At 68.9% G+C, this 57,671-nt stretch carries 52 protein-coding genes and 1 tRNA gene (1 of these 53 running past the window's edge); 12 read left to right on the plus strand and 41 right to left on the minus strand.

Translation table 11 applies throughout. From position 1 onward, the window contains the following. The first annotated feature begins 172 nt into the window (after positions 1-172). The 3 genes from ACO0LU_RS18070 to ACO0LU_RS18080 all read left to right on the plus strand — a co-directional run bounded on the left by ACO0LU_RS18070 (position 173) and on the right by ACO0LU_RS18080 (position 1,860). Complete coding sequence (locus ACO0LU_RS18070; protein ID WP_424790166.1) at positions 173-355, plus strand: hypothetical protein; 183 nt, start codon at positions 173-175, stop codon at positions 353-355. 6 nt (positions 356-361) lie between these two features. Continuing rightward, on the plus strand, positions 362-1,435 hold the full coding sequence (locus tag ACO0LU_RS18075) for an IS110 family transposase (RefSeq protein ID WP_424792822.1): 1,074 nt from the start codon (positions 362-364) through the stop codon (positions 1,433-1,435). 116 nt (positions 1,436-1,551) lie between these two features. Beyond that, positions 1,552-1,860, plus strand: a complete 309-nt coding sequence (locus ACO0LU_RS18080) for a hypothetical protein (protein ID WP_424792744.1) — start codon at positions 1,552-1,554, stop codon at positions 1,858-1,860. Between the two features lie 40 nt (positions 1,861-1,900). On the opposite strand, the gene ACO0LU_RS18085 is transcribed toward ACO0LU_RS18080, so the two are convergent. Genes ACO0LU_RS18085 through ACO0LU_RS18125 form a run of 9 tightly spaced genes read right to left on the minus strand, consistent with a single transcriptional unit; the run spans position 1,901 to position 10,871 of the window. After that, complete coding sequence (locus ACO0LU_RS18085; RefSeq protein WP_424792745.1) at positions 1,901-2,956, minus strand: NAD(P)-dependent alcohol dehydrogenase; 1,056 nt, start codon at positions 2,954-2,956, stop codon at positions 1,901-1,903. Between the two features lie 9 nt (positions 2,957-2,965). Beyond that, positions 2,966-4,006: a Gfo/Idh/MocA family protein gene (locus ACO0LU_RS18090; protein ID WP_424792746.1), complete on the minus strand. Its 1,041-nt coding sequence runs from the start codon at positions 4,004-4,006 to the stop codon at positions 2,966-2,968. After that, on the minus strand, positions 4,003-4,902 hold the full coding sequence (locus ACO0LU_RS18095; RefSeq protein ID WP_424792747.1) for an NAD(P)-dependent oxidoreductase: 900 nt from the start codon (positions 4,900-4,902) through the stop codon (positions 4,003-4,005). Before ACO0LU_RS18095 ends, ACO0LU_RS18090 begins: the two co-directional genes overlap by 4 nt. Next, positions 4,899-5,690, minus strand: a complete 792-nt coding sequence (locus ACO0LU_RS18100) for an SDR family NAD(P)-dependent oxidoreductase (protein ID WP_424792748.1) — start codon at positions 5,688-5,690, stop codon at positions 4,899-4,901. The genes ACO0LU_RS18095 and ACO0LU_RS18100 overlap by 4 nt, the downstream gene beginning before the upstream one ends. Beyond that, on the minus strand, positions 5,690-6,568 hold the full coding sequence (locus ACO0LU_RS18105) for a carbohydrate ABC transporter permease (protein ID WP_424792749.1): 879 nt from the start codon (positions 6,566-6,568) through the stop codon (positions 5,690-5,692). Before ACO0LU_RS18105 ends, ACO0LU_RS18100 begins: the two co-directional genes overlap by 1 nt. Further along, positions 6,565-7,542, minus strand: coding sequence for a carbohydrate ABC transporter permease (locus ACO0LU_RS18110; protein ID WP_424792750.1), 978 nt, complete (start codon positions 7,540-7,542; stop codon positions 6,565-6,567). The genes ACO0LU_RS18105 and ACO0LU_RS18110 overlap by 4 nt, the downstream gene beginning before the upstream one ends. A 55-nt stretch (positions 7,543-7,597) precedes the next feature. Further along, complete coding sequence (locus ACO0LU_RS18115) at positions 7,598-8,938, minus strand: ABC transporter substrate-binding protein (RefSeq protein ID WP_424792751.1); 1,341 nt, start codon at positions 8,936-8,938, stop codon at positions 7,598-7,600. Positions 8,939-8,946: 8 nt separating this feature from the next. Continuing rightward, the gene (locus tag ACO0LU_RS18120) at positions 8,947-9,762 is read right to left on the minus strand and encodes a sugar phosphate isomerase/epimerase family protein (protein ID WP_424792752.1); all 816 of its coding nucleotides are present in this window, start codon (positions 9,760-9,762) and stop codon (positions 8,947-8,949) included. Then, positions 9,759-10,871, minus strand: coding sequence for a Gfo/Idh/MocA family protein (locus ACO0LU_RS18125; RefSeq protein ID WP_424792753.1), 1,113 nt, complete (start codon positions 10,869-10,871; stop codon positions 9,759-9,761). The genes ACO0LU_RS18120 and ACO0LU_RS18125 overlap by 4 nt, the downstream gene beginning before the upstream one ends. Before the next feature lie 83 nt (positions 10,872-10,954). On the opposite strand from ACO0LU_RS18125, the gene ACO0LU_RS18130 reads away from it, so the two are divergent. Continuing rightward, positions 10,955-12,166 carry a XylR family transcriptional regulator gene (locus ACO0LU_RS18130; protein ID WP_424792754.1) on the plus strand — a complete coding sequence of 404 codons (1,212 nt, stop codon included), beginning with the start codon at positions 10,955-10,957 and terminating at the stop codon, positions 12,164-12,166. Positions 12,167-12,241: 75 nt separating this feature from the next. On the opposite strand, the gene ACO0LU_RS18135 is transcribed toward ACO0LU_RS18130, so the two are convergent. The 14 genes from ACO0LU_RS18135 to ACO0LU_RS18200 form a co-directional block, all read right to left on the minus strand. Beyond that, positions 12,242-13,654, minus strand: a complete 1,413-nt coding sequence (locus ACO0LU_RS18135; protein ID WP_424792755.1) for an NAD(P)(+) transhydrogenase (Re/Si-specific) subunit beta — start codon at positions 13,652-13,654, stop codon at positions 12,242-12,244. Between the two features lie 3 nt (positions 13,655-13,657). After that, positions 13,658-13,957, minus strand: a complete 300-nt coding sequence (locus tag ACO0LU_RS18140; RefSeq protein ID WP_424792756.1) for an NAD(P) transhydrogenase subunit alpha — start codon at positions 13,955-13,957, stop codon at positions 13,658-13,660. Beyond that, entirely contained in the window at positions 13,957-15,078 is a 1,122-nt protein-coding gene (locus ACO0LU_RS18145; RefSeq protein ID WP_424792757.1) for an NAD(P)(+) transhydrogenase (Re/Si-specific) subunit alpha, read from the minus strand. The genes ACO0LU_RS18140 and ACO0LU_RS18145 overlap by 1 nt, the downstream gene beginning before the upstream one ends. Positions 15,079-15,148: 70 nt before the next feature. Continuing rightward, the gene (locus tag ACO0LU_RS18150; protein ID WP_424792758.1) at positions 15,149-15,871 is read right to left on the minus strand and encodes a FadR/GntR family transcriptional regulator; all 723 of its coding nucleotides are present in this window, start codon (positions 15,869-15,871) and stop codon (positions 15,149-15,151) included. 164 nt (positions 15,872-16,035) lie between these two features. After that, a complete protein-coding gene (dgoD, locus tag ACO0LU_RS18155; protein WP_424792760.1) occupies positions 16,036-17,184 on the minus strand; it encodes a galactonate dehydratase in 1,149 nt (382 codons plus the stop codon). Positions 17,185-17,382: 198 nt separating this feature from the next. Beyond that, a complete protein-coding gene (locus ACO0LU_RS18160) occupies positions 17,383-18,255 on the minus strand; it encodes a 2,3-bisphosphoglycerate-dependent phosphoglycerate mutase (protein WP_424792761.1) in 873 nt (290 codons plus the stop codon). A 10-nt stretch (positions 18,256-18,265) separates the two neighbouring features. Then, positions 18,266-19,948, minus strand: coding sequence for an FAD-binding oxidoreductase (locus tag ACO0LU_RS18165; RefSeq protein WP_424792762.1), 1,683 nt, complete (start codon positions 19,946-19,948; stop codon positions 18,266-18,268). Then, positions 19,945-20,958 (minus strand): 1-acyl-sn-glycerol-3-phosphate acyltransferase, encoded by a 1,014-nt coding sequence (locus ACO0LU_RS18170; RefSeq protein ID WP_424792763.1) that lies wholly within the window; start codon positions 20,956-20,958, stop codon positions 19,945-19,947. Before ACO0LU_RS18170 ends, ACO0LU_RS18165 begins: the two co-directional genes overlap by 4 nt. Then, a complete protein-coding gene (locus tag ACO0LU_RS18175) occupies positions 20,955-21,755 on the minus strand; it encodes an SDR family NAD(P)-dependent oxidoreductase (protein WP_424792764.1) in 801 nt (266 codons plus the stop codon). Before ACO0LU_RS18175 ends, ACO0LU_RS18170 begins: the two co-directional genes overlap by 4 nt. Continuing rightward, the gene (locus ACO0LU_RS18180; RefSeq protein WP_424792765.1) at positions 21,755-24,046 is read right to left on the minus strand and encodes an HAD-IB family hydrolase; all 2,292 of its coding nucleotides are present in this window, start codon (positions 24,044-24,046) and stop codon (positions 21,755-21,757) included. The genes ACO0LU_RS18175 and ACO0LU_RS18180 overlap by 1 nt, the downstream gene beginning before the upstream one ends. Positions 24,047-24,051: 5 nt before the next feature. Beyond that, positions 24,052-24,915: a hypothetical protein gene (locus tag ACO0LU_RS18185; protein ID WP_424792766.1), complete on the minus strand. Its 864-nt coding sequence runs from the start codon at positions 24,913-24,915 to the stop codon at positions 24,052-24,054. Then, positions 24,912-25,706: a ferritin-like domain-containing protein gene (locus tag ACO0LU_RS18190; RefSeq protein ID WP_424792767.1), complete on the minus strand. Its 795-nt coding sequence runs from the start codon at positions 25,704-25,706 to the stop codon at positions 24,912-24,914. The genes ACO0LU_RS18185 and ACO0LU_RS18190 overlap by 4 nt, the downstream gene beginning before the upstream one ends. A gap of 13 nt (positions 25,707-25,719) precedes the next feature. Continuing rightward, complete coding sequence (locus ACO0LU_RS18195; protein ID WP_424792768.1) at positions 25,720-25,995, minus strand: HPr family phosphocarrier protein; 276 nt, start codon at positions 25,993-25,995, stop codon at positions 25,720-25,722. A 135-nt stretch (positions 25,996-26,130) separates the two neighbouring features. Next, positions 26,131-27,783, minus strand: a complete 1,653-nt coding sequence (locus ACO0LU_RS18200; RefSeq protein ID WP_424792769.1) for a threonine/serine ThrE exporter family protein — start codon at positions 27,781-27,783, stop codon at positions 26,131-26,133. A gap of 258 nt (positions 27,784-28,041) precedes the next feature. Between ACO0LU_RS18200 and ACO0LU_RS18205 the strand changes: the two genes are divergently transcribed. Next, positions 28,042-28,512, plus strand: a complete 471-nt coding sequence (locus ACO0LU_RS18205) for a hypothetical protein (RefSeq protein ID WP_424792770.1) — start codon at positions 28,042-28,044, stop codon at positions 28,510-28,512. A 52-nt stretch (positions 28,513-28,564) separates the two neighbouring features. On the opposite strand, the gene ACO0LU_RS18210 is transcribed toward ACO0LU_RS18205, so the two are convergent. Further along, positions 28,565-29,770: a cobalamin-independent methionine synthase II family protein gene (locus ACO0LU_RS18210; RefSeq protein WP_424792771.1), complete on the minus strand. Its 1,206-nt coding sequence runs from the start codon at positions 29,768-29,770 to the stop codon at positions 28,565-28,567. 192 nt (positions 29,771-29,962) lie between these two features. Between ACO0LU_RS18210 and ACO0LU_RS18215 the strand changes: the two genes are divergently transcribed. Beyond that, on the plus strand, positions 29,963-30,760 hold the full coding sequence (locus ACO0LU_RS18215) for an IclR family transcriptional regulator (protein ID WP_424792772.1): 798 nt from the start codon (positions 29,963-29,965) through the stop codon (positions 30,758-30,760). A gap of 338 nt (positions 30,761-31,098) precedes the next feature. Here ACO0LU_RS18215 and ACO0LU_RS18220 read toward each other — a convergent pair whose 3' ends face one another. From ACO0LU_RS18220 to ACO0LU_RS18255, 8 genes are all read right to left on the minus strand, one after another. Beyond that, positions 31,099-33,249: a malate synthase G gene (locus tag ACO0LU_RS18220; RefSeq protein ID WP_424792773.1), complete on the minus strand. Its 2,151-nt coding sequence runs from the start codon at positions 33,247-33,249 to the stop codon at positions 31,099-31,101. Continuing rightward, positions 33,246-34,673 (minus strand): FAD-binding oxidoreductase, encoded by a 1,428-nt coding sequence (locus tag ACO0LU_RS18225; RefSeq protein WP_424792774.1) that lies wholly within the window; start codon positions 34,671-34,673, stop codon positions 33,246-33,248. Before ACO0LU_RS18225 ends, ACO0LU_RS18220 begins: the two co-directional genes overlap by 4 nt. A 224-nt stretch (positions 34,674-34,897) precedes the next feature. Continuing rightward, positions 34,898-37,183: a dipeptide ABC transporter ATP-binding protein gene (locus ACO0LU_RS18230; protein WP_424792775.1), complete on the minus strand. Its 2,286-nt coding sequence runs from the start codon at positions 37,181-37,183 to the stop codon at positions 34,898-34,900. Between the two features lie 25 nt (positions 37,184-37,208). Continuing rightward, the gene (locus ACO0LU_RS18235; protein ID WP_424792776.1) at positions 37,209-38,375 is read right to left on the minus strand and encodes an ABC transporter permease; all 1,167 of its coding nucleotides are present in this window, start codon (positions 38,373-38,375) and stop codon (positions 37,209-37,211) included. Between the two features lie 18 nt (positions 38,376-38,393). Then, complete coding sequence (locus ACO0LU_RS18240) at positions 38,394-39,386, minus strand: ABC transporter permease (RefSeq protein ID WP_424792777.1); 993 nt, start codon at positions 39,384-39,386, stop codon at positions 38,394-38,396. Between the two features lie 53 nt (positions 39,387-39,439). Next, positions 39,440-41,467 carry an ABC transporter substrate-binding protein gene (locus ACO0LU_RS18245; RefSeq protein WP_424792778.1) on the minus strand — a complete coding sequence of 676 codons (2,028 nt, stop codon included), beginning with the start codon at positions 41,465-41,467 and terminating at the stop codon, positions 39,440-39,442. Positions 41,468-41,698: 231 nt separating this feature from the next. Next, on the minus strand, positions 41,699-42,766 hold the full coding sequence (locus ACO0LU_RS18250; RefSeq protein WP_424792779.1) for a LacI family DNA-binding transcriptional regulator: 1,068 nt from the start codon (positions 42,764-42,766) through the stop codon (positions 41,699-41,701). A gap of 187 nt (positions 42,767-42,953) precedes the next feature. After that, positions 42,954-43,958, minus strand: a complete 1,005-nt coding sequence (locus ACO0LU_RS18255) for a hydroxyacid dehydrogenase (protein WP_424792780.1) — start codon at positions 43,956-43,958, stop codon at positions 42,954-42,956. Between the two features lie 159 nt (positions 43,959-44,117). Here ACO0LU_RS18255 and ACO0LU_RS18260 point away from each other — a divergent pair, with 159 nt between their 5' ends. Further along, positions 44,118-46,046: a heparinase II/III domain-containing protein gene (locus tag ACO0LU_RS18260; RefSeq protein ID WP_424792781.1), complete on the plus strand. Its 1,929-nt coding sequence runs from the start codon at positions 44,118-44,120 to the stop codon at positions 46,044-46,046. A gap of 21 nt (positions 46,047-46,067) precedes the next feature. On the opposite strand, the gene ACO0LU_RS18265 is transcribed toward ACO0LU_RS18260, so the two are convergent. From ACO0LU_RS18265 to ACO0LU_RS18275, 3 genes are all read right to left on the minus strand, one after another. Continuing rightward, a complete protein-coding gene (locus ACO0LU_RS18265; protein ID WP_424792782.1) occupies positions 46,068-46,784 on the minus strand; it encodes an endonuclease III domain-containing protein in 717 nt (238 codons plus the stop codon). 9 nt (positions 46,785-46,793) lie between these two features. Then, positions 46,794-47,453 carry a response regulator transcription factor gene (locus ACO0LU_RS18270; protein WP_424792783.1) on the minus strand — a complete coding sequence of 220 codons (660 nt, stop codon included), beginning with the start codon at positions 47,451-47,453 and terminating at the stop codon, positions 46,794-46,796. Positions 47,454-47,586: 133 nt separating this feature from the next. Beyond that, on the minus strand, positions 47,587-48,948 hold the full coding sequence (locus tag ACO0LU_RS18275; RefSeq protein WP_424792784.1) for a sensor histidine kinase: 1,362 nt from the start codon (positions 48,946-48,948) through the stop codon (positions 47,587-47,589). Between the two features lie 178 nt (positions 48,949-49,126). Between ACO0LU_RS18275 and ACO0LU_RS18280 the strand changes: the two genes are divergently transcribed. Beyond that, positions 49,127-49,816, plus strand: a complete 690-nt coding sequence (locus ACO0LU_RS18280; RefSeq protein WP_424792785.1) for a DUF4352 domain-containing protein — start codon at positions 49,127-49,129, stop codon at positions 49,814-49,816. Between the two features lie 120 nt (positions 49,817-49,936). Here ACO0LU_RS18280 and ACO0LU_RS18285 read toward each other — a convergent pair whose 3' ends face one another. From ACO0LU_RS18285 to ACO0LU_RS18295, 3 genes are all read right to left on the minus strand, one after another. Further along, positions 49,937-51,268 carry an MFS transporter gene (locus ACO0LU_RS18285; protein WP_424792786.1) on the minus strand — a complete coding sequence of 444 codons (1,332 nt, stop codon included), beginning with the start codon at positions 51,266-51,268 and terminating at the stop codon, positions 49,937-49,939. An 18-nt stretch (positions 51,269-51,286) separates the two neighbouring features. Further along, entirely contained in the window at positions 51,287-51,763 is a 477-nt protein-coding gene (locus ACO0LU_RS18290; protein ID WP_424792787.1) for a nucleoside deaminase, read from the minus strand. A 97-nt stretch (positions 51,764-51,860) separates the two neighbouring features. Beyond that, positions 51,861-53,114, minus strand: a complete 1,254-nt coding sequence (locus ACO0LU_RS18295) for a trans-sulfuration enzyme family protein (RefSeq protein WP_424792788.1) — start codon at positions 53,112-53,114, stop codon at positions 51,861-51,863. Between the two features lie 122 nt (positions 53,115-53,236). Between ACO0LU_RS18295 and ACO0LU_RS18300 the strand changes: the two genes are divergently transcribed. The 3 genes from ACO0LU_RS18300 to ACO0LU_RS18310 are packed head-to-tail and all read left to right on the plus strand — an operon-like array spanning position 53,237 to position 55,263. Then, complete coding sequence (locus ACO0LU_RS18300) at positions 53,237-53,941, plus strand: MSMEG_4193 family putative phosphomutase (protein ID WP_424792789.1); 705 nt, start codon at positions 53,237-53,239, stop codon at positions 53,939-53,941. A gap of 9 nt (positions 53,942-53,950) precedes the next feature. Beyond that, entirely contained in the window at positions 53,951-54,499 is a 549-nt protein-coding gene (locus tag ACO0LU_RS18305) for a DUF3090 domain-containing protein (protein ID WP_424792790.1), read from the plus strand. Continuing rightward, positions 54,499-55,263, plus strand: coding sequence for an SCO1664 family protein (locus ACO0LU_RS18310; RefSeq protein ID WP_424792823.1), 765 nt, complete (start codon positions 54,499-54,501; stop codon positions 55,261-55,263). The genes ACO0LU_RS18305 and ACO0LU_RS18310 overlap by 1 nt, the downstream gene beginning before the upstream one ends. A gap of 122 nt (positions 55,264-55,385) precedes the next feature. Here ACO0LU_RS18310 and ACO0LU_RS18315 read toward each other — a convergent pair whose 3' ends face one another. The 3 genes from ACO0LU_RS18315 to ACO0LU_RS18325 all read right to left on the minus strand — a co-directional run bounded on the left by ACO0LU_RS18315 (position 55,386) and on the right by ACO0LU_RS18325 (position 57,012). Further along, positions 55,386-55,907: a CarD family transcriptional regulator gene (locus tag ACO0LU_RS18315; RefSeq protein WP_424792791.1), complete on the minus strand. Its 522-nt coding sequence runs from the start codon at positions 55,905-55,907 to the stop codon at positions 55,386-55,388. 484 nt (positions 55,908-56,391) lie between these two features. Next, on the minus strand, positions 56,392-56,610 hold the full coding sequence (locus ACO0LU_RS18320) for a hypothetical protein (RefSeq protein WP_424792792.1): 219 nt from the start codon (positions 56,608-56,610) through the stop codon (positions 56,392-56,394). Between the two features lie 318 nt (positions 56,611-56,928). Next, positions 56,929-57,012: transfer RNA gene (locus tag ACO0LU_RS18325), tRNA-Leu, on the minus strand. A 281-nt stretch (positions 57,013-57,293) separates the two neighbouring features. Here ACO0LU_RS18325 and ACO0LU_RS18330 point away from each other — a divergent pair. Next, positions 57,294-57,671, plus strand: the 5' portion of a protein-coding gene (locus ACO0LU_RS18330) for an FhaA domain-containing protein (RefSeq protein ID WP_424792793.1). 324 nt of this gene lie beyond the right edge of the window; the window shows 378 of its 702 coding nt (coding positions 1-378); its start codon is at positions 57,294-57,296; its stop codon lies off the right edge, out of view.

Below are 57,671 nucleotides of genomic sequence, written 5' to 3' on the forward strand. Positions count from 1 at the left end.
ACTGACGTTGATGATGGAAGGGCTTCGGCGAGGTCTGACCCAGGCACTGACTGACGCCCCCTCTGGGGTGGTCCTTGACATGATCCGTCGGCCTGCGCCGGGGCATGTAAAGCGCATGCCGGCCAGGTGGACATGACCTAATAGGAGCTCGACCAAAAGTCCCATCAACGTCTTGTCTGCCCACCTGGCCGGTGTGCCTGTCCCGCTAGAGGAAGGCACCACCATCATGACCAGTGAACTGATCGATGTCATCGCCGGCGTGGACACCCACGCCGAGACCCATCACGTGGCGGTGATCGCCACGACCGGTGCACGACTGGGCGATGCACAGTTCCCGACCACGAGCCAGGGGTAGCGCGACCTGCTCTCCTTCATCACCAGCCTGGGCCGCATCACCACCATCGGGGTGGAAGGGACCAACTCCTACGGCGCCGAACTGGCCCGGTTCCTGCGCCAGGGCGGAGTAGTCGTGGTGGAGGCGATCCGCCCGACCCGTCAGGTCCGTCGTCTGCGTGGCAAGAGCGACCCGATCGACGCCTACGCCGCCGCCCACACGGTGCTCGCCGGGCATGACCTGCCCACCCCGAAGAACGCCGATGGCGATGCCGAGGCCATCCGCGTGCTGACCATCGCGCGCCGCTCGGCCCTCAAGGCCCGCACCGCGGCGGCCGTGCAGATCAAGAGCCTGCTCGTCACCGCCCCCGAGGCCCTACGTGCTCGCTTCCGGGGCCTGAACGACGCCGACCTACACGCCCAGCTCGCCGCCGTGCGCCCCGGGCCGGCCACCGAGGGCATCCAACCGGCAACCCTGACGGCAATGCGCCACCTCGCCCGCCGCCACCGCGCCCTGACCACCGAGATCACCGAACTGGAGACCGACCTCGACACCCTGGTCACCCGCGTTGCCCCCGCTCTGCGCGCCGCCCACGGCATCGGGCCGGTGACCGCCGCCCCGCTGCTCATCGCCGCCGGCGACAACCCCGACCGACTCACCAGCGAGGCCTCCTTCGCCGCCCTGTGCGGCGCCGCCCCGATTCCTGCGTCCTCGGGTAAGACCACCCGCTACCGCCTCAACCCCGGCGGTGACCGCCAGGCCAACGCCGCCCTGCACCAGATCATCCTGGTCCGCATGACGTGCGACCCCCGCACCCGGTCCTACATCGCCAAACGCACCGCTCAGGGAAAGAGCGACAAGGAGGTAATGCGCTACCTCAAGCGCGCCGTCGCCCGCGAGGTCTACCACCACATCGTCCACCCCCAACCCGTGCCGCAGGTCGATGACCTACGCCCGCTGCGCCACGCCAAGGGAATGACCCTGCAGACCATCGCGGACCACTTCAACGTCTGGCCCGCTCACATCTCCACCATCGAACGCGGCAAACGCCGCGACGACGACCTCGCCAACCGCTACCGCGAATGGCTCCTCACCGCTTGACAGCCCATAGGAGCATCATCGGCCGTGGATGTCGGCGGCTCGGGTCCGCGGACTGGACCTTCGATGGGTTCCTCTACCCATTCCGCAACCGTCCAGGTGGCAGCACAGTGGTGTCCATGAAGACACCACGGATCATCGCCGCCCTGCTCGTCGCACTCGGCGCCGGAACTCTCGCCGGCGCCTGCACCACCACCCAGTACAACTGCCAGAACAGTGCCTGCACCATCACCCTGAGCGGTTCGGGTGCCAGCACCGAACCGGCCGGGTACACCGTGGAACTGCAGGGCTCGGACGGTCAGAGCGCCGACTTCTCCATCAACGGGCAGGCGGCGACGTGCACCGAGGGCGAGACCGTGGAGGTCGGTGGCTACAGCGCCACCTGCACCGAAGTGGGCGACAACCATCTGGTCGTCGACATCGCCTGATCGACCCCGGGGTGAGCGCGTAGGGACCGGAAGCGGCCGGTCAGGACGGGTCCGGGGCGACGTCGACGAGGACCTTCATCACCTCGGCCTCACCGTTACGGTGGATCGCCTCCCCCAGCGACTCCAGGGGGAACCGGGCCGAGACCAACCGGTCCAGATCGAGATCGGCTGCCAGAGCGATAGCGGCCGGCCACGTGTCGGTGTAGCGGAACAGCCCCTCGATCTTCAGCTCCCGGCTCTGCACCAGGAACACGTTCAGCGCCACCTCCTCGGCCGCCATCCCCACCAGGACCGCACGCCCACCGCCGCGCAGGGCACGCAACCCCGCCGCGAGCACGCCCGGCGCACCAGAGGCGTCGATGAAGGCGTCGAAGGCTCCATCGGGAGCCGTCTGGGTGAGCGGGTCGAAGACCTCGGTGGCGCCCATGTCCTGCGCGATCTCGCGGCGAGGCTGCACCGGGTCGGCCACCACGACGTCCGTGGCCCCGAAGCCCCGGGCCGCGGCTGCACACAGCACCCCGATCGGTCCCGCGCCTGCCACGAGAACGCGCGATCCCGGGACCACAGCGGCCTTCCGCGCTGCGGCAATCCCCACCGACAGCGGCTCCAGCAACGCCACCGCGTCGTCGGAGTATTGCTCCGGCACCGGATGTGCGAGGTCCGCCGGCACGGTGACGTACTCGGCGAAACACCCGTGCACCGGTGGTGCGGAGAGGAACTGCATCTGCGGGCACAGGTTGTACTGGCCGGTTCGGCAGTGCCAGCAGTACCGGCACGGCCGCTGCGGCTCGATCGCCACCCGGCGCCCGATCAGTGAGTCGGGCCCGCCCACCTGCTCACCGGCGGCAACGATCGTGCCCGCGGCCTCGTGGCCGAGCACCAGCGGCTCGAGCACCTCCAGATCACCGACCCGGCCGTGCTCGTAGAAGTGCACGTCGGAGCCGCACAAACCCACCGTATGGACGCGGATGAGGACCTCGTGCGGACCCGGGCCCGGAACCGGCCACTCCTCCAGATGCAGTTCCCGCACCCGGTGCAACACCGCGGCACGCATGGTTCGCGGGACCGTCGTCGTCCTTCCCGTTGCTGTGTTCACGCAGGCACCCTACTGCGCGCCATCAACAGTCACGAGGCGAACGAGGTCTCCGCCTGCGCGGGCGGAGGCATGGGCCGCTTCCAGGACGGCGACGGTGTGAGCCGCTTCCCTCGGATCCACCGGCACCGGACCGTGCCCACGTATTGCCGCGGCCAGTTGGTGGTAGAACTCATCACAGGACTGCAACGGCGCCAAGTCACCGTAATGCTGAGTTGTCCCGTCCGCCCGCTCCAGGCGCAGCGAGGTGAAGTCGTCACAAATAATCGCGCCCTGCTCTCCGAAGACGGCCCACTTGGGCAGATCGAGCACGTTCTCCCGGAAGATCTCGATCCGGGACAGCACCCCACCCCCGAAGCCGAGCCGCAGATCCAGATAGTGCTCGACCTCGTCGTCGGCGTAGGTGTGCATCACTGCCGAGACCGTCTCCGGTGGCCCACCGTGGAGGACGACTTGGTGATCGATCAGATGCGGCGCGATCAAATAGGAGACCCCGCCACCACCTCCTCGATGGGCCCAGGTGGCCAGGTCCGACCCCGCGTGCGGCCGGTCCGTACCCGCGACGACGTACTTGCCGCCATGCATCCGACGTTCCTCGACGCGCCACACGGGCCCGACTTCGCCCTCGCCGACCAGCCGCCTGATCAACCGGAACGAAGGTTCCCATCGGCGGTTCTGGAAAACGGTCAGAATTCGGCCATGGGCCTGGGCCGCATCGAGCATCGCACCGGCCTGTGCTGTCGTGACAGCCATCGGCTTCTCCACGACGACATGCTTTCCAGCGGCCAGGGCGGCCACCGCGACCGACTCACGCAGATGGTGCGGCGTCGCAACCACGACCACCTCGACCCGGTCGTCCGCGATCAGCCCGTGCCAGTCCTGGTGGGCGACGGCATCGAAGCGGGCCGCCGCCGCTTCCCGGCGCTCGGCACGGGCGCTGGTCACCGCCACCAGGTCGAAGTCGGCCGATCCGGCCAAAGTGCCCTCGGCGTGGTAGTGCCAACCGCTGTTGCCCAAGCCGATCAGGCCGACGCCGATGCGCTCACCACTCATTCGTCGTGGTTCGTCGCGCTCGTCTCGGCGGCGGATGGCCGGTACCACTCGACCAACGCCGTCTGGGTCCACCGGGAGTCGCCGGCGGCCAACACATCCTCGAACACCCGCCGCAACGCCGCGGTGAACGGCATCCGCGCTCCGATGCTCTCCGCGGCGGTGAGGGCATATCCCATGTCCTTGGAGTGCAGGGCCATTGTGCCGCTGGTGCCGTAGCGGCGCTGCACCATGGCCGGCAGTGTGCGCTCCAGCATCCGCGAGTTCGCGCCGGTCCGGCGAAGCGCCTCCGGCAGGACCTCCAGGTCCACCCCGGCGCGTTCGGCGAAGCCGATCACCTCACCGATGACCCCCATGCCGACGCCGCTGAGCACGTTCTGCACGAGTTTGACGTATTGCCCATGACCGTTCGGGCCGACGTGCTCGGTGTGCACCGTGACTGCATCGACCCACGGCCGCACGGCCGCAACCGCCTCGCCCGGCCCGCCGGCGAACCCGACCAGACCCTCGGGACCGTAACTGACCGGGATGTCGAGCACATGCACACCGCGGGCAGTTCCTTCGGCGGCGAGGGCCTGGGAGCGTGCCGGGTGATTGGTACTCATGTCGACCAGGTACGACCCGCGGCGCAACACCTCGATCGCACCCTCGTCGAAGAGCACCTGATCCACGATCTGGGAGTTCGGCAGCGACAGCACGAACACGTCGGCCACGGCAGCAACATCGCGTGCCGACTCGTGCACCGTTGCCCCGGCGCTGCGGGCCCGCTCCCGGGCGCTCGGATCCAGGTCGTAGCAGTGCACGGCCAGGCCCGCCTTGATCGCTGCGGCCACCAGATCTGCTCCGACATTCCCGAGGCCGATAAGGCCATAGGTGTCGGTTCTGTCCTCGATCGTCATCGGCTTGCTGCTCCTCCTCCGTCGACGGCGACGGTTGTCCCCGTCATGAAACTCGCGTCATCGCTGGCAAGGAAGGCGATCGCTGCCGCGATCTCCTCGGGTTCGGCCAGCCGACCCAACAGATTTCCGCCCGCTGCACGGCGCATTTGCTCACGCGCGGCTTGCGGGTCGGCATGGTCGTTGATGTGCATTTCGGTGATCGTGCCCCCGGGAGCCACACCCAGCACGCGCACACCCTGCGGTGCCAGGGCCGCGGCCATGGATCGGGTGACCGAAACCAGCGCCGCCTTCGTGGCGTCGTAGATCCATCGTCCCGCGCGGGAGCGGTAGGCCGCCTCGGAGGAGACGGTCACCACCACACCTCGGGCCGCCACGAGAGCCGGGACCAGTTGGTGGACCAGGTCGGCCATCCCGCGTACGTTCACGGCGAAGAGGTGGTCCCAGCCGGCGAGCCCCTTGCTCAGGAACGGGTTTTCCTGGACACCGTCAACATGTACCGCCCCGGCGCAACCGATCAGACCGCCCAGTTGTGGGTACTGGTGCGCGAGCTGGGTGACCGCTTCGGCGATCGACGCCGGGTCGGCGAGGTCGCAGCCGATGACGACGGCACTCCCCCCTGCACTGCGGACCGACTCCTCGGTGGTGGCGGCACCGGGCAGGTCCCGGTCGAGCAGGATCACCTCGGCACCCTCGGCCGCGAGGCGGTTCGCGGTGGCCCGTCCGATCCCGGAGGCCGCGCCGGTCACCGCGATGGCACGACCGGCGAATCGCTGCGGATGTGCGTTCATCATTTGATTCCGGTGGTCGAGATGCCGTCGAGGAGAAGTTTCTGGAATGCCAGGAAGAACCCCAGCACCGGAAGCAGCGACAGCAGGGACATCGCGAAGAGCCCTCCGTAGTTCGAGGTGCCGGACGCATCCACGAACAATGCCAGACCGATGGGCACCGTGTAGTTGCCCTGGCTGGTGAGGTAGATCAGCGGGCCGAGGAAGTCGTTCCACGCCCAGATGAAGGAGAACGCTCCCGTCGTGGCCAACGCCGGCACCGACAGCGGCAGCATGATCTTCAGGAAGATCCGGGGGTGCCCGCATCCGTCGATCCGCGCCGCTTCCATCAGTTCCTTGGGGATGAGCCGGAAGAACTGGACGAGCAGGAAGACGAAGAACGCCTCGGTCGCCAAGAACTTCGGCACGATCAACGGCAGGAACGTGTCCACCCAGCCCAGGGAGTTGAAGAGCAGATACTGCGGGATCAACAACACGTGGAAGGGCAGCATGATTGTGCTGATCATCAGCGCGAACCAGATCTTGCGCCCCCGGAACGGAAGCCGCGCGAACGCATAGGCCGCCAACGAACAGGACAGGATGTTCCCGGTCACCGTCAGCCCGGCAATGATGAGGGAGTTGAGGAAGAACGTTCCGAAACTGGTCTGTGCGACGGCGTTCCAGCCCTGGGCGAAGTTCTCCAGGGTGGGACTGGCGACCCACAGACTGTCCTCGACCAGCACCTGCTCCGAGGGTCGGAAGGCCGAGGACGCCATCCACAACAGCGGGTAGACCATCACGAACGCGGCAGCCACCAGACCGACATGGATCAGTGTGCGCTGCGTATAGAACGGGACCGTGCCCAATCGTCGTCGCGCCATCACCGAGGTCGCCGCACTCATGACTCACCATCCCCGTAGAAGACCCAATACCTCCCGCTGGCGAAGACCGCTGCGGTCGCCAGAGCGATCACGACGAGCAGCACCCAAGCCATCGCCGAGGCGTAACCGAAGCGGGACTCGGTGAAGGCCCGCTGGTACAGCAGCAGCGTGTAGAACAAGGTGGAGCCGGCCGGGCCGCCACTGCCCCCGCTGATGACATACACCTGGGTGAAGGCCTGGAACCCGCCGATGACGGCCAGGACCCCGTTGAACAGGACGATCGGGGAGATCGAGGGCAACGTAATGTGCCGGAAACTTCGGAACCGGCTCGCGCCGTCCAACGCCGCGGCCTCATAGAGGTCCGCCGGCACCTGCCGCAGTCCGGCGAGGAAAATGATCATCGGGGCGCCGAAGGTCCACACGTTCAGCACCATGATCGTGATGAGCGCGGTGTCGGGGTGGCCGATCCAACTACGTCCGTCGATACCGACCACCGACAGCACGGCGTTGATGAGGCCCGCCTCACCCCAGACGAATCGCCACAGCACCGCGATCGCCACGGAACCTCCCAGCAGGGAAGGGACGTAGAAGATGGTGCGGTACAGCCCCAGTGCCCCGATCCCCTTGTTCAGCAGCGTGGCCACGGTCAGGGCGAACGCCAGCATCACCGGTACCGAGATGCCCACGTACAGGAAGGTCACCTTGACCGAGCCCCAGTACGCGGGGTCCACGGTGAACATCAGCCGGTAGTTGTCCAGACCCACCCAGCGCATCGTCTGGAAGGACCCGGAGTAGTTGGTGAAGGACAACGCCAGAGAGGCGAGCATCGGCAGGACCGTGATCCCGAAGAATCCGACCAACCAGGGGGTGAGGAAGGCATAGCCGGCTGCGGTCGTCCGAGCCGACTCACTCCATGCGCGCCTTGGTCGGTGCGCTCGCGAGTTCGATGCGGCTGACGGCGGCGGTGCCGAGTTGCGCGGTTCGATGTCGATCATGTCAGACGCCTTTCCGGGGTGGGCGCTTGGTGCGCGCCCACCCCGATGTTGCCGCTCAGAGTCCGGACAGCGCGGTCTCGACCTGGGCCATGAAGGCGGCCGCGGCGTCCTCTGACGTCGACTGACCGAACACCACCTCTTCCCACGCCGTGGACAGTTGGGTGATCAGCGGTTGGGTACCGTCCGGCCACACGTCGATCACCGCACCGGACTCGCGCAGGTCGTCATAAAGCGTGATCCGGTCCTTGATCGACTCATCAACATCCGGGCTCGCCAGCATCTCCTCCAGGATCGCGCTCACCGGCGGCAGGCCGGTCTGCGTCTCGAGGATGAACGCGCCTTCGGAGGAGTTGATGAAGAAGTCGATCAGCGCGGCCGAGTCCACCACGTTGGTGCAGTTGTCCGAGATCGCCCACGAGTTCGCACCGACAACCTGGGCGGGCCCTCCGGTCGGTGCGGGGGCCAGCGAAACCTGCCCGAGATCGAGTTGATCCAGCGTCCGTTGGAAGTCGGGCATGTTGTTGTCACCGGTGAAACTGACCAGGTTCCGGCCCGTCGCCATCATGCTCTGCGCGGTGGGCACGCCCTGGTACTCAGCGGTGACCTCCCCGGAGGGCGCAGCGCCCTCCTCGACGGCGCGCATCCACAGGTCGAACCAGTCCACCAGCGTCTGTTCGCTGAACCCTGCCTCACCGTCGTCGAAGAGGCTCTCCCCCCGTCCGATGGCGAAGACCTGGAACTGGGTGACCGAGCCTCCGCTGGCGCTGATGGCGAACCGATCATCGGAGATGCTCGGCTGCGTATCGATGGCCCAGTCCACGTAGTCCTCCCAGGTCCCACCCGGATCCGGTGGCGTGGCCCCTTCCTCCTCGATCAGGGGAACATTCAGAAGCGCACCCTCGTACCAGATGCCCTTCGGTATCGAGTAGAGGTTCCCGTCCGGCGCCCGCTGGCTCTCCAGGATCTCCTCCGGGATCCCGGAGACGTCGATGGTGCCGTCCTCGATCAGATCATCCAGTGGGAGGAGGGAGCCGCGGTCCTCGTACCGCGCCTGGTACCGGGACTGCATGGCGGGGATACACGGCAGGTTGTTCGCCGCTGACTGCACCGAAAGTCGGTCCCAGTGGCCATCGAAGGTGGTCGGTTGGGTCTCGATCGTCACGTCGGGGTTCTCTTCCGAGAACAGGTCGACCACTTCCTGAACCGCGGCGTTACGTTCATCGGATCCGTACCAGCTGATCGTTACCGGGCCCTCGTTGGGCAGGTCGCCGCCGGTGGCACCACTGTCCGAGCCACATGCTGCGATGAGCGCGACGCAGGCGAGTCCCGCCGCCACCGGTACGACTCGTCTACGGCCATGGATCGGTGCCATGGCCTCGTTGCCATTGTGCTTCATGATCATCCTTATCTCTCGAGATCAGAATCTGATAGGGGCAGATAGCGCGCAGCGATCTCAGCACCTGCGCGAAGGTCGGCGAGCATGGTGTCCTCCTCGATCAGGGGGAGCTCGATGACCACGTATCCGTCGAATCCGGTTGCCAGGATTCGTGACAGAACTGCATCAAAGTCGACAGCGCCGGCACCGAAGCGGACGAAGGTGGCCGCTCCGGGTGCTGCGCAGTCCTTGAGGTCCACCTGGACGATCCGTCCGGCGAACTCCTCCACGATGGCGACCAGATCATGGCCTGAGGCAAGGAAGTGCCCGGTGTCCAGGCACATCCCCACCGCCGGTGTCTGCACCGCATCGAACAGGTCCCGGTAGTCCTGCGGGTGCTCGATGACGTTGTTGAAGTGGTTCTCCACGGAGATGGTCAGGTTCCGCTGTTCCGCTATCGGACCGATCAACGCCAGGAGGTCGATCAACCGCTCCAGTCCGCCGCGTTGCCCGCGTCGCGATCCGGTCGCCTTGATCACGCGCACGCCCAGACGCTCGGCGGCTTCCAGCAGCCACATCCATCGAGCCGCCTCCCGGGCCAGGTCCGGTGCATCCGGACCGGGGGCGAACGGAGAGATCTGCAAACTGGCCGGCGTGAGGTCATGCGCATGGCATCGCGACACGACGCTGTCCAGACCGGCGGGTGTGAGGTTGCGGGCGTACCAGGCATTGAACTCGATCTGCCGGACACCGACCTGCTTGGCGTGGGTGAAAGTCCGGTGAAAGTCCTCATCACCGAAACCGTCGAAGCAGATCGTGGCGATGCTGACGGTCGCGGTGCTCATCGTGCACCTGCCGAGAAGTCAGGAATGTGCACACGCTCGCCATCGGCCATCGCCGACTGATGGGCGCAGATGCCCACCGAGGTCCAGTTCGCCGCTGTGACGGCGTCGATGGCGGAGGGGCGTTCCTCCACGATGCTGCGCACGAACTCGTGCGCCAGGTGCGGATGCGATCCGCCGTGCCCCCCACCCTGGATGAAGGAGAGGTGCTCGTTGTCGTCGTCGTAGACGCCCTGCGTGGTGAACCCGGCGATCTGCGCCGGTAGCCGGCCGGAGAAGTCGGGGATCTGGATCGGTTCGGGGTCCTCCCCGACGTGCAGGATGTGACCACCGCCCTCGATCTGCTCCCATTCGAAGGATGCGCGGTCCCCGAAGACCGTGAAACTCTCGACGTACTGGTGGGCCGTCTCGAACAGGGACCGTGCCACCTCGGCGCCGACCACCGAGTCCTTCAGGGTCAACAGCGCACTCTCGACGGCGAACGGGGACCCGTACTTGGCGGCCAGTTCCGGTGAGATACGGCCGGAGCCGAGGCAGACGACGCTCTCCGCAAGAGTGCCGGCCAAGGCGAGCACCGGTCCGACAGCGTGGGTGGCGTAGTGCATCGGCGGCAGACCCTCCCAGTAGCCCGGCCAGCCGGCCATTTCCTGGTAGTGCGCGCCGCGGAGGAACTGGATCCTGCCGATGGTGCCGTTGTGGACGAGTTCCTGCACGTGCAGGAACTCCCGGGAGTACACCACCGTTTCCATCATCATGTAGTTGCGCTCGGCTTCTCCCGCCGCGGTCACGATGGCTTGGCACTCCTCCAGGGTCGTTGCCATCGGTACGGTGCACGCCACGTGCTTGCCCGCCCGGAGCGCGGCGATGGTTTGCCCGGCGTGGTCGGGAATCGGGGTGTTGATGTGAACCGCGTCGATGTCTGGGTCCTGGATCATCTCGTCATAGTCGGTGTAGCGGCCCGGGACCCCGTACCGGTCAGCCGTCTCCTTCAGGGCACTCTCGCTACGTTGACACACCGCGACCAACTCGGCATCGGGGTGCGCCTGGTAGATGGGTATGAACTCGGCGCCGAAGCCGAGACCAGCAATGGCTACCCGTACCTTTTCTGTCATCGTTGACCTCCTTGCTCTCAGATTAGGAAGCCGACTGGCGCGAACTCCATGCGTGATCCAGCATTGAACATTAGATTTCTTACATGGACGCCATGACGGCATCCCGGCACGTGGCACTGCTCGTCGAGACCTCGAACGCCTACGCTCGCGGTCTCCTCGCCGGGATCCGCAAGTACGTGACCGACCGGCCCGGGTGGTCCATCTACCTTGCCGAGCACTCGCGTCACGAGACCGATTTCTCCTGGTTGGAGGGGTGGCAGGGTGACGGGGTCCTTGCCCGCATCGAGAACACGGAGACAGCGGACTTCATCGGGCGGCTCGGGCTGCCGACGGTCGATCTGAGTGCTGCCCAATTGGTGCCCGAACTGCCCGGTGTGGAAACCGATGACCGTGCCATTGCCCGCTCCGCGGTCCAGCACTTCGCTGATCGTGGCCTGACCAACTTCGCCTTCTGCGGGGATGCCCGGTTCCGATGGTCGACCAAACGCGGACACTGGTTCGGCGCACACGTACTCGCCCGCGGGAGCCAGGCTCACTCCTTCGAGATCCAGCCTTCCGGCATGCGCGCCACAGATCGGGACCGGCTCGCCACCTGGCTGCTCCGCCTTCCCAAACCCGTGGGCATTCTGGCCTGTTACGACATTGCCGGCCAGGAGGTACTCGAAGCCTGCAAGATCGCGGGCCTGCCGGTACCGGACAGCGTGGCCGTGCTGGGGGTGGACAACGACGAACTCATGGTCAACCTCACCGCACCGCCGCTGTCCAGTATCGAACCCGACACCACCCGGACCGGTTACCTGGCGGCCTCGCTCCTCGATCAACTCATGGACGGGCACCGACTCGAGCCAGGACTACGACTGATCGCCCCCGTGCGCACCGTAGCCCGGCAATCCTCGGACATCCTCGCCGTCGACGACCCGCTCGTGGCCAAGGCACTGCGCTTCATCAGGGACCGCGGGCACGCGACCATCTCGGTGGAGCAGGTGCTGCGCCATGTCGGTCTGTCCCGTCGCGCCTTGGACCACCGGGTCCACAACACCGTGGGACGGACGGTCCACGCAGAGATCCTGCGGGTCCGCATGGGCCATGTGGCCGAGTTGCTGACCTCGACCGACTGGACGTTGCCGCAGATAGCCGAGCGCCTGGATTTCAAGCACGCCGAGTACATGGGAGTGGCGTTCAAGAAGGCGACGGGGAAGTCGCCCGGTCAATACCGACGCGACAGCAACGGCGCGGTCGCACGGCAGGACTTCGGGGTCCCGGCACCGGAGGCCGCGCCAACTGAGCAGACCTGATCCGAACTATCGGTCGGGGCGGTTCTGGCGTCGTCACCACCGGGGCCTCGACGTCGTCTTCTCGGCCCATCGCAGTCACACCGTCGTCAGCGCCCCCACGATCGCGGCCAGGGACTCTTTGGCGTCGCCGAACAGGACCTGGGTGCGCTCGGCGAACAGCAGTTCGTTCTGGATACCGGCGAACCCCGGGCGCATCGAGCGTTTCAGGAAGATCACCTGCCTGGCCCGGTCGGCGTCGATGATCGGCATCCCGTAGATCGGGGCACCGGGATCGGTGCGGGCTGCGGGATTGACCACGTCGTTGGCGCCCACCACGACCACGACATCGGTGTTGGGCATCGAGGGGTTCACGTCGCCGGCCTCGACCAGCAGGTCATAGGACACATTCGCCTCCGCGAGCAGCACGTTCATATGCCCGGGCATCCGTCCCGCCACCGGGTGGATGCCGTAGACGACGTCCACCCCACGCTCGCGCAACCCGGTCACCAACTCGGCGACGGTGTGCTGGGCCTGGGCGACAGCCAGCCCGTACCCGGGCACCACCACCACCCGGCGCGCATAGGCCAGGGTGATGGCCACGTCCTCCGCATCAGCCCTACGAACCGGACGATCGGAGGTCTCGGTGGATCCCGCCGTCGAACCCCGCAGAGCCCCGAAGAGGATGCCTATGACCGACCGGCCCATGGCCCTGGCCATGGCGTGGGTGAGAATCGAACCGGCGGCGCCGACCAAGGTTCCGGAGATCAGCAGCAGGGTGTTACCCATCGCCCAGCCGGAGGCCGCCACGGCCAGACCGGTCAGGGCGTTCAGCAGGGAGATCACGATCGGCACGTCCGCTCCGCCCACCGGCAGCACCAGCAGCACCCCGACGACCACGGAGATCAACGCGGTCGCGATCCCGGCGCCGACGCCGGCCGTCACCCCGACCATCACCGCACCGGTCAGGCCCGCCAGCACCGCCACCACCATCAGCACCGGGGCGCCGGGCAGCACCACCGGCCGTGAGGTCATCAGGCCTTGGAGTTTGGCGAAGGTGACCATCGAGCCGGACAACGACACCGATCCGGCCACGATCCCGAAGGCGGTGGCCGGGCCGGCCACGCCGCCGCTGCCCGCCAGGTCCCCGAGGGCTGTACCGGCGGCGGAGAGTTCGGTCAGTTCGATAATGCCCACCAGGGCCGCGGCGCCACCACCGACACCGTTGAACATCGCCACCAACTGGGGCATCTGGGTCATCTGCACGCGCGCAGCCGCGGGGATCGCGATCGCCGATCCGATCAGCATCGCGGCAAGCACCACATGCAAATTCATCGCCTCGAACTCGGTGGACAGCATCACCACGACCACGGCGATCACGGCGCCGGCCACGCCCATCAGGTTCCCGTTCCGGGCGGTGCGCGGGGCAGCCATCGACTTCAGCGCCAGGATGAACAGCACGGCGGCGATCAGGTACCCCAGTGCCGTGACCGTGGGAGGCAGCAGATCCACGGCTCAGCCCTGCGCCCGGTCCGGCCGGCGTCCGGCGGAGAACATCCGCAGCATCCGCGCGGTGACCCAGAATCCGCCCACCAGGTTCACCGTGGCCAGGACCACTGCGAGGGCCCCGACGGCGGTGACCGCCCAGTGCTGGGAGTGGGCCGTCACGATGATCGCGCCCACCAGGATGATGCCGTGGATGGCATTCGCCCCGGACATCAACGGGGTGTGCAGGATGGTCGAGACCTTGGAGACCACCTCGAACCCCACGAATGCCGCCAGCACCAGCAGCGTGAGCGTCAGTACCGCGTCCATCACCGGCTCCTGCCCTCGTGGGTGTAACACATCCCGTGGATCAACTCATCGTTGAGGTTCAGGGTGAGGGTGCCGTCCTCGGCGACCATCGCACGGAGCACCTGGGCCACGTTCCGGGCGAACAGCCCAGAGGCGTCCACCGGGAGGTCCGCGGCCGCTGCGGCCAGCCCGAGCAACGTCACCTCACCGCCCCCACGGTCCGAGGGGATGCGCGCCTCCACCCCGGGCAGGGACCCCTCCACGTTCCCACCGGCCGAGGCGGCCAGATCAACGACGACCGAACCCGGGCGCATCGCGGACACCGTGGCGGCTGCGACCAGTCGGGGGGCGGGGCGGCCGGGCACCGACGCGGTGGTGATCAGGACGTCGGCGTCCATGATGTGGTTGGCCAGGACGTCCTGTTGGGCGTGCGCGGCGCCGGCATCCAGGTCGCGGGCGTACCCGCCAGCCCCGGCCTGCGGGGCGATGCCGACGTCGATGAACTCCGCACCGACCGAGCGCACTTCCTCGGCGGAGTCGGGCCGGATGTCGTTGGCCGCGACCTTGGCGCCCAGGCGCCGCGCGGTGGCAATCGCCTGGAGCCCGGCCACCCCCACGCCCAGCACGATCACCTTCGCCGGCGGCACGGTCCCGGCGGCGGTCATGGCCAGCGGGAAGAACCGGGGCAGGCGAATCGCGGCCTCCAGCACCGCCCGGTAGCCGGCGACGAAGGCCTGGGAGGACAGCACGTCCATCACCTGCGCCCGGGACGTACGGGGCAGTCGTTCGAAGGACAACGCGGTGATGGATCCGGCGTTCAGGGCCTCGACGATCACCGGATCCACCCCTCCGGTCAGGCCCAGGGTGATCATCCCCGGCGGCAGGGCCGCGATCCGCTCGGGATCCAGGGGCCGCACGTGCACCAGGACCTGCGCAGTCGCCAGGGCGCGGGCCAGATCACCTCCGGTGGCGACGGTGGCGCCGGCGGCAGCGAAGTCGTCATCGCTGTGCAGGGCGAGCGTCCCGGCCCCGGACTGGATCGTCACCGACAGGCCGTGGCGAACCAACTGGGCGACCACCTCGGGAACAAGGGCCACCCTGGTTTCCGGATCCGGCTCGCGCAGAGCCACCACGGTGCTCACAGTGCCCAGGTTAGGGTCGCGGATCGGGACGCGCTGGGGCTTTGGTCCCTGGGTGTGGACCGATACCCGTTCAGGCGGGCTCGGCGGTGCCCGCACGTGCCGCGGACACCACGGTCCCGGCCTCGGTGACGAGTTGGCGCATCGCGGTGGCGGCGGTGGGCCCGTCCCGATCCCGGATCCCGGTGGCGACAAGTTGGTGCAGCAGCACGGCGATATCCCGGGGGTGGTCGGGCACCAGGTGCCGGGCGTGGCGGGCTTTGAGCGCCTCACCGATCGGAGCATCCAGCGCCGCGAACATCTCGTTGCCACAGTGCTGCAACAGGAGGGAATGGAACGTCAGGTCCGCCGCCAGGAACGCGTCCAGGTCGCCCGCAGCGGCCAGGGCCGCCATCGTCTCGGCCAGTGCCACGAGTTCAGCGCCCACATGCTCCGGCGCGTTCATCGCGGCCAGTTCGGCCGCCTGAGGTTCCACCGCGGTGCGCAACTGGGTCAGCGACACCAACTGTGCCGGTGCGTCCTGCCCGGCGAGGCGCCAGTGCACCACGTCCGGGGCGAACACGTTCCAGTGCGACCTCGGCGTCACCCGGACCCCGACCCGCGGGCGGGATCGGGTCAGGTGCAGTGATTCCAGATACCGGAGCACGTCCCGGATCACGGTGCGGGAGACCCCGAAATCGGCCTGGAGATCCTCGATCCGCAGCGTGGTTCCCGGAGGATGAACACCGGAGACGATGGCCTGGCCGAGTTGATCCAGCACCTGCCGGGACAACGTGTTCGGACGGTCGGCCGGCACGGCTCACCCCTTCGTGGCTCCGGCCGTGCGGCCGGAGACGATGCACTGGGCTACGTCGGACGTCGATGACGTGGCGGTCCTGGCGCTGGTACTCATTCGGTGACGCACCCCGGACGTGCTGTTCGGCGGCAGCGTGGGCATTCCGGTCACGTCGGGTTCTCCGGTCACCACTCGGCGATGCTGCCGTCCTCGCGGTGCCAGCGAGGGGTGCGCCAGCGGTGCGGGCGCCGGCCGAGTTCGCGGACGACGTTCTCATCGATCTGCACGCCCAGGCCGGGCCCGGTGGGGCGGTGGATGTAGCCGTCGGAGAAGTCGAACACGGAGGTGTCGAGCACGTAGTCGAGCAGTTCGTTGCTGCCGGTGTTGTAGTGGATGCCGATGGACTGCTCCTGGATCATCGCGTTCGGGCTCGCGAAGTCCACCTGCAGGCTGGCGGCCAGTGCGAGCGGGCCGAGCGGGCAGTGTGGGGCCAGTGCGGCGTCATAGGTCTCGGCCTGGGCGGCGATGCGCCGGACCTCCGAGATCCCACCGGCGTGGGCCAGGTCGGGCTGGACCACACCGACGCCGGCCTCCAGGGCGGTGCGCATCTCGCCGCGGGAGTACAGCCGCTCCCCGGTGGCGATCGGGATCGAGGTACCGGCCACCAGGGTGCCCAGGGCGGAGGTGTGCTCGGGCAGCACCGGCTCCTCCACGAACAGCGGGTGCAGGTCCTCCAGCGCGGCGAGCAGCCGGCGGGCGTACGGCAGGGAGACCCGGCCGTGGAAGTCCAGGGCGAAGTCGCCGTCGTCGCCCAGGGCTTCCCGTGCAGCGCCGGCACGTTCGATCACGCCGCGGGTGTCAGCCAGTGTGCCGAGGTGGTCCACCGGGCCGGTGGCGTTCATCTTCACCGCGGTCAGGCCCGCTTCCCGGACCGCCTGCACGGCTTCGCGCACACCGCTGGGGTTGTCCCCTCCGACCCAGCCGTAAACCCGGATCTTGTCCCGGACCGCCCCGCCGAGCAGGTCGTGGACCGGTACGCCGAGTTCCTTGCCGCGGATGTCCCACAGAGCCTGGTCCACACCGGACACCGCCGAGGAGAACACCGGCCCACCGCGATAGAAACCGGACCGGGTCATGGTGCCCCAGAGCTGTTCGATCCGAGTGTGGTCGGCGCCGATCAGAATGTCGTCGAACGTGTGCACGGCGGCCTGTGCAGTCTCCCCGTGCCCCTCCAGGCTCGACTCACCCCAACCGACGACACCATCGGTCGTCTCCAGGCGGACGAACAACCAGCGTGGGGCGACCAGGAAGGTCTCCACGGTCTGGATCGGCATGTGACCTCCGTTGCTGACATACCTTCATGAGGCAGTGTTGGGGAAGCGGTGGCGCGGTCCGATCTGGCTGACGCAACTATCCGGTCGGCCCGATCGGGACCCCGCCGCTCTGGGCTCACGTATTGATAACACTATTGATGGCGATCGTGCAATGTCCCCGTCCGAGGACGCCGGGCGCGGCCCGGAAGCAGCGTCCGGTCAGGTCCCGCCCTGGGCGGCGATAAGTGCGGCTTCCCGCCGCGCCGCTTCCGGGTCGAGATACTCTCCGCCGCGTGTTTGCGCTATTAGGAGGGAACCGGGCCGGTCTGCGTCAGCGCCGACGGCGAACCGGTAGCGCAGCGGGCGCGCATTGGGCAGATTCAGCGCGGACAGTTCCTCGTCGTCCAGGTCGTCGATCACCGCGCACAGTGCACGCAGGGAGTTTCCGTGCGCTACGACCAGCATGTCCTCTCCATCGGCCAGGCGGGGAGTCAGCATTTGGTACCACCAAGGACGAATGCGCTCAACCACGTCCTGCAGCGACTCAGTCGCGGTGAGCGCATCCGCCGGCAACCGGTCGAACGGGGAGAGGGTGCGCCACAGCGTCAGGGTGCGCTCGGGGAGGGGCGGTGGCCGTCCGGCATAGGAGCGGCGCCAGAAGCGGAAGCGTTCGGCACCGTGCTCGATCCGCACCTGCGCCTTGCTCAGGCCGGACAGTGCCCCGTAGTTGCGTTCGTTCAGGTGCCAGTCCCGCTCGATCGTGCCGGGGAAGCCGATCTCCTCGCAGATCAACTCGGCGGTACGCCACCCGCGCACCAGTTCGGAGGTGATGAGCGCGTCCGGGCGGAAACCCAGGTGGCGCAACCGGGAACCGGCCAGGCCGCAGTCGCGGATGCCCGAGGGGGTCAGGCCCACATCCAACACACCGGTGAACAGCGACCGTGCGTTGGCCACCGACTCCCCGTGCCGGACCAGCATCAGCGTCCCCACCATCCCCCCAGCCTCCCACGGCCCGGCCCGGTCCCCGGGCCGGACGCCGGGGTCAATGCCCGGGTGCGGTGCCCGGCTACGCAGGCCGGGCTGGAGGCTCAAAGGCCGGGCGTCACCACTCGCGTTCCGGCGGGATCAGGGTGCCCGGGTTGAGGTTGCGGCTGGGGTCGTTGGCGCGCAGCAGGCCAACCAGCATGTCGGTGCCGGCCTCCCCGATATCCTGCTCCAGCCACGGCTGGTGGTCGATACCCACGCCGTGGTGGTGGGACAAGGTGCCGTGGTAGTCCACGAAGGACTGCTGGATCGCCGACTTGACCAGGTCGTACTGGATGAGCGGGTCCAGGCCCTCCTTCGGCCGGAACGCGAACGTGAAGTACAGGCATGCCCCGGAGTGGTAGGAGTGCGACAGGTGGCACATGACGTACCCCTTCACACCCAACTCCTCGTACGCGGTGTAGGCGTTGCGCATCGTGTTGACGTACAACTCCCCCAACTTCGACCACGGTGCCGCCGTGTCGGAGACGTCCCCGAGGGCGCCCCGGTCAAGCAGGAAGTCCCGCAGGTACGGGGTGTCGAACTTCTTGGCGTCATACATCGCGCCCGGGCCCTTGCCCAGTTTGATCGCACCGTGCTTGCCGACGATCTTCCCGACGATGCCCTTGGTGTAGCGCATGTGAGCAGTGGTGCCCTCATACCCGATGTAACTGATGCAGACCTTGTCCAGGTCCCAGCCGCGCCGGCGCAGCACCTCGAACAGCCCCTCGCCGATCTTGGACGACAGTGAGGTCGAGGCCTTGCGGGTCTGCAACGAGAACGCCGTCTCCGGGGCATCGGAGACCCGGGTGATCGTGGGTTCGGCGTCGGAGTTCGCGATCTCCTCCATGGCGGCCAGGCCGGCGGAGAAGTTCGGGAACAGGTAGGCGATCACGTCCCGGTTCTCCGGGAGCCGGTGCACGTGCACCCAGGCCTCGGTGATCACACCCAGGCGTCCCTCCGAGCCCAGGATCATCTCCCGCACGCTCGGTCCGGTGGATGTCGAGGGGAGGGGACGCACCACCACCACCTTGCCCGGCTGGACCATCCGCAGCCCGCGGGTGATGTCGGCGATGTCACCGTACTTGTCCGACTGCATCCCCGAGGAGCGGGTGGCGATCCACCCACCCAGGGTGGAGTGCCGGAAGGAGTCCGGCTGGTGGCCCATGGTCCAGCCGGTCCGGCCGAGTTGTTCCTCCAGATCCGGACCGAGCGCGCCGGCCTGCACCCGTGCGAGTCCGGCCTGCTCGTCGATCTCCAGCACCCGGTTCAGCCTGCCCAGGTCCAGGGAGATGATCGGGCGGCCCTCCTGGGCCTGCGGGGTCAGGCTGCCGGAGATGTTCGAACCGCCGCCGAACGGGATGAGCACGGCGTCCGCGGTCACGGCGAGGTCGACGACGGCTTGCACCTCGACCTCGTTCGCCGGATAGACGACGACGTCGGGCACGCGGGGCAGGATCCCGGCCCGGATCATCACCAGGTCGCGCAGGCCCTTGCCGTAGGTGTGCACCACCCTGTCGTAGTCGGTGGTGTTGACATGGTGATCTCCGAGGATGTCGCGCAGGGCCTGACCCACGTCCTCCGGCAACCTGCTGGCGGGGACGTCCAGGTCCTCGAACTTGGGCACCTCCGCTGCAGGTTCGGACAGATCCAAACCGATCTTGTCCTTGACGAACGGGGCGAAACCGGGCTTGTCCGTGTGGTTGAAGGCGATTCCTTCCACGCCCCAGCCCCACCACTTCTGGTGCTGCACTTCGTTCATCGGTGTCCTCCTGCTTCTTCTCCGCCGTCGTCGGGGCCGCCAGTGGCCGCCTCGGAAGTCGTGTGATCCCTGGTTCGGCCCCTCCGGCGCCAACGACGCCAGCGGCCGCCGGAGGCGTCCTTGGTGCCGTCCTCGTCGGTCCCGGACGCCTGCGCCGGATGATCCCCGCGTACCTCCCCCGTCATGCTGCCGGACCGGGCCGCGTCGTCGTCGGCCGTGCCGCCCGGGTCCCCCGCGCCCTCGGTGGGCTTGTCGCCGCCCCGTGCTGCGTCGTCGTCGGCCTGGTCCTCGCCATGACCGCTGCTGGCGCTGGGAGCGCTCTCGGGCACCACCACGTACGGGGTCTGGTTGGTGAGCATGTGCCGCACCTGGGTGGTGAGGCGCTCGTTCAGGTCCGGCAGGTTCTCCCCGCGGCGGGCCTCGATCGGTTTGCCGATGATCACCTTCACCGGCAGCCGGCCCGGCTTGGGCCAACTGGCACCCGGGGGCATCGCGTCGTGGGCACCGACCAGGGCCAGCGGCACCAGCGGAACCCGCAGCGCCCGCGCCAGCGCCGCCGCGCCGGGGGTGAACGGGGCCATCTCGCCGGTGCGGGAGCGGGTGCCCTCGGGGAAGATCGCCAGCGGGATGTTCTCGCGCAACAGCGTCACCGACAGGCCGGCCTCACGCTTCTTGCCGCGGCCGCGTTCCACCGGATAGGAGTTGAAGAAGAACGAGGTGAGGGTACGGCGCCAGGCCTGCCGGTAGAAATAGTCGGCCGCCACCGCGGTGGCCAGGTGACGGGTGACGCGCCACGGCAGGGCGGTGATGACGAGCGGGGCGTCCAGGTGGGAGGAGTGGTTGGCCACCACCACGAACGGGGGACGCAGGCCCTCCAGGTTGCCCTCACCGGTCACGGTGACCCGGGTGGTGGAGAACACGATCGGGCGCAGGATGAGACGCTGTGCCACATACCGGGCCCATCGGTGCCAGGCCCAGTGGTAGCGGTCGGTGCGGCGCGCAGCCCTCATCCACGACCACGTTTCGACATCAGTTTGCCGGCGATCGCGCGCACCAGCGGGCGGGGCAGGCGGCGCAGGAAGAAGCAGATCAGCCAGAACCGCTTGGAGGGGATGGACTCGACCTTGCCCTTGTCCACGTCGGCCAGGCAGTCGTTGACCAGCCGGGTCGAATCCAGCCACAACGCGTTCGGGATCGATCCGGTGCCGATGCCGGCCCGGTCGTGGAACTCGGTGCGCACCCACCCGGGCACCAACGTGGTCACCTGCACGCCGGTGCCGGTCAGTTCCAGCGCGAGGGCCTCGGAATAGGTGTTCACCCAGGCCTTGATCGCCGAATAGCCCCCCAGCGGGATCAACCCGGCCACCGAGCCGACGTTGACGATCACGCCCGAGGCGCGCCGCCGCATCGCCCGCCCGGCCCGGCCCCCGAGCACCAGCACCGAGTTGACCATGAGTTCCACGGCAGAGGTGTGCTCGCCGATCTCCGCGGTGGTCAGCGGGGTGTGGATGCCGTGCCCGGCGTTGGAGATGAGCACCTGCACGGGATTCTCATCGTCCTCCAGCCGCTCGGCCACCTCTTCCATGCCGGCCTCGGTGGCCAGGTCGGCGGTGATGGTGTCCACGGCCACGCCGTAGTCGCGGTGCAGTTCCTGTGCGGTGGCGGTCAGTCGCTCGGCGTTGCGGGCCACCAGGATCAGGTCGCAGCCGCGCCCGGCCAGGGCGCGGGCGAAGGACAGCCCGATTCCGGAGGTTCCCCCGGTGACCAGCGCGATCCCACCGATCGGTGAGGTCTGGATGTCCACCATTACCGGCCTCCAGCCCGGATCGAGCGCAACACCGGGGAGAACCGTCCCTCCGCCGTCGTCGTCCAGGCACGTACGGGCCAGCGTTTGGCGCGCGCGTACCGGTACAGGGCCGCGTCGGGGTTCACCGCGCTGGGGTTGCCCACCACATCCAGCCAGGGCCGGTCGGCGTAGGTGTCGCCGTAGGCGTAGGACTCCTCCAGGTTCAGGTTCTGTTCGCGGGCGTAGCGCAGCAGCCAGGTGGCGCGGGCCTCATCCACCAGCGGGGAGGTGAGCAGGTGCCCGGTCCAACGCCCCGCCGGGTCGGTCTCCATCTTCCCGGCCACGATCTCATCGAACATATCCGCCAGCGGCTCCACGAACACATCGATCTGCCCGGTCACCAGCACGGTGCGGTGCCCGGCGGCACGGTGTTCGGCGATGCGCTCCACGGCCTCGGCGTGCAGCCGCGAGCGCAACGAGGTGGCCACGCGTTCGGCGATCACCTTGCGCAGTTTCTCCTCGTGCACGCCGGCGTAGCGGCGCATGAAGGAACGGATGAAGTCACCACGATCGCGCCGTTCGGCCTGCAGGTAGGACGGGGAGGTGGCCACCATCCCGCCCAGGTGCTGCAGCGACTTGCGCGCCCCCTTGGCGGCCAGCTCCACCCAGATGTAGTGCTCCAGCAGGTTCGCCGCGGCCACGGTGCCGTGCAGGTCGAACACGGCCAGCACATCGGTGCGCTCGGGCAGGGTGGCACCCGAGGCCGACCGCGCAGGCCCGCGCTTGTCCCGGGAACGCATCAGACCCGGGACGGTGGGGATGTGCACTTCCTGCAGGTAGTGGGCCCAGTCGATCTCGGTGACGTCGAAGCCGTGCTCGGCGCGGCGCTCCGGCGGCAACGCCTCGTGCAGTGCACGGGTGTTGGCGTCGTCGAAGATCACCTCGGTCTGGGTGTAGGGCTGGTACAGGTCGGTGAACTTGCGCAGCGTGCCGAGATCCCGCTTGGCCTTGTACAGGGTGGAGATCCACTTGCGGGTGGTGTCGTTGCCGGGCAGCCGGCCCACCGCGTTGTCCGCGGTGCGCACCGCCCACTCCCGGCGCCGCAGCCCGCGCTCCACCACCGGGGCGTTGGGGAAGGACCAGTTCGGCACATGCACCACCGAACCCTCCTCGTCCAGCAGCGGGTTGGCCCGGAAGTACTCCCGGATCAGGCGCAAAATCTGCCCGAAGCGCACCGGGTTGCGGATCCCGGAGGAAACCTGGAAGTACTGCGGCTCCCCTTCCGGGGGCGGCGCGGCGGCAGCGGCCAGGGTGGCGTTGACGACGTGATCCACCGGGATGACGTCCAGGATGGCGTCGGCCAGGGCCGGGAACTCCGGAAGCAGGCCCCGCCCGTAGGCCGCGATGAGGGGATCGGCCACCTTGAACCCGTCGATCCAGCCCGGGTAGGGGTGCTTCAGGGAGGACTCGATGATCGTGGGCCGCACCACCGACAACCGGCGCGCGCCCCACAGGTCCTCGGCCGCCCGCTCCCCCAGCGCCTTGGTGAGGGTGTACACATCGGGCCAGCCCAGCGACTGCGCGCGCGTGCGGGCAGCGCGCACCAACTGGTCGTTGACCCACTCCAGCCGGGCTGCCTCGGCGGCCTCGGCCACCGCCTGCGCTCCGGCGCGGCGGTGCTCGCTCCGGGCCTGCTTGGTCAGCGAGCCGAGCACAGCCGGTGCCCGCGAGGCCGACTCGGCCTTCTCCCGGAACGCCAGGGCCATCCGCGTCTCGGTGGCGCGGTCGATGTTGTGCTCCAGGCTCCGTTCTTCGGCCACGCCCTTGCGCAGACCGGCCACGTAACAGGTGGAGACGTGCACCACGTGCGGGTTCGAGCCGGAGGCGGTCAGGGCGGTGTACAGAGCCTCCGGACCGCCGACGTTGGCGGCGAAGGCCTCATCGATGGGCAGATCGAAGGAGACCGAGGACGCCGAGTGGATCACGACGTCCAGATCTCCGGGCAACTCCGGCACCGAATCCAGGTCACCCTCCAGGACGGTGACCCGGCGCTGTGCCTCGGCGTCGGCCTGCTCGGCCCCGATCTGCGCACGCCACGGCTTGAACACCGCCTTGCGGAGCAGTTTGTTGACGCGCGTCCGCCCGGTGAGGGTGCCCCGTGGGCGCACCAGCACGGTGATGCGGGTGGAGGGATAGGCGCTGAGCAGTTTCTCCAGGACCGCCTGACCGACGAAGCCGGTGGCACCGGTCAGCAGCACATGGGCACCCTCGAGGGGCCGGGCGGCAGCACGTGAAGGTTCAGAGACGGACACCTCGGCTACTGTACGCGCAGTTGCCAGCCGTTGGTTCCATGTACAACGAATCTGGCGAACTCTGTGCGCAACACCGCGCGCCGGGGGGCGCCGGGCAGCGCGGACAGGGCGGTATCGGCCTGTGCCAGAAGCGGACGTGCCGTCGGGTGGCCGAGCACGTACCGCAGGATCGCCGTGATCTTGCGGGGTTCGGCGTACCGCGAACCGGGCCAGCGCCAGCCGCGCAGGGCCCGGTGCAGCGACCGGCGCGCGGGGGCGTTCGTGCCGGCTCGCCGGTGGATCTGTTCGGTGTAGAAGGCCACGTGCCGCTCGGTGCTGTGCAGCACGGCGCGGGTGAGCTCACCCGAGGCCGGCGCCAGTTCCGCCAGCCGGATCATCATCACCCGCAGCGCGAACGTGTCCGCCAGCCCGGTGGCCAGGTGGCCCGCGATCACCCGTGGCCCCAGGAGGTTCGTCCCGATCGCGGCCAGAGTCGGGAAGAGCCGTTCGTGTGCCTGCTCGGCGAGCCGCGCCCGCACGCCGGGCCCGGGTGCATCCGGGCCCGGGTGGTCGGTGAGGACCCTGCCCAGCACGTCGGCGAGCCAATACTTCTCATATGCCCAAGTGGTCAGGAACGCGGTCACCTCGGCGTCGGCGTGGGTGGGGGTGATCAACAGGTCCCGCAACCAGTCCAGGGCCGCCTGCTCGACGTCGCGGATGAGTTCCAGTGCCTGCAGCACGCCCGCGGGCAGGTCGGCCTGCGCGAGCGCGGACTGCCCACCGGCGGCCAGGGTGATCGGGCGCGGGTTGTTGATGAAGTCGGCCATATCGAAGTCACCGGCCGGACCGACGACGGCGAGAACCCGGCTCGCGTGGGGACGCGGCCTCATCCGGTGATACCCCGGGCGTCCATCGCATCACCCACGATGGTCAGACCCTCCATGCCGGGCAGTTTCGCGATGTGGGTGTCGATCGCGTCGATCTCCCTGCGCCCGTCGGGTCCGGAGAACAGGTGCGACATCACGTGCTGCACCTCGGCATCGTCCATGATCGAGGAACCCACCGGCTCCCAGGCCTTGCGCAGCGCGAGCCGGGCGAAGGTGCGGGCACGCTCGGAGCCGGTCAGGCGGGTCCGCGCCTGCGTGGCGTAGAAGGCGACGTGACGTGCCTCCTGGGCCGCGATCCGCTTGAGCAGCACCGCCAGGCCCGGGTGGGGTTCCATCGCCGCGAGACGTTTGTAGGCGGCGCCCGCGGACCACTCGTTGACCGCGCCCCAGATCATGTGCACCGCGATGAAGTCCCGGCCGAGCACATTGCCCAGCATCGACTGCTTCACCGGCACCAGGCGCTCGCGCCAGCCGAGTTTGAGCCGCTTGGCCTTGAGGTAGTCATACGTGATGTTCACGCCATGGAGCCCCAGCACGTGCGCAAGCGCCTCCCCGTGCCAGAACTCCTCGCGGTTCCACATGGTCATGAATGCACCCACGTCGGCCGATCGCCGGGAGGGTGTGACCAACTGATCCCGCAGGTAGCAGACGGTGTGGTACTCCACCTCGCACATGTACCGCAGGGTTCGCAGCGACTCCTCGCCGAGCGGCTCGCCGACGAAGGAGTCGAAGTCCAGGTCCTGCCACCGCACTCGATCGGATGAGCGAGTGAACCTGTCGACATCGAAGACCACCGTCGTCCCCTCGCTACTCGGCGGTCGCCTCGAGGTCCCTGCTGAGCAGGTCGGCCAAGTCGTCCAGGACCTCGTCCGCGCGCGGCCCGTCGGCGTACAGGGTGACGGTGTCGCCGCCCTTGACCCCCAGTGTCATCACACCCAGGATCGAGGACGCGTCCTGCGGGGCCGCTCCACTCTTGGTGATCCGCACCGGGATCCCGGAATCCTCAGCCGCACGGGTAAAGATCGCCGCAGGTCGCGCATGCAAGCCCACGGCGGACTTGACCGTGACGGTGCGCTCGGCCATGAGCTCGCCTTTCACTGATCACGGATGGAAGTCTCATCCTAACGGTCTGGTCCCACCGCGCGGGGGGTTCGGCGGGGGCAGGTGATGAGCATCACCTGCCCCCGTGCGGCCCCGGACGCGGGGCCCCCCGCAGGCTCAGTTGCGAGCGCCGCGGGCACGCACGCCGACCATCTCGTTGAACCGGTCGATCCGGCGCCGCAGCGGTGTCGCCAGGTAGCCACCGAGGGTCACTCCGGCGGCCAGCGCCAACCCGATCATGAACGCCCCGATCAGTTCGGAACTGCCCGCCAGCACGTGGTCACCCTCCACCAGCGCGAACATGCCCCGATAGATCGCCAGCCCGGGCAGCAGCGGTGTCAAACCCGCGATGGACAACACGAGTGAGGGGGTGCGGGTGCGCTCCCCCACCGCCACGGCGGCCAGCCCCACGACCATCGCGGCGACGAAGGCCGAGGCCTCGAAGCCCATGCCCAGGTCGATCGCCCCCCAGCGCACCGCGGTGGAGCCAGCACCGATGGCCAGCATCAACATCACCGTGCGCAAGCGCCCGTACGAGGCCACCCCCCAGGCGGCCGCAGCCACCCCGCCGCACGCGGCCTGGACCCAGACCGACGTCTGCGCCGCCATCGGCTCGTTCAGTACCAGCGGGATCCCGATCGCCCGGGCGAGGTTGAGCATCACGCCGATGCCGGCCACGAGCCCGATGGTGTTGAGCACCACCTCGAAACTTCGGGCCGCAGCGGTCAGCGGATACCCCTGGATCGCATCCCCGGCCGCACCCACGAGGGACAACCCGGCCAGCAGCACCACCATGCCCGCACCGACCACCACCGAGGGCGGGAGCAGGTGCGCCGGCCAGCCCAGCATCTCCCGGCCCACCATCAACAGCATCGCCACCAGGGTGGCCATTCCCGCGCCGATCACCTGCTGGAACAGGTAGGGCAGGTTCCGTCGTCGGAAAAACCGCAGCACCCGGTCGATCGCGGCGGAGGTCAGCCCGGCCACAAGTGCCACCAGGATCCCCCCGCCGAGCAGGCCTGCGATCGATGCACCCATCACACCCAGTGCCACAGTGACGATCCAGCGCCGGTAGGAGTGCGGGGAGGTGACGATCTGGTCGAACCGGGACTGGGCATCGAGCAGGGTGAGTTTGCCGGCGGAGACATCGTCGATCATCCGGTGCAGGTCGGTCAGGCGCGAGTAGTCAGCAGTGCGTACCGAGATGATCCGCACTTTGGTGAGCGGGTCGTCGCTGCGGTCGATGGTGGCGGTGATGGAGATGAACGTGATGTCGATGTGGCAGTTCGTCACCCCGAACCCGGCGGCCATCCGCAGCAGATCCACGGTGGTGTCGGCAACAGCGGCTCCGGTGCCGATCAGCGCCTCGCCCATGCGTACCACCAGGTCCAGCACGTCACGCTCCACCGTCAACGGCAGGCTGGAGGTACGGCGGGGGGCACTGAACTGCTCGGTGGGCGGGGAGGTCGCGGCCATGGCAGCCCGGGCCCGGTGCCGCAGCGGGCGGCGCAGCGGAGCCGGTGCGGCCGGGGACTCACCGGCCGATGGCAGGAACGTGGGTGGCGGGCTGGTGGATGGCGGGGTGGGCATCACCGGGGTGTTGGCCGAGGGCGTGAAGGTGGGCGGGGGCGACGTCGCGTCGGAGGGTGCGGCTCCCGCCGGTTCCGCACCGGAACCGGGAGCGACGGCACGGCGACCGACCGGCGCGCCGGGGAGGCGGCGCCCCGGGCCGCGCCGGTCGCCCTGGTCTGCCGAGCCGGAATCGTTCACGCTTAGCACCGTAGAACACCCCGGGCCCGGTTGCCGAGGGGGATCTCGTTCCGGGCCTGGTGATGACCACCACACGCCGGGCCGGCACCGGCATTGCAGGACGCTTCGGGGCACCCCGCCGGCGCCCCACGCCTCTCACGCAGGCCTGCCCCACCGCCCTCCACGCTGCCTGCGCCGCCCCCGAGGACGGTTTCACCGCCGCGACCATCCGGCCTCCTCGCTTGACCGCACCGTCCCGGTAGACAAGCCTGTTCGTCCATGGACGACGGCGAACTCCGGCGCGCACGGGGCGCCCACCTACGCAGGGTGCTGACCTGGGCGGGGGCTGCCGTCGTCGTCGTCGGCGGTTGTGCACAGCCGCCCGAGCCGCTACCCGCGCAGATCGAGTGCACCTACCAGTTCCGGCCCGACGCCGACCGGGACGCCGGCGCCACCCAGGACAGACTCCTCGTCGAGCAGGGCGAGAGCGCCGGGGCCGAGTTCGACGCGATGGCCCTGCAGGTCACCTACACCGTGGGGCAGCCGGACGGGAACGGGGTGCGCGTGGTGGTCAGCGGCGATGCCGGAGAGCCGCTCAGCGAGTACCGGTACCAGGCCGGTACCGCCGCGCAGACGCTGCACACCGAGTTCGCCGGTGGGCACGGTTTCACCGGCCTGCTCACCACCTACGACGACGGCGCCCGGCTCCAGTTCTGGTGCTCGGCGAACCGGGCGGCGGAAACCCCCTAGCGATGGCGCGGGCTTGCCACCGTAGTGATGCCGACTGACCGGCGCGGCCGCCTCAGCGCCACAGGCGACGGGTGGCCAGCTCGGCGCCCTTGGCCAGGGTGTCGAGCTTGGCCCAGGCGATCTGGGCGTGCACCCGCCCACCGAGCCCGCAGTCGGTGGAGGCGATCACGTTCTCCCGGCCGACCCGGGTGGCGAACCGTTCGATGCGCTGGGCGACCAGTTCGGGATGCTCCACCACGTTCGTGGCGTGGGAGACCACACCGGGCAGGATCAGTTTGCCCTCGGGTAGCTTCACGTCGTCCCACACGGTGTACTCGTGCTCGTGCCGCACGTTGCCGGCCTCGAACGTGTAGGCGCCGGCGGTGACGCCCAGGACGGTGTCGATGATGTCGCGCATCGGCAGGTCGGTGGTGTGCGGACCGTGCCAGGACCCCCAGCACAGGTGGTAGCGGATCCTGTCGGTGGGCAGCCCGCGCAGGGCATGGTTGAGTGCCTCCACCCGAACCCGAGTGAAAGCCAGGTAGTCCTCCAGTGCGGGCTCGGGCTCGATCTGGTCGAAGTTCTCCGCGATGGAGGGGTCATCGATCTGCAGGATCAGGCCGGCGTCGATGATCGCCTGGTATTCCGGCCGCAACACCTCGGCCCACGCCTCCAGGAGTTCGTCGTCGCTTCCGTAGTACTCGTTCGCGATCCGTGAGGCCGAGCCCGGGGCGAGGGAGGTGATGAAGGCATCGGTCACTCCGGCGGCGTCCGCGGCCGCCTTCAGGTGCGCGGCGTCGGCGGCGATCGCCTCTGCCCCGGTGTAAGACAGCGGGCCGGTGACTTTGGGGAATGCCGGCGCCTCCCCCACCATCACCCCGGAGGTGGGGTCGGTGTAGGCCTCCCGGAAGGCCTGTTGATCGCGCCGGAAGGCGAAGCCGGTGAGTGTGGTGTTGCCCGGTTCGGAGATGTGCCGCTCGGTGACCCACTTGGCGGACTCATCCAGTTCCAGACCTGCGGTGCGCTGGAAGATGTAGGACCACCACGCCCCGAAGTCCATCGGCGAGGTCATCGCCTTGCCGTACTCGCCGTCGCCCACCACCGTGATGCCGGTGTTCACCTGACGCTGCACCAGGTCGCGGACCTGCTCGCCCAGGAAGTCGTCGAAACCCGCTACCTCCTCGCCGCGGACCCGGGCGGCGTTGGCCTCGATGAGTTCGGGGGTGCGCGGCAGGGAACCGGCGTGACTGGTCTGGATCTTCTCGGCGCTGTTCAGCATGGTGGCATCGTGGCACAGCCGGCCGTCGGGCTCATCCCGGGTTCGCGGGCCGGGCACGTCCCAGGGTTCGCGGGCCGATAACGCCTCACGTCCACGGGCCCGGCACGCCCCTTGGTACGTTCGGTGCCGGGGGCACCGACACGTTCGGCGCCCCGCTGGGGTCCGGACGGACGCGAGCAGGAGGTGGTGCACATGGCGACGCACGACGACGCCGGTGACGTGCACGCACGACCGCCCGGCGCAACCGGCGGGGTGCAGTCGGTGAGCCGGGCATTGGAACTGCTGGACCTGATGGCCGGTGCCGGCACGGACGTGTCGCTGTCCGAACTGGCCGAGGGCACCGGGATGGCCGCAGCGACCACGCACCGGCTGATGCGCACCCTGCTCGCCCATGGCTACGTCCGGCAACTCCCCTCGCGCCGCTACGGGCTCGGTCCGGCGCTGATCCGCCTCGGTGAGCAGGCCGGCCTGCACCTCGGTGCCGCGGCGCGTCCACACCTGGACGATCTGGCGGCGCAGGCCGGGGAGACCGTGAACCTGGCGATGCTGGACCAGGACATGGTGGTCTACGTGGCCCAGGCCGCCTCACGGCACTCGATGCGGATGTTCACCGAGGTGGGCCGGCGGGTGCACGCTCATTCCACCGGGGTCGGCAAGGCCGTGTTGGCCGAACTACCCGACGCCGCGGTGCTGCGGCTCCTCGAGCGTGCCGGGATGCCCCCGGCCACCGAGCACACCATCACCGGGCCCGAGGAGTTCCTGACCGAACTGGGCACCATCCGCAGCCGTGGCTTTGCCATCGACGACGGAGAGCAGGAGGTGGGGGTGCGGTGCGTGGCCATGGCTGTGCCCGAGGCGCCCACCCCCACCGCGGTCTCGGTCTCGGGCCCGGCCGCCCGGCTCGACCTGGCCGGCCTGGAGGCACTGCTGCCCGCGCTACGCCGCACCGCGGGCGTGCTCGCCGAGTTGTACGCCACCGAGGGCCCCTGACCGCCACCCCACCCGGCACCGCAGACCACCAACGCCACCCCACCCGAGGCCGAGGGCGACGGTTACGGCCGAGGGCGAGCGGTCCAACACTCGTCCTCGGCGCTCAGGGTCGCCCTCGGTGGCTGTGGGGTGGGGCGGGCTGGCGCTGGCGCGCTGGGAGCCGGGCCGGGGGGCGCCGGGGCGGTAGGGCCGGGCGGACTGGTTCCAGCGCCGAGAGCGAGGGTTACGGCCGAGGGCGAGCGGTCCAACACTCGTCCTCGGCGCTCAGGGTCGCCCTCGGTGGCTGTGGGGGGGCTGGGGGGCGGCTGGGGGGGCTGGGGGGCGGTTGTGGGGGGCGGTCAGCGGGCGGCGGCCTTGGCCTCGCGGCGGCGCCGGTGCAGGATCGGTTCGGTGTAACCACTGGGCTGGGTGGCGCCGGCGAAGATCAGTTCCTCCGCGCTCGCGAAGGCCACCCCGCTGAAATCCGGGGCCATCGGCCGGTAGTGCGGATCGCCGTCGTTCTGGGCATCGACCACCTTCGCCATCCGCCGCAAGCTGTCCCGCACCTGCTCGGGGCTGACCACGCCGTGGCCGAGCCAGTTGGCCAGCAGCTGGCTCGAGATGCGCAGGGTGGCGCGGTCCTCCATCAGGGCCACGTCGTGGATGTCGGGCACCTTGGAGACGCCCACGCCCTGGTCCACCCAGCGCACCACGTAACCCAGCAGCGACTGCACGTTCAGGTCCACCTCCTCGGCGCGCTCATCCTCGGTCCACTGCCCCTCGCCCAGCGGGATGGTGAGCAGGTCCGTCAGCGTGGCGGGCTCCCGGCCGGCCAGGTCGCGCTGCCGGGCGGCCACATCCACCCGATGGTAGTGCAGTGCGTGCAGGGTGGCGGCGGTGGGTGAGGGCACCCACGCGGTGCTCGCCCCGGCCTCGGGGTGACCGATCTTCTGGTCGAGCATGTCCGCCATCAGGTCCGGCATCGCCCACATGCCCTTGCCGATCTGACCGTGACCGGGCAGGCCCACCTGCAGGCCCACGTCGACGTTGTGGTCCTCGTAGGCGAGGATCCAGGGTTGGGTCTTCATGTCCGCCTTGCGCACCATCGGTCCGGCGGCGGAGGACGTGTGGATCTCATCGCCGGAGCGGTCCAGGAACCCGGTGTTGATGAAGACCAGCCGGTCGCTGGCCTCGGCGATGCAGGCCCTGAGGTTGACCGTGGTGCGGCGCTCCTCATCCATCAGCCCCAGTTTCAGGGTCCGTTCGGGCAGGCCCAGCAACTGTTCCACCCGGGCGAACAGATCCACGGCCAGGGCTACCTCCTGCGGCCCGTGCATCTTGGGTTTGACGATGTAGACCGACCCGTGCCGTCCGTTGCGCCACGGATTGTCCGGATCGAGGCTGGGGAGGGCGGCCAGGGTGGTGAACACCGCGTCCATGATCCCCTCACCGATCTCCGCCCCCGAGGCGTCGAGCACCGCGTCGGTGGTCATCAGGTGCCCCACGTTCCGCACGAACAGCACCGCCCGTCCGCTGAGCACCAGGTCCGAGCCATCCGGGGCGGTGTACTGGCGGTCCTCCGCCAGGGTGCGGGTCATCCTGCGCCCGCCCTTGTCGAAGGTTGCGGACAGGTCCCCGCGGTTGATCCCCCACCAGTTGCGGTAGGCCGCGACCTTGTCAGCCGCGTCCACGGTGGCCACGGAGTCCTCGAAGTCGATGATCGAGGTCAGCGCCGATTCGATCTGCACGTCGGCGATGCCGGCGGGGTCGGCCCTGCCCACCTCGGTGCCGGGGTCGAAGAGGATGTCGATGTGCAGGCCGTGATGGCGCAGCAGCACCGACCAGGGCTGGTCGGGCGGGCCGCCGTACCCGGCGAAGGCGCCCGGATCGGCCAAGGGAGTCGCGCCGTCGTCGGTGGTGACCTGCAGGTGCCCCTCGGCGACGCGGTAGGCCCGGGCCCGGGCGTGCGAACCGCGGGCGAGGGGGACGAACTCATCGAGCAGGCTGCGCACCAGCTCCACGACCTTGGTGCCCCGCGCGGTGTCGTATCCGGCGGTGGGGATCAGGCCGGGCAACGCGTCGGTGCCGTAGAAGGCGTCATAGAGGGATCCCCACCGGGCATTGGCCGCATTCAGGGCGTACCGGGCGTTAGTCACCGGGACCACCAACTGCGGGCCGGCGAGTTCAGCGATCTCCGGGTCGACGTCGGTGGTGCTCACACGCACCGGTCCAGGTTCGGGCACCAGGTAGCCGATCTCGGTGAGGAAGCGCTGGTAGGCCTCGGTATCGACCGGTGCGGGGTGATCGCGGTGCCAGGCGTCGATCGCGCTCTGCATCCGGGTGCGCTCGGCGAGCAGGGCGGCGTTGCGCGGACCCAGGTCCCGCACGATGGCGGCGAAGCCGGACCAGAAGTCCTCGACAGCGATCCCGGTGCCGTCCAGGATTTCGGTGGTGAAGGCGTCCAGTTCGGGGTGCACCTGCAGGCCGGCGCGCTGGGTCCGGTCGGTCATCGGGGAGTCTCCTTGGTGGTGGGGGCCGGTGGGGTCTTGGTGGTGGGGGTCGGCGGGGTCGGTTCGGCGGCGAGGATGACGCCGGGGTTGAGGATCTGCTCCGGGTCCAGCGCGGCCTTGATCCGCGCCGAGACCTCCAGCACGTCGGCGCCGATCTGGGCGGCCAGCCAGGGCTGCTTGAGGCGCCCCACGCCGTGCTCACCGGTGATGGTGCCGCCCAGGTCGATGGCCAGATCCATGATCTCGCCGTAGGCGGTCTCGGCACGGGCGCGCTGGGCGGGGTCAGTGGGGTCGACGACGACCAACGGGTGGGTGTTGCCGTCGCCGGCGTGGGCGATGAAGGCGATCGGCACGTCCCGGTCCCGGGCGATCTGCTGCACGCCCTCGATCAACTCACCCAGCCTGGGCAGGGCAACACCCACGTCCTCCAGGAGCAGGTGGCCCAGGCGCTCCACTGCGGGGATGGCGATGCGCCGGGCGTGCACGAAGGTCTCCGCCATCTCTGCGACGGCCTCGTGCGCGTCGGTGGCCCCGTGCTCGGTGAGGGCGGTCAGCAGCGCGGTCACCTCGGGTCCGTCCGGGTGCTGGTCGTCGGTGCCGGCGATCACCAGCGCGGCGGCGGAACGGTCCAGCCCGAGGCCGAGTTCGTCCTCGACGCAGTTGATCGCCAGTTGGTCCATGTACTCCAGCATCGAGGGGCGGATGCTTCGCGCGGCGGCATGCACGGCGGCGGCCGCCGCGCCGGAGTCGTCGAACCAGCCGACGACGATGCGCGCCCGGGGAGGTTGCGGCAGCAGGCGCAGGGTCGCCTCGGTGATAATGCCCAGCGTGCCCTCGGACCCCACGAACAGGCCGACCAGGTCCAGGCCTGCCACGTCCTTGATCCGGGGGCCACCGACCCTGATGGCACAACCATCGGCCAGCACCACTTCCAGACCGAGCACGTAGTCGCCGGTGACGCCGTACTTCACGCAGCACAGGCCACCGGCGTTGGTGGCGATGTTGCCCCCGATGGAGCAGAAGGTGAACGAGGCCGGGTCCGGGGGGTACCACAGGCCGTGCTCGGCGGCCGCGTCCTTGAGGTCGGCGTTGATCACGCCGGGCTGGACCACGGCGGTAGCGGTGCCGGGGTCGATCCGGACGGCGCGCATCCGCATCGTGGAGATGACGAGGCCTCCGTCGAGTGCGCTGGCCCCTCCGGACAGTCCGCTGCCCAACCCTCGCGGCACGATCGGGACTCGGTGCTTCCCGGCCCAGCGCACCGCCGCCTGAACGTGTTCGGTGGACTCGGCGAGGACGACGGCGATTGCCGTGCCGGCTGCCGGGTCCAGCGCGCGGTCGCGGCGGTGGGCCTGCAGAACCTCCGGATCGGTCTGCACGATCGACTCCGGCAGGACGCGGCGCAATTCGGTGAGCGCATCCATCACGCGCAATTCCACAATGCGGAACTCCGATATCGCATAGTTGAATCTATGCTCGAGGATCGCTGCCCGTCAAGGGTGTTCGGGGCGGGCCACACCCCCGGTGCGGAGTTCATCGAAGGCATGTTCCACCGTGACATCGCAGGCCGCTGTGCACCACCCCGGGCCCACCCGGTCCGCACCCGCGGTCCAGGCGGCCCAGCGGCGGGTGCCGGGCCGAGGTGGCGTCAGACCTGGTCGCGGGTGGTGGGAGTAGCCACGCCGCTCAGGGCCAACTTCTCGGCGTAGTGGCAGGCGACTCGGCCATCACCCAGGGTTCGAAGCGCCGGCCGGTCGGTGGGACACAACTCGGTCTGCGCGTGGGGGCAGCGGGTGTGGAACAGGCAGCCGTCCGGTTGGTTGGCCGGGTCGGGCAGATCGTCGGTGCCGGCGCGCTTGAGCCGTTCCTCCCGGCGAGAGGGGTCCGGGATCGGCACAGAGTGCAGCAGCGTCTCGGTGTAGGGGTGACGGGGCCGGCGATAGAGTTCGCCGGTTTCGGCTTCCTCGGCGATCTTGCCCAGGTACATCACCGCCACCCGGTCGCTGACGTGCTCGACCACGGACAGGTCGTGGGAGATGAACAGGTAGGTGAGCCCGAACTCTTCCTGCACGTCCACCAGCAGGTTGAGGATCTGGGCCCGGATCGACACATCCAGCGCCGAGACGGGTTCATCGGCGATGACCAGGCGTGGGTTGGTGATCAGCGCCCGGGCGATGTTCAGCCGCTGGCGCTCCCCGCCGGAGAAGGCGTGCGGGTAGCGGGGCATGTACTCGGGCCGGATACCCACCCGGCGCAACATCTCCGCCACCCGGTCCTGGCGTTCGCTGCCCGAGGCCATTTTGTTCACGAGCAGCGGTTCGCCGACGATCTGCTCCACGGTCATGCGCGGGTTCAGGGAGGAGAACGGGTCCTGGAAGATCACCCGCACCTGGGTGCGGTACTTGCCGAGGGCACGCCCGCTCAGCGTGGCCAGGTCCACCTGGTCACCACCGGCCTCGCGGTACAGGATCTGCCCGGAGGTGGCATCGATCAGCCGAGCGATCGCCCGGCCCATCGTGGTCTTGCCACAGCCGGACTCCCCGACCAGGCCCATCGTCTGGCCCGGCGCGATGCTCAGGTCCACCCCGTCCACGGCTCGCACGTTGCCGGTGGGGCGGCGGAACATCCCCCCACCGATCGGGTAGTGCTTGGTCAGGCCCTTGACCTGCAGCAACGGCTCGACCGAGGTGTCCGGCGCCTCCTGCGGCCGGCGCGGCTCGACGACGACCGGTCCCACCGTAGGACGGGCACCCTGAGCCGGGGGACCGGACTCGACCGGCTCGGACGCACCTGCCGGCTCGGACTCCTCTGCTCCGGGGGCCTCGGGCACCGAGCCGGGGGCATCGGGATGGCTGTAGAGATAGCAGAAGGTGCGGTGGTCCTGGTCGAAGTCGGTGGCCGGGGGCATCTCCTGGTCGCAGATCCCGGGCATGGCGAAATCACACCGGCTACGGAACGGGCAACCACTGGGTCGGTTCTGCGGGTGCGGCACCATCCCGCGCACGGTGCGCAGACGCCGGCGCTCCCCGCCGTCGCGCACATCGGGGATCGAGCGCAGCAGGGCCTGGGTGTAGGGGTGCTTGGGCTCGGAGAAGATCTGCTCCACCGTGCCGCGCTCGGCCACCTTGCCCAGGTACATCACGGTGACCTCATCGGCGATCTCGGCCACCACACCGAGGTCGTGGGTGATGAAGAGCATCCCCATCCCGTTCTCGGCCTGCAGGTCCTTGAGCAGATCCAGGATCCGGGCCTGGGTGGTCACGTCCAAGGCGGTCGTGGGCTCATCGGCGATCAGCAGTCTCGGGTCGCAGGACAACGCGATCGCGATCATCACCCGCTGACACATACCCCCGGAGAGCTGGAAGGGGAAGACGTCCATGCGCCGCTCCGGGTGCGGGATCCCCACCCGGCGCAGCAACTCCACACCCACCTCCCGCGCTGCGCCCTTGCTGATCTCCCGGTGCAGGCGGATCGTCTCGATCAGTTGCGCGCCCACGGTGTACATCGGGGACAACGACGACATCGGCTCCTGGAAGACCATCCCGATCTGTCCCCCGCGGACCTGCCGGATCTCCTCCCCGTCGGTGTCCAACGCGGCCAGGTCCACCGGTTCGCCCCCGTCGGGGCTCCACAGCACCTTGCCGTCGACGACCTCCCCGGGTGGCTCGATCAACTGCAGCACCGAGCGGGCGGTCATCGACTTACCGCACCCCGACTCCCCCACCACACACATCGTGGTACCCGGGCGCACCGCGAAGTCGACCCCGTCCACCGCCTTGACCACACCGTCGGGGGTGGTGAAGTGAGTACGCAGACCCTCGATGCTCAACAGGGCCCGATCAGCGGCCACCGCCTCACCCCGGGCCTCGGGGTCCATCGTGGTGGCCCCATCGTGGTCCGTGCCCATGGTCACCTCACCGGTTCGTCGCTTCATAGGATCAGCAGATCGTCTTCAAAGGTCAGTTCTTGTAGGGGTCGGCCGCATCGCGCAGCCCGTCCCCGAAGAAGTTCATCGCCAGCACGGTGATCACCACCGGGATACCGGGCAACAGGATCCACGGCGCGGTGGAGACCGCCCGGATGTTCTGAGCCTCCTGCAGCAACACACCCCAACTCACCGTGGGTGGTTGCAGGCCGAGGCCGATGAACGACAACGCCGTCTCGGCCAGGATGATCGTCGGGATGGACAGTGACAGGTTGGCGATGATGTGGGAGGTGAAGGAGGGCAGCATGTGCCGGAACATCACCCGGGACTGACTGGCGCCATCGGCCACGGCGGCGGTGACGTACTCATCACTGCGCACGGCGAAGAACTTGCCCCGCACCTCCCGGGCCATCCCCACCCAGCCGACCAGGGAGATCACCACCGTCAGGGCCAGATACCGTTGCACCGGTGACCACGACGACGGCACGGCGGCGAACAGGGCCATCCACAGCGGGATCGTGGGGATGGACATGATCAGTTCGATCGCTCGCTGGATGAGGTTGTCCACCCGGCCCCCAACGTACCCGGAGATGCCGCCGATGATCACCCCCAGGAACAACGACAGCAGCACCCCGATCAGACCGATCGACATCGAGATGGTGGTCCCGTGGATGATCCGGGACAGGATGTCGCGGCCGTTGGCGTCGGCCCCGAAGAGATACATCGGCGGCCCGTTGATATCCACCGGCCCGATCAGGCTGCGGTCCCAGGGGATGAAGCCGAACAGGTTGTACTCCTCCCCGCGCACGAAGAATCCGATCGGGATGATCTCCTCCTCATCCAGGGTGAAGGTCAACGCCAGGGTGTCCGGATCCTGCTCGAAGGTGTACCCGTTCACGTGGGGGTGGAAGGAGCCCTCGTGGAACAGATTGATCTGCTGGGGCGGTGCATAGGGGTACTCGGAATTGTGCGCGGTCTGGGAATACGGCGCCAGGAACGGGGCGAAGATCGCGATGCCATAGATCAGCACCGTGATCACCCCGCACACCAGCGCGACCTTGTGCCGCTTGAAGCCCCACCACACCAACTTGGACTGCGAGGCCAGCGCGAGATCGCGCCCACCCTCGCGCTGGGCTTCGGGTGCCTCGGTCTCCGGGGTCTCCAACTCGGTGCCGGTGCGCGGCATGAACGGTTCGGTCATGGTGAGCCCTCCCTCCTGTCAGTACCTGAACCGCACACGCGGATCGAGCCACGCCAGCGCCAGGTCGGAGATCAAAGTCCCGATCACCACCAGCACAGCGCTGATCAGCAGCACCGATCCGGCCAGGTACATGTCCTGGGCCATCAGGGCCCGCAACAGCAGCGGACCGGTGGTATTGAGGTTCAGCACCTGGGAGGTGATCGCGTCCGCGGCGATCAGACCGGGCAGAATCCACCCGATGGTGGAGAAGAACGGGTTCAACGCCACCCGCACGGGGTACTTGATCAGCATCTTCGTGCGCGGCACCCCCCGCGCCCGGGCCGCGACCACATAGGGCTTGCGCAACTCATCGAGCAGGTTCGCCCGCAGGATCCGGATATTGGCCGCAGTACCCGCGGTGCCCCAGATCACCACCGGGATCCACAAGTGCGCCAGCAGATCACCCACCCGCGCCAGCGACCACGGCGCGTCCCGGAACTCCGGAGAGAACAACCCCCCCACGCTCTGACCGAAGTAGGTCAGGCTCAGCCACATCAACACCAGCGCGATCAGGAAGTTCGGCACCGCCAACCCGACGTAGCCCAGGAACGTGAAGGCATAGTCCCCGGCGGAGTACTGCCGGATCGCCGAGTACACCCCGATCGGGAAGGACACCGCCCAGATGAACAGCAACGTCAGCACCGACAGCAGGATCGTCAGCGGCAACCGCTCGCCGAGCAGGGAACTGACCGTGCGACCGTAGTCGAAGGACTCCCCGAAGTCACCGTTGAAGATGATGTTGGAGAACCACATCCAGTACTGCACGTACCAGGGCTGGTCCAGCCCGTAGCGCTGAGTGAGCCGCTCCAGTTGGGCCGCCCCCAAACTCCCGTCCCCCTGCGCGGCCAACTGGGCCTGCAGGGTGGTCAGGTAGTCCCCCGGGGGCAACTGGATGATGACGAACGTGATCACGGAGATGATCCAGATTGTGGGGATCAGGATCAACACGCGCCGCATGATGTACTGCAGCATCAGCGCACCACCCCATCTGGTGACAACGAGTTCGTCATGAACCGGACCCGGGCTCAGTCCTCGGAGAAGAACCAGGCGGGGATGTCCGTCGGGCCCGGCGTCAGGTACAGCCAACTGTCCGGGAAGGACTCCACGACGTTGCGCAGGTTGTTCTTCCTGATGCCGTAACCGTCGGTGGGCAGGGCGATCCCGATGGCGTAGAACTGCTCCTTGGCGATCTCCAGGATCCTCCGGAACATCACCTTCTGTTCCTCCAGATCCGGCTCCAGCGGGATCTGCCAGTACAGTTCCATCTGCTCCAGCGTCTCCGCGGGCGGCTCCTCGACGTCCTCGCCCTCGCCCAGGCTGGAGAAGTAGGCGGACCACTTGACTCCGTAGAGGGATTCATCGCTGGTGGGGAACCACCAACGAGTTTCGTTCATCTCCACCCGGTAGCCACCGTCCCCTGCCCACACGCCGGCGTCGAACTGGTTCGCATCGGGGTTCTTACGGTCGTAGAACAGGGTCCGTTCGATCGTGTTCACCCGGGCGTTCACACCTACCTCGTCCCAGTACTGGGTCACCATGTTGGCGGCGTTGGGCCACTCGGGAAACAGCGGGGTCAGGTCGATGTCGAACCGCAACCGCTCACCGCTGGGAAGCAACCGGTACCCGGAACTGTCCCTCTCGGTCAGGCCGGCGGCATCCAGATGCTCGTTGGCCAGATCAACGTCGTACTCGGTGTACTGCTTGGCGAACTCCTCGTCGTAAAACTCCGACTCGGCGTGCGGCGCGGCCTGCCAGGGTTCTCCCTGACGCTGGAAGACGGTATCGATGATCTCCTGGCGGTCGATGGCGTGGGAGAGTCCGATCCGGAAGTCCTTGTTCTGGAAGATCTCCCGCAACTCCGGATCCTCGTGGTTCAGGTTCAGCGCGATGATCATCCGGTTCATCGAGGTGGTCTCCACCGTGACGAAGTCGAAGTCACCTTCCTCCCGGGCATCAGCCAGCACTGGACGGTTCGCGTCCTGGTTGAAGTGCCGGGCGTGGAAGTCGAGTTCCCCGTTGACCGCTTTGAGGAGCATCACCTCCTCCTCCTGGATGATCTCGAACTCGAGGCGGTCGATGAAGGGGAGTTGGGCGCCGTCGCTGTCGGTCTTCCAGTAGTACGGGTTGCGCTCGGCGGTGGCTACGTTGCCCTCGTTCAGCGCGCTGGTCATCTTCCAGGCGTACAGCACCGGCTTGTCGATGTTGTTCCACCAGTGGATGCGGTCCTCCCAGTACGCCGTCCAGTCGGCGAACCCGGCCTCATCGGCCTGCTCCTCGGCCTCGGGGTTCAGGTGCGGGAGGAAGTCCTGCAAGTAGTGCTTGGGATAGAACAGGAAGTTGGTGGCCCACCAGGTGGCATTCTGCGCTGCCTGCTGGAGGAAGTCGCCCTTTGTCTGCGGGTAGGTCAGGCGCACGGTGTAGTCGTCGATCCGTTCGACCTGCGCGGGCTCGTTGTCCACGGCCAGGAAGCCCGGGGGGTTGGCGTTCAGTTCCTCGTTGAAGTACACGTCCTCGATGGCGAACATCACGTCGTCCGCGGTCACCGGCTCACCATCGGACCACCGCATGCCCTCGCGCATATGCATGGTGAACTCGGTAGCGTCGTCATTGATGTCGACGGACTTGAAGGTGCCCGGCAGTCCCACCTCGGCGAGCGAGTGGTCGGCGCGCATCATCGGTTCATAGGCGATGATGCGCTCCAACCAGGGGTCATCGCCCTGGCCCAGCGCAGCGCCCTGGTAGGTGCCGCCGTAGACGCCGAACTCCTGGGTCTCCACGACCAGTCGGTCGGACTCGATCGGCAGGCGCTCCTCCAGCGGGGGCAGTTCCCCGGCCTCGACCTGCTCGGTCAGCAGCGGGGACTCCTTCGGCCGGTCCGGGTCCGGGGCGGCCTCGGCGCCATCGCCCTCGCCGTCGGTATCCGGGTCGGCGGTGCCTCCGCCGCCGCAGGCGGCCAGGGACACGGTCGCGAGTGCACCGCCGCCGGCGTAGAGCATGGTGCGGCGGGAGAGCAGACTCGGGTCGGATGTGGCTGAACTGGTTCTCGCGTTCATTCCTGGGTCCTCCTTGACTCCGTATCCCGGCACCTGCGCGCGGGATGAAAAACCATGTGTGTCGATGCCGTGTGTGCTCTGAGGGTGTGCGTACGGGACCTCCACCTGCCCAGTGACTATAGAAAGGCCCACGCACGGAGCAGAACAAAAGCGACATATTCGATCATGATCCATGGCGCTTCGGGCACCCCGGACGGACCGCGCCCCGGGTTGGCCCGTGGCACTACCCCGTCAGTACTCGACCACGGCCCCGCAGGACTCGCGCACCGTCAGCCGGGGAAGCAACTGGGAATGCCTGGGCGCCTCCTGCTCGGCCTCGGTGCGCAACCGCCGATCGATCAGCCGCAGGGCCTCCCGGCCCAGTTCCCGACGCGGTGGTGCGATCGCCGTCAACGGAACCGCCCCGTGCCCGGCCACCACGTCGTCGTAGGAGATCACCGCCAGGTCCTCGGGGATTCTCAGGCCGCGCAGTTGGGCGACCTCCACGATCCGGATCGCGTGCCGGTCCGAGTGCGCGAGCACGGCCCGGGCGCCGAGGTCGTGCCGGTGGTCGATGAACTCCTCGATCGCCGCGGTCAAGTCGTCCGGGTCGTCGTGATCGCTCGGCAGCGTCACCGCCGGCACCGGATCCAGCCCGAGCTGGGCCACCGCTTGGTGGTACCCCTCCCGGATCGCCGGCGCGGTGGGAGTCGCCTCGGTCGCCGCGAGCACCACGCTGCGGTGGCCCAGGCGGGCGAAGTGGTCCACCGCGAGCAGACCCCCGTGGCGGTGGTCGGTGCGCACGCTGTCCAGTTCCCGGACCGCGCGGCTGGCTCCCACGTCCCGTTCCAGCACCACCACCGGCACCGGGATCGACTCCAGCCAGGCCGCGACGTCTGCCGGGACCTGTTCGTGCAGGGTAGGGGTCAGCACCAGGCCCTTGACGCCCAGCGCCAGCAGCCGCTCCACCTGGGCGCGTTCGGCTGCGGGCCGGTAGTCGGAGATACCCAGCACGATCCGGACACCCAGTTCGGCGGCCACCGACTCCATCCCCGCGATGACGTCGGGGTAGTAGAACGTCGCCGAGGGCACCACCACACCGATCAGGGTGCGCGCAGGGCGTGGTTTGGTGGACTTGCGTTGTGCGGCCACCGCGCCGCCATGCACGCGATAGACCAGGCCGTCGGCCTCCAGCCGACTGATGTCCCGCCGGATCGTCACCTGGGTCACGCCCAGTTCGGCGGCGGCCTCGCTGGCCCGCACGGTTCCGTAGAGGGTGATCTGCCGGAGCAGGTACTCCTGGCGGGCACGCGCCAGCATCAGCAGGCCCCGGGGAAGGAGCCGACGACGTCGGTGCGCGGTCGTTCCGCGGCACGGCCGGTGCGGGTCCGGCCCCCCGATGGGGACGGTCCGGCGACGCGCGGCCGGCCGGCGCGGTGCGCGCTGCTGGTCCGGGCAGGTGCGGGGCGGATCATGGTCCTCGTCTTCTCCGGCGGGATCCTCGGGCTCAGGCGGTCAGCGGCGCGGCGTCGGGCAGGTGCTGGCTGCGCAACGGTGCTCCGCTGAGCCATCGCTGAAGTTCGTTGATGGCGTGATCACTCATCCGACGCGCCTCGTTGCCCAGGGAACCGGCGATGTGCGGTGTAATGAGCACATTATCCATCGCGCGCAGGGGGTGGTCCGGCGCCAGCGGCTCGGGGTCGGTCACGTCCAGGATCGCGTACAGGCGTCCGGTGCCACACTCGCGCGTCAGCGCCTCCTGGTCGATCACCACGCCGCGGGCCGTGTTGATCACCGTGGCCCCGTCGGGCAGCAGGGCCAGTTCCCTGGCCCCGATCATGCCCCGGGTCTCGGGCAGGGCGGGCGCGTGCAGGCTGAGGATCTCGGAGGCGGCCATCGTCTCGTCCAGGCTGGTCAACTCCCCGCCGAGCGCGGCAACCTGCTCGGGATGGGCGTAGGGGTCGTAGACCCGCAGCGCACCCAGTTCGAGCACGGACAGCAACTCCATCACGCGGCGGCCGATCCGGGAGAAACCGACGAGGCCCACCGCTCTGCCCCGGTTGGTCAGGTCCGAACGGCCCATACCCGCTTGCCAGCCCTGCACCGAGGTGCGGGCGATGAACGGAACCCGCTTGCCGGCCATGATGATCGCGGCCAGGGTGTACTCGGCCACCGGGATCGCGTTGACGTCCGCGGCGGTACTGACCACGATCCCGCGTTCGTGTACGTCCTCGTTGACCATGTGTCGCACGCTGCCGGCGGCGTGCAGCACCGCCCGCAGCCGGGGCGCCGCGGCCAGGACTTCCGGGGTCAGCGCGGGCGCTCCCCAGGAGGTGAGGAGCACCTCCGCCTCGGCCAGCCGCGCACGGGCCCCTGCAGAGGTCAGTTCATGCACCACCGCCGGCTCCTCCATCGATACCAGCGTGTCCAACCTGTCGAGTTGGTCCTGCCCGAACTGCAGCGCGAAGGCCTCGGGGTTCATCACCAGCAGGGCTCGGGGGGGCGCGGACAACGTTGCTCCCACAGGCACCTCAGTTCTCGTGACCGGTTTTGTCTAGTTCGATCGCCAATGATCGGCAATTGGTCGTCGCAATCCTAGAGTGGAGGATCCGCAAATCGGCCGTGGCGACCAAGAACCCGGACAGAAACGAACATTTCGGATGGAGGCAGCGTGCAGGACTCCACCACTCCGATGCGCGCATTGTGGGGGGACCGGGCCGAGGCGCCGGCGCTGCGGAACGTACTGCGGGCCCCCGACCAGGCACTGCCGGTGGCGCCGGCCACCGACCGCGCCGTCTGGGACCTCGGGGCCGGGCGGCTGCACCACCCCAGCGTGACCGACCTGATCGAGAACGCGCAGTGCGACCGCGAGCACCCTTGGCCGCACACCCTGGCCACGCTGCTGGCCGACTACGTCCGCGCCGACAACCGGGTGGGTTATGAGGAGCAGGTCTTCACCCGGCAGGGCCGGTTGTCCCGTGCGGTCATCGCCGCGGCCGTGACCGGCGAGGCGCACTGGCTCGATGACGTGGCCGACGGCCTGATCCAGTTGTGCGAGCAGACCACCTGGTGCTGGCCCGCCCATGAGGAGTCCTTCAGCAAGCGCGGCTGGCTACTGCCAGACCCGGACGCCCCGGTGCTGGACCTGGGCGCCGGTGAGGTCGTCGCCCAGATCACCTGGACCGATCACCTGCTCGGCGCGTCCCTGGACGAGCACTTCCCCGGCCTGCGCACCAGGCTGCGCCGCGAAGCCCGGCTGCGAGTACTGGACCCCTACCTGCAGCGGCGCGACTGGTGGTGGATCGGCACCGAGCGCCGGGTGAACAACTGGAACCCGTGGATCTGCGGCAACGTGGCGCTGGCCGCGCTGCGGTTGCTCGACGGACCCGAAGAGGCGGACCTGCGCGCCCGGATCGTGGCCCAGACGATCGCCGACGCCGACAACTTCGTGGACTCGCTGCCGGCCGATGGCGCCGTCGATGAGGGCGCCTCGTACTGGTGGGAGGGCGTCGGCCGGCTGCTGGAGATGCTCGACGTACTGCACCACGCCACCGGAGGCGAGCTCGACCCAGGTGCGATCCCGGCCGTCGGAGCCGCACTGGCCTATCTGCACCGGATGCACCTGGGGCGGGGCTGGTACGTCGGGGTTGCCGACAGCGCGGCCCGCGCCTACCCCGGGGTCCCCTGGAACGTGCCCTACCGCTGGGCGGTGCGCCTCGGCGACGACCGGGCCCGGGACCACGCCGCCGCCCAGGTCCGCCCCGGGGAGCCGCTGATCACGGTGCACCGGCGACCGACCAGTTCGCTGGGCCGGATCCTGCACACAATCACCGACACCGCCTTCGCCGCCGCCGCCGGGGGTGCTGAAGCTTCCCCGGAACCCGCGGTGTGGCTGCCCTCGGTCCAGATGCTGGTGCGTCATGGCCCCGCCCAGCGGGAGCGGCGCCTGAGCCTGACGATCAAGGGCGGGCACAACGGGGAGAACCACAACCACAACGACATCGGCGCCGTGACGGTGGCCCTGAACGGGGTGCCTGTGGTGGTCGATGCCGGACGGCCCACCTACACCCGGCAGACGTTCGGACCGGACCGGTACCAGTTGTGGCCCATGCAGAGCCAGTGGCACAGCGTGCCACTGATCCGCGGCAGTGGACAACGGGACGGGGAGCGGTACCGGGCGCGGAGCGTCTCGGTGCTTCCCGACGACGAGGCGCCCCGGGGCATGGAACTGGACCTGGCCGCGGCGTACCCGCGCGAGGATGTGCGCACCTGGGTGCGCCGGGCGGAACTGGGCGACGGCGAGGTGCGGGTGAGCGATTCCTGGCACCTGGACGCCCCGGACGGTGAGACCGGACCCACCCGAGTGCACTGGATCCTGGCCGGGTCGGTGCGGCTCGTCGAACCCGGGCGCGCCACGGTGACGCCCGTGCAGGGCGAGGATGCTCTCGAACTCACCTGGGATCCGGACCTGCCCGCCGGCCTGGAGGTGCAGGAACTCGACGACCCGATGCTGACCGAGGTCTGGGGGGACCGACTGACCCGGTTGTTCATCGAAGTGGACACCGGCACCACCGGCTCCACGACCATGGTGATCCGCTGACGGGCAGCTACTGCGGGTGAGTTAGCGGCCGCGCTTGGCCGCAGCCGGGACGACGTCGGCGGGTGCGGATGTGGTCTTGCGGCGCCCGGCGCGGGCCTTGGCCTCGGACTGCCTCTGCTTCTTGGTGGCCGCGAAGGAACAGATCGGGCACATGGCCAGATCGTGGCGCTGCGCCGGGCAGTACTCCCGGCCGAAGTAGATGATCTGCAGGTGACGGCGGTTCCAGGTGTCCTTGGGGAAGGCCCGCTTGAGGTCGGCCTCCACCTTCTCCACCGTGGTGCCGGTGGACAGCCCCCAGCGGCGGGCCAGGCGGAAGATGTGGGTGTCCACCGGGAAGGCCGGGATGTCGAACCCCTGAGCCATCACCACACTCGCGGTCTTGTGCCCCACCCCGGCCAGGGACTCCAGGAACTCCCAGTCCGGGATCACCTCGCCCCCGGCGTCCATGATCTGCCCGGCCGCGGTCCAGAGGTTGCGCGCCTTGGTGGGTGCCAGGCCGATCTCACGGATCAGTTCCCGGATCCGTTCCGCACCCAGGGCATGCATCTGCTCCGGTGTGGAAGCCTCCGCGAACAGAACCGGGGTGACCTCATTGACCTTCTTGTCAGTGGTCTGGGCGGACAGGGCCACCGCCACCAGCAGGGTGTAGGCGTCGGTGTGGTCCAACGCCGGCACCGGTTCCGGGTAGAGGTCTTCCAGGATCTCGCTGATCCGCTCCACCTTCTCCGCTCGTCGCACCCGACCAACCTACCCGTGCGAGCGCCCACTCGCGGCGCGGTCGATCACCAACGCCACCTGCACCCGGTTGGCTGCGTCGAGCTTGGTCATCGCGTTGGTCAGGTGCGTCTTGACGGTGGCCTCGCTGAGGTAATTCTGGCGAGCGATCTGGGCGTTGGTCAGACCGGCGGCAACCGCAGTGGTAATGGCCTGCTCCCGGTCCGTGAGCCGTTCCACCCGCTCCCTGGCCTCCCGGCGTTTCTGACCGGAGGTGTCGGCCTGGACGTGGGCCATCACCGTACGAGCCGCTCGCGGGGACAACGCTCCGTCGCCGGCGGCCACCGAGCGGATCGCGGTGATGATCTCGGCCGGGTCGGCATCCTTGGCCAGAAAGCCGTGGGCCCCGGCGTGCACGGCCTCCAGGATCACGTCCTCGCTGTCGAAGGAAGTCAGCGCGATTACCCCCGGCGGGTCCGGCAGGGCCATCACCGACCGGGTCGCTTCCACCCCGCTGACGCGCTGCATCCGCAGGTCCATCACAACCACGTCGGGATGATGCTTGTGCACCGCGGGTATGACCTCATCGCCGTCGCCGACATCGGCGACCACGGAAAGATCGGCCTGCTCGATGATGGTGCGAAGTAGTTGACGCACCATCGCGTCATCATCCACCACGAGTACCCGGATCATTCAGCCGAGTCTAGAACCGGCCTCCGACACCGCCCAGCGGCAACGACGCGGCAGCCGCGCCCCGCCACACTCGGCGCGCCGGCAGAACTTCTCTCGCCCGCCCGGGCTGCCCGCGCACACGTCGGGCGGGGCGCTACCCCGAGGTGGTCGCCACCCAGGGCAACCCTGCGTGCAGGAGGTACGTGTCGCCGTCGACTCCTGCCTGAAAGGTTCCCCCGAGCATGTGCACCCGTTCGGCAATCCCGCGCAGCCCGGATCCGCTTGAGCCCGGCGCCGGCCCCGGCTCACTGCCGGGAGGCCCGACGGCGGCGGCTGCCGATCCGACCCGCCCTGGCGCGCCCCTCCAAGACCCGGACCCGCCGGTCTCCTGTGGGAGCAGGCGGTTGGTCACCGTGACCTGGACGCCCCGCCCGGGAGCGGCACGCAGGTCCAGTTGTACCGGTGCGGTGGGGGCGTGCTTGACCGCGTTCGTCAGGCCCTCCTGCACGATCCGGTAGACCGCTCGGGTCAGCGCCGGCGGGGCCGATTCCGCTCCGGAGACCATGATCATCGGGGTAATGTCCGCTCCGGCGCTGCGGGCATCGTCCACCAGCCCGGGCAGGTCATCGAGCGTGGGGGCGCCTGCGCCGAGGTGGTCCGAGGCCGCGGAGTCGCGCAACGTGCTGATCAACGTGCGCATCTCCTCCAGCGCTCTGTGCGCGGCCGAACGCATCGAACGGGCCGCCCCGGGCACGTCGGTGCCGGGATCGGCGGCGGTGACTTCCAGCGCCGAGGCGTGCAGGGATACCAGGGACAGGTGATGCGCGACGGTGTCGTGCATCTCCCGGGCGATCAGGTCGCGCTCCTCCTGACGGGACAGTTCCGTGCGCAACTGATGCGCGGCGCGCTCGTGCGCCCGCTCGGCCTGCCGGGCGGCACGGGCGCTCGCGCGATAGCGGCGTGCCATCCCGATCGCGACCGTCAACCCCACGCCCAGCACCACCAGGGCGACATAGCCCACCGGGTTCATCTGCACCGTCTCCCCGGACACCTCATCGACGAAGACGAACATCGCGTCGACACCCCGGGCGTGGTCCCGCCAGGCCCCGATGCTGAGGGCAGCGGCGACCGCTGCGGTGGCGATGGCCACGTTCCGCCAGCGCTGGGTGATGTAGACCCACACCAGCGCACACATCGCCCCGATGGGTCCCACGGGAAACACCGCGAACAGCGCCGCACTCACCAGGCACACCACGAACGCGTGCTGGATGCGCCAGGCCAGCGCAACCGCTGCGCCGCCCCCCACGAGTACCCATACCAGCCACCACAGCACCGCCGAGTCCAGGTCCGGCATCCCACCGGTGGCGAAGGTGGCATCCAACAGGGTTCCGATGAACGCGAGAGTCACCGCGATCGCGGTTCCGGCCCAGCCCACTATCCGCCTGTTCGTGGTGACCGGCTCGGGAGGCGGCGGGGCACGCTCGGGCAGCGGGCGATCCGGGCCGGGGCTGGTCATGTCACGCATCGTAGGCATCACCACCCACAACGGACGTCATCCGGTTGGCCATGGTTACCACCGCCCGGCTACGACTTTCGGCTGGCTGGGTGCATCGGATCGGACGAAGCGCTGAAGGGGTCCGGGCGGACAGGCTCGATGACGTACTGCAGGTTCGCCATCTGAGAACAGGAGCATCATGAGTCAACATCCACAGGGTCCGCCGCCGGGAACACCTACCGGTCCACCGCACGGTGCCGCGGCACCGCACGCCCCTTACCCCGGCCCGGCACAGCCGGAGCCCCCCGCACCTCCCAAACAGAACTGGTTCGCCCGGCACAAGATCCTCACCGGGTTTCTCGCTGTCCTCGCGTTCGTCGCGGTCATTGGCATCGCCACCTCCGGGGATGGGGACGAGGGCACCAGCGCCGCACCCGGTCAGTCCGCGGAGACGAACGCCGATGCCGCGCAGCAGGACGATGAGCCGGCCGAGGCGCCCGGGATCGGTGAGAACGTATCCGATGGGGACTTCGAGTTCGTGGTCACCGAGATCGAGACCGGCGTGGGCCGGATCGGGTCGGAGTTCCTGAACGAGCAGCCCCAGGGTCAGTTCGTGCTGGTCTACCTCGAGGTAACCAACACCGGCAGTGCCGCCGAGACCTTCTGGACGTCCGAGCAGGGCCTGGTCGACATCGAGGGACGCACCCATTCCGCCGACGATTCCGCCGCTCTTCTCCTCGACGACGGCGAGTTCCTGCTGACCGAGATCAACCCGGGCAACACGGCCCGGACCACACTGGTTTTCGATGTCCCGGCAGACGCCGAACCGGCCGCGGTGGAACTCCACGGCTCGATGTTCTCCCGGGGGGTGACGGTGAACCTGCAGTAACCGCCACACGGGAGAACCGGGGGGCGTGGCCCCGGGCACCGATCCGGTGTCCGGGGCCACGGGCCGTGCGGCCCGGGTTCGATGACAACGGTCCACGCGATCTGTCCGGAGGTCGTTGTCTCACGCCTCAGGGGTGCGGCGGCCGCGCCGCCGGGCCCACACCAGCACCGGAATCAACATCAGGGATAACACCCCGCCGGCCAGGGACAGCGTGGCGAAGTCTGTCGCCGCGACCACCACACCGGACATTGCACCACCACCGGCGCCGGCCAGAGCGATCAGGACGTCGATAGTGCCCTGGGTACGCGGGCGGTTCTGTGGAACGGTGGCATCGACCACCAGTGCCGTTCCGGCGATCACCCCGAAGTTCCAGCCCAGGCCGAGCAGAGCGAGAGCCAGGATGAGCCAGAACAGGGAGTCCGCGGGCGCCAGCGCGGCGGTGAGCCCGGCCAGCAGCAGCGTGATTCCCGAAGCGATCGCCATCGGGGTGCGACCGACCTTGTCCACCAGCACCCCGGTGATCAGGGACGGCAGGTACATGGCACCGACATGGATGCCGATCACCAGCCCCACCGCAGCCAGGTCGTGGTGGTGGGCCCGCATGTGCACCGGCGTCATCGTCATGATCGCCACCATCGCGATCTGACTGAGCACCATCACGGTGGCACCCACGTACGCCCCCGCACCCGCCCTGGGCACCGGCTCGGCCGTGTCCGGACCCGCAGGACCGGATGCTCGTCCGGGTGCTTCCGCCGTCCCGACACCCTCCGCCGCCCGCGCGTCGCGGCGACGCGCCAGCAGGTACGGGTCCGGCCGCAGGAACACCATCAAGGTTGCCCCGGCCGCCAGGTAGGCCACGCCGGCGAGCAGGAACGGGCCGGCCAGCGGCGGAATCGCCAGGGTCGTGGCCAGGACACCCAACGGTTCCACCAGGTTCGGCCCGGCCACCGCACCCAGGGTGGTGGCCACCATCGCGATACTGATTGCCGCGCCCCGCCGCGCCGGGAGGGCCAGATCCGTCCCGGCGTACCGGGCCTGCAGGTTGGTCGCGGTGCCGGCGCCGTAGACGAACAAGGACACGAACAGCAAGGGCACATTGCCGGTGACCGCCGCGCCAACCACACCGAGCGAACCGATGCCCCCGGCCCCGAACCCGATCCCGAGACCCACCCGCCTTCCCCACCGGTGGGTGAACCGCCCCACCAGGTAGGCCGCGAGCGCCGACCCGAGGGTGAACAGACCCACGGGGAGCCCTTCCAGCCCGTCGCGGCTGAGCATCTCCTGGGCCAGCAGCGCGCCCACGGTGATCCCGGCGGCCAGACCCGCCCCGCCCAGGACCTGGCTGACCACCACCACGGTCAGGGTGCGCTTCTGGACCCGGACGCGGGTCGACTCGTCAAGGCCCATAGCCGGGGCCGGGCCCACCGCTCGCTCGCCACGGTTCGTGGTCACGCCGCGCCGCCTGCCTGCTCAGTCCTGGTGGTAGCGGCGCTGCAGATCGCGAACCTCCTCGGCGAACTCCTCGACCGGGCCCTCCGCACGTATTCCGGGGGCCACCTGAGCGATAGGCAACGGTGCCACCGGCGCGGGCGCCGCCCCAAGTTCACCCCGCCAGCCCCGCAACTGATCGGAGGAGGTGGCGTAGACGATCCGGCCCAGACCTGCCCATGCGTGCGCGGCCGCACACATCGGGCAGTGCTCACCGGATGTGTACACGGTCGCCGCCGATCGCTGCTTGGGCCCCAGATGCTCCACGGCCCACCGGGCGATCGAGAACTCCGGGTGCCGGGTGCGATCACCCTCGGCGTCCCGGTTGTGGTCCTCGAACAACACGGTGCCCTGCGATCCCACCAGCACCGACCCGAAGGGCGAGTTCCCGCCGTCCAGGGCCGCGCGTGCCAGTTGCACGCATCGGCGCAGGTGCGCTCGATCCACGTCAGTGACCATGGCGCCATCCTGACCGATGCCGTCCCGATTACGGCGGAAGCCACGGCGAGTGGCCGGATGCGAGCCACGTCTCGGGCACCACACCGCCTCGACGCACTCACGTCGAGGCGTGGTGGGTCGAGGGTGTGGTCCGCACCGGTGCCGACGGCGAGGCCTGGGCGCAGGGGCGGCGCCTCGGCGCCGGGTCGCCCAGGGCCTGCTGCAGGTCCGCGATGAGATCGACCGGGTCCTCCAGCCCGACGGAGATCCGCAGCACGTCCGGATGGGGACGCGCCTCCGGTGCCACCGGGCGGTGGGTCAGGGCCGCCGGGTGCTGGATGAGGGAGTCCACGCCACCCAGGGAGACCGCGTGCCCGATCAGCCGGCACCGCCCGGCCACCCGCACCGCTGCCTCGAAGCCGCCGTGTACTTGCACCGCCAGCATCGCCCCGGGCCCCGACATCTGCGTGCCGACCAGTCCCATCGGATCCTGACCGGGCAGCCCGGGGTAATACACCCGGGCGACGCCAGGATGTTCAACCAGGACCCTGGCCACCTGGCGGGCACCCTCCTGCTGGGCCCGGACCCGCACCGGAAGCGTCTGCAGACCGCGGTGCAGTTGATACCCGGCCAGCGGGTGCAACAGGCCACCGGTCAGGGCCCGCACCGCCCGGAGCCTGCGGGCCCAGTGGGCATCGGTGGCGATCACACCGCCCACGATGTCGCCGTGGCCACCGAGGTATTTGGTGGCCGAGTGCAGCACCAGTCGCGCCCCCTGCGCGACCGGAGTCTGCAAGACCGGGCTGGCGAACGTGTTGTCGACCAGCACCGGCACCTCCCCGGCCTGGGCAACAACGGCGGCGATGTCCAGCAGCTCCAGGGTGGGGTTGGCCGGAGTCTCGATGATCACCAGGCCGGTGTCGGGCCGCAGCGCAGGCGCAATGCCGTCCGCCCGCGCCCAGGTCACCTCCGTACCCAACAGACCGGTGGCCAGCACGTGGTCACTTCCCCCGTAGAGCGGACGTACCGCGACCACGTGCGGGGTACCGGCCTGCACGGCGGCCAACAGGGCCGCGGACAAAGCCGCCATGCCGGAGGCGTAGGCGACGGCCTCCTCGGCACGTTCCATCGTGGCCAGGGCGTCCTCGAACCGGGCCACGGTGGGATTCCAGAGCCGGGAGTAGACCATCGAGCCGCCCGGCTGTGGACGCCCGCCACCGGCGAGCACCTCATAGGACTCCCCACCCGATTCCACATCGGTGATCTGGTAGGTGCTGGACAGGTCGATCGGCGGAACGTGCGCCTGGCCGAGGTTCTCCCGGCCGGCGTGCACAGCGTTGGTGTCGGGTCCAAGGGTGTTCGGGCGCGACATGGTTTCCTCCTTGCAGACGGCGTCGTCCGTCAGGTCCGTAGGGTGAACGGGTCCTCCCAGCGTGTCACACGGTGGTTGGGAACAACCCTCTTCGGAGAGCCAGGCACTTAGGATCGGGACATATGTCCACGGTGATCCTGGTCCGGCACGGTCGTAGCACCGCGAACGCCGACGGCGTGTTGGCCGGCCGCACGCCCGGTATCGAACTCGATGAGACCGGGCGGGAACAGGCCGAGCGCACCGGACAGCGCCTCGGCGCCGTGCCCTTGGTGGGCGTCGTCTCAAGCCCGCTGGAGCGCTGCCGACAGACCGCGAACGCGATCCTGGCTCACCAAACCGGCTCCCCGACGGCACCGACCGAGACCGCTCTGACCGAGTGTGACTACGGCGATTGGCAGGGCCGCAAGATCGCCGACCTGGCCAAGGAGGACCTGTGGACGGTAGTCCAACGACACCCTTCGGCCGCGGTGTTCCCCGGCGGTGAGTCCCTGGCTGCGATGCAGGCACGGGCGGTTGCGGCGGTGCGACGTCATCACGCCGGGTTCCAGGCCACGCACGGGTCCGCGGCGGTATGGGCGGTGGTCAGTCATGGCGACCTCATCAAGTCGATCCTGGCCGACGCCCTCGGTCTGCACCTCGACCTGTTCCAACGCATCCACGTCCATCCGGCATCGGTGTCGATCGTGCGGTACACGACCACCAGCCCCGAGGTGGTCGCCATGAACACCGACGCGGGAGACCTATCGTGGCTGCGCGAGCAGGCAAGCGAAGCCCCGGTCGGTGGGGGAGCGGGGCCCGGGCACGCACGTGCCTGCGGCGACTCCTAACATGGAGAGGTGTCCCGCATCGTCCATAGCTTCGACTGGCCCGATCGGTTCGTCGTCGGCACGCTCGGTCAGCCCGGCTCACGTACCTTCTACCTGCAGGCCCGCACCAAGGCCGAGATCGTCAGCGTCGCCTTGGAGAAGGAGCAGTCGGCGGCGCTCGCCGAGCAGATCGACAAACTCCTCGATCAACTGATGTCCCACCCGGACAACCCCTTCAGCGTTCCGGAGTCACCACCGGAACGACTTCTCGACGACGACCCGCTGGATCAGCCCGTGCAGGAGCAGTTCCGGGTAGGTGCGCTGACGCTGGGCTGGGACGCCTCGACCTCCCAGATCGTCATCGAGGCCCTCGCGGCCCCCGAGGTCGATCCTGAGACGCTCGAGCCGCTCGCGGAACTGGAGGAGTCCCTCGTGGTCCGGATCCCGGTCGGCGCCGCGCGGGCATTCGCCGAACGCGCCCGGGCCGTGGTGGGCGCAGGCCGTCCCCTGTGTCCGCTCTGCCGCCAGCCGGTGGATCCGCACGGCCATGTCTGCGATCTGACCGACGGTTTCCCGTGATTCCCGCCGGCCTTCGAGACGGCGAACTCGTCCTGGAGGGTCGGATCATCCAGGCTTCCAACGCCACCTTCCTCGGTCGGATCGGCACGGTGAAGGTTGTCTACAAGCCGGTGGCCGGCGAACGTCCCCTCTGGGACTTCCCCGGCTCCACCCTGGCCCGCCGGGAGGTAGCGGCCTATCTCGTCTCGGAGTCCTTCGGCTGGGACCTGGTTCCACGGACCTGGCTGCGCGATGGCCCCTTCGGCCCGGGGATGGTTCAGGTGTGGCAACAGCCCGATCCGGCCCAGCAGGCGGTCGACCTGGTCCCCACCGAGGACGTTCCCGTCGAAGGCTGGTGTCACGTCTTCGACGGCCTGGACGCACAGGACCGTCCGGTCTCACTGATCCACGAGGACTCGCCGGTGCTGCGGCGGATGGCCGTGTTCGACATCGTGGTGAACAACGCCGACCGCAAGGGCGGGCACGTGCTGGAGATGACCGATGGGCACCGCTATGGCGTGGACCACGGGCTCACCTTCCACAGCGACAACAAGTTGCGCACGGTCTTGTGGGGGTGGCTGGGCCATGATCTGCACGCCGAGGAGCTGGCGGGCCTGGAGCGCCTCCAGGGCGCTCTGGACACCGACTTGGGCGACCCCCTCGGCGAACTGATCTCCGGTTCCGAGATCGCGGCACTGGTCGAGCGGTGCGACCACCTGCTGCGCCACGCTCGGTTCCCCGCTCCCGCGGGTGAGATGCCCCCAATCCCCTGGCCCCCGTTCTGAAGACCACCGACGGCGCCAGGCGGAGCGATCTCAGCCATGGTCCCGCCGCCCTGCCATCCGGGCAGCCGAACACGGGCGGCCACGAAAGATGGTCTTGCGGCCGGCCCGTGAGGTGCCCCTGCTCAGCTGGCGGCGGCCAGCGCGGGCATCGGCGGGATCGTGCCCTGCAGGATGGCCGCATCGATCGTGGCCTCGGTCTCGGCCTCGTCCAACGACAGCACGATGGAGATCTCCGCCACCAGCGGGATCAGGGCGTCGCGCAGGAGGTTCTTCTCACCGAACGACAGACCCTTGCCGTCAAGGCGACGACTGAGGTCGCGGACCAGCCCGGCGATCGTGCGGATGTCGCCGCTACGGAACCGGTCGGTGTTGGCCTTGATGCGCCGGGACCAGTTCGAGGGCTCTTCCTCGCTCGGAGCCGCCAGCACGTCGAAGATCTCCCGCAGATCCTCGATGCCGAGCACCGGACGAAGGCCGGTCTCCTCAGCCCGCTCCTCGGGAACCTCGACGACGAGGTCGGTTCCGGACACCTGCAACTTCAGGTAACGGATGCGCGTGCCCCGTAGGGTGCGCGTGGTGGTCTTCGTGATGGTCGCCGGTCCGTGGTGGGGGTGGACGATGACCTGACCCTTGGTGAAATTCAATGCGTGACCCTTCGACGAACGAGCGCCACACTCGACCGCTTGGGTCGGCTCTTTGGGGCCCACCGGCGGTCGTCTCGAGACCCACCATCGGTGGGTGATGACACAGCGGAACTTACACCCCTATGGAGGAACGTACGCGACCGCTGCGAGCCAGCCTTTCTATTCTCTCATGGAATGTATCGATTTTCCTGACGACTTGATCACTATTTGGCGGCGCGGACCGGATTAGTTCCCAATCGCGAGGTGCCAGATGGTAATGCCGGTGGGTAGGAGGCGGTCCATCCGGGAGTACCGGACGCCGCGGAGGCAAGTGCCGAACCTGCACGTCGCCGCCGTGGCGGCGGCGACGTCGACGCCGCGAATTCGCCCCGGGAGGATCGTCGTGGCCGATTCCACCGGGCATAGGAAGAATCTGTGCCCGAACGGTCCCGAAATGCCGCCATGAATCATGGCCGGCCATTTCGGCAGCCAGGCAACTGCGCTCCTATCGGGGCAGCGCCGTATTGATCGCTCGGCGCATCTCGTCCACCCGGTCCACCTCGGTGGGCCAGGCCGATTCCACCAGCCACGTCACACCGGCATCGGCGCACTCCTGTGCCGGCACGCCTTCGGCCCAGAGGGCGACCACGTCCCAGTCGCCGTCCTGGTCCGCCGCAGGCGGCACCTGGTCGAGGTAGGCGACCAATTCCTGGGGTGTGGGCAACGACTCGGCCGCCTCGGCCGCCGTCGGGGAGTGGGCATGTTTGCTGGCATGTTCATCCTCGTCGCAGCAATGGTGGGCGTAGTTCTGCTAGGGAGGACTGCCGGTGAGGCCTGGCGGATTGATCCCACGCAGCAGGCCACGAGACGCCCCGTCGACTGACGCCAGGGTGCGTCGACGGCGCGTTGCTACGAGCACCGGGGCCTGATCTCGCCCGAGATGGCAACCAGCGCAGCGACAGCACCTTTCGTGCACCCTTGGTCGTCCGGGCCATCTCCGGAATCGCGAGTCCCGGATCGACGACCCGGAGCCTGCCACCTGTGCGCGAGGGGGGAGTTGAACCCCCACGTCCTCTCGGACACACGGACCTGAACCGTGCGCGTCTGCCTATTCCGCCACTCGCGCTTGACTGCTGAACATCCCCACCGTGGTGGGCGATGTTCAGCCCGGTTAGGTTAGCACGCGGGCCCGGTTCGAACCGCATCCGCCAGCGCCCGCGTGATGCACACCACTGCAGCCTCATGCGGCGGGTTCACCCTTGCCTGCGGCCCGTTTCGGGCGCGGCATCGCCCCACCGGGGGCTCGAGACGTTTACGATCAGACAGACTAGGTGTATCCGATGACGTTGCGCGCCCCCGCCCGTGCGGGGCACCCGCCGCGTCCGAGCGCAGGGAGGAGGTGCCGCGATGGGTGTTCTGGACCGTTTCGAGAAGGGCGTGGAACGCGCTGTGAACAGCGTCTTCTCCAAGGCCTTCCGATCCGACCTCAAGCCGGTGGAGATCGCCAGCGCCATCCGACGGGACATGGACGACCGCACCGCTGCCCTCTCCCGGGGCCGCACCGTGGTGCCCAACACCTTCACCGTCGAGCTGTCCGAGAAGGACTTCGGGCAGGTCCAGGACTGGGGCGAGGAGGCGATGGCCCAGGAGATGGTCGAGTCCGCAACCGAGCACGCCCGGAGCCAGAACTACGTGTTCGTGGGCCCGGTGGATGTCACCTTCGCCCCGGCCGAGGACCTCGAAGCCGGCCGGTTCCGGGTGCATTCCTCCTCCCGCCGCGGCGCC

Origin of the sequence: Pseudactinotalea sp. Z1748, from assembly GCF_049725185.1 — a bacterium.
Lineage (GTDB): Bacteria > Actinomycetota > Actinomycetes > Actinomycetales > Beutenbergiaceae > CALKWS01.

Coding starts and splice junctions, on each gene's coding strand:
- ACO0LU_RS18080 (WP_424792744.1), top strand. CDS start 1,552: ATGAAGACACCACGGATCATCGCCGCCCTGCTCGTCGCACTCGGCGCC.
- ACO0LU_RS18090 (WP_424792746.1), bottom strand. CDS start 4,006: ATGAGTGGTGAGCGCATCGGCGTCGGCCTGATCGGCTTGGGCAACAGC.
- ACO0LU_RS18095 (WP_424792747.1), bottom strand. CDS start 4,902: ATGACGATCGAGGACAGAACCGACACCTATGGCCTTATCGGCCTCGGG.
- ACO0LU_RS18100 (WP_424792748.1), bottom strand. CDS start 5,690: ATGAACGCACATCCGCAGCGATTCGCCGGTCGTGCCATCGCGGTGACC.
- ACO0LU_RS18105 (WP_424792749.1), bottom strand. CDS start 6,568: ATGAGTGCGGCGACCTCGGTGATGGCGCGACGACGATTGGGCACGGTC.
- ACO0LU_RS18110 (WP_424792750.1), bottom strand. CDS start 7,542: ATGATCGACATCGAACCGCGCAACTCGGCACCGCCGCCGTCAGCCGCA.
- ACO0LU_RS18115 (WP_424792751.1), bottom strand. CDS start 8,938: ATGAAGCACAATGGCAACGAGGCCATGGCACCGATCCATGGCCGTAGA.
- ACO0LU_RS18120 (WP_424792752.1), bottom strand. CDS start 9,762: ATGAGCACCGCGACCGTCAGCATCGCCACGATCTGCTTCGACGGTTTC.
- ACO0LU_RS18125 (WP_424792753.1), bottom strand. CDS start 10,871: ATGACAGAAAAGGTACGGGTAGCCATTGCTGGTCTCGGCTTCGGCGCC.
- ACO0LU_RS18130 (WP_424792754.1), top strand. CDS start 10,955: ATGGACGCCATGACGGCATCCCGGCACGTGGCACTGCTCGTCGAGACC.
- ACO0LU_RS18140 (WP_424792756.1), bottom strand. CDS start 13,957: ATGGACGCGGTACTGACGCTCACGCTGCTGGTGCTGGCGGCATTCGTG.
- dgoD (WP_424792760.1), bottom strand. CDS start 17,184: ATGCCGATCCAGACCGTGGAGACCTTCCTGGTCGCCCCACGCTGGTTG.
- ACO0LU_RS18165 (WP_424792762.1), bottom strand. CDS start 19,948: ATGAACGAAGTGCAGCACCAGAAGTGGTGGGGCTGGGGCGTGGAAGGA.
- ACO0LU_RS18170 (WP_424792763.1), bottom strand. CDS start 20,958: ATGAGGGCTGCGCGCCGCACCGACCGCTACCACTGGGCCTGGCACCGA.
- ACO0LU_RS18175 (WP_424792764.1), bottom strand. CDS start 21,755: ATGGTGGACATCCAGACCTCACCGATCGGTGGGATCGCGCTGGTCACC.
- ACO0LU_RS18185 (WP_424792766.1), bottom strand. CDS start 24,915: ATGAGGCCGCGTCCCCACGCGAGCCGGGTTCTCGCCGTCGTCGGTCCG.
- ACO0LU_RS18195 (WP_424792768.1), bottom strand. CDS start 25,995: ATGGCCGAGCGCACCGTCACGGTCAAGTCCGCCGTGGGCTTGCATGCG.
- ACO0LU_RS18205 (WP_424792770.1), top strand. CDS start 28,042: ATGGACGACGGCGAACTCCGGCGCGCACGGGGCGCCCACCTACGCAGG.
- ACO0LU_RS18210 (WP_424792771.1), bottom strand. CDS start 29,770: ATGCTGAACAGCGCCGAGAAGATCCAGACCAGTCACGCCGGTTCCCTG.
- ACO0LU_RS18215 (WP_424792772.1), top strand. CDS start 29,963: ATGGCGACGCACGACGACGCCGGTGACGTGCACGCACGACCGCCCGGC.
- ACO0LU_RS18220 (WP_424792773.1), bottom strand. CDS start 33,249: ATGACCGACCGGACCCAGCGCGCCGGCCTGCAGGTGCACCCCGAACTG.
- ACO0LU_RS18225 (WP_424792774.1), bottom strand. CDS start 34,673: ATGGATGCGCTCACCGAATTGCGCCGCGTCCTGCCGGAGTCGATCGTG.
- ACO0LU_RS18230 (WP_424792775.1), bottom strand. CDS start 37,183: ATGAAGCGACGAACCGGTGAGGTGACCATGGGCACGGACCACGATGGG.
- ACO0LU_RS18235 (WP_424792776.1), bottom strand. CDS start 38,375: ATGACCGAACCGTTCATGCCGCGCACCGGCACCGAGTTGGAGACCCCG.
- ACO0LU_RS18240 (WP_424792777.1), bottom strand. CDS start 39,386: ATGCTGCAGTACATCATGCGGCGCGTGTTGATCCTGATCCCCACAATC.
- ACO0LU_RS18245 (WP_424792778.1), bottom strand. CDS start 41,467: ATGAACGCGAGAACCAGTTCAGCCACATCCGACCCGAGTCTGCTCTCC.
- ACO0LU_RS18250 (WP_424792779.1), bottom strand. CDS start 42,766: ATGCTGGCGCGTGCCCGCCAGGAGTACCTGCTCCGGCAGATCACCCTC.
- ACO0LU_RS18270 (WP_424792783.1), bottom strand. CDS start 47,453: ATGATCCGGGTACTCGTGGTGGATGATGACGCGATGGTGCGTCAACTA.
- ACO0LU_RS18275 (WP_424792784.1), bottom strand. CDS start 48,948: ATGACCAGCCCCGGCCCGGATCGCCCGCTGCCCGAGCGTGCCCCGCCG.
- ACO0LU_RS18280 (WP_424792785.1), top strand. CDS start 49,127: ATGAGTCAACATCCACAGGGTCCGCCGCCGGGAACACCTACCGGTCCA.
- ACO0LU_RS18290 (WP_424792787.1), bottom strand. CDS start 51,763: ATGGTCACTGACGTGGATCGAGCGCACCTGCGCCGATGCGTGCAACTG.
- ACO0LU_RS18295 (WP_424792788.1), bottom strand. CDS start 53,114: ATGTCGCGCCCGAACACCCTTGGACCCGACACCAACGCTGTGCACGCC.
- ACO0LU_RS18300 (WP_424792789.1), top strand. CDS start 53,237: ATGTCCACGGTGATCCTGGTCCGGCACGGTCGTAGCACCGCGAACGCC.